At 67.4% G+C, this 56,417-nt stretch carries 54 protein-coding genes and 2 pseudogenes (1 of these 56 running past the window's edge); 36 read left to right on the forward strand and 20 right to left on the reverse strand.

All coding sequences use genetic code 11. The features are described 5' to 3' along the window. The 8 genes and pseudogenes from LGN10_RS11530 to LGN10_RS11565 form a co-directional block, all read left to right on the forward strand. Positions 1-1,298: pseudogene (locus LGN10_RS11530) on the forward strand (hypothetical protein); the annotation flags it as partial. Further along, positions 1,273-1,518 carry a hypothetical protein gene (locus LGN10_RS11535; protein ID WP_226223400.1) on the forward strand — a complete coding sequence of 82 codons (246 nt, stop codon included), beginning with the start codon at positions 1,273-1,275 and terminating at the stop codon, positions 1,516-1,518. The pseudogene LGN10_RS11530 and the gene LGN10_RS11535, both read left to right, overlap by 26 nt. Further along, the gene (locus LGN10_RS11540) at positions 1,515-2,144 is read left to right on the forward strand and encodes a polymorphic toxin type 22 domain-containing protein (protein WP_264160026.1); all 630 of its coding nucleotides are present in this window, start codon (positions 1,515-1,517) and stop codon (positions 2,142-2,144) included. Before LGN10_RS11535 ends, LGN10_RS11540 begins: the two co-directional genes overlap by 4 nt. A 240-nt stretch (positions 2,145-2,384) precedes the next feature. Next, a complete protein-coding gene (locus tag LGN10_RS11545) occupies positions 2,385-2,795 on the forward strand; it encodes a hypothetical protein (protein ID WP_226223406.1) in 411 nt (136 codons plus the stop codon). A 172-nt stretch (positions 2,796-2,967) separates the two neighbouring features. After that, positions 2,968-3,219: a hypothetical protein gene (locus LGN10_RS11550; RefSeq protein WP_226223408.1), complete on the forward strand. Its 252-nt coding sequence runs from the start codon at positions 2,968-2,970 to the stop codon at positions 3,217-3,219. Between the two features lie 102 nt (positions 3,220-3,321). Next, entirely contained in the window at positions 3,322-3,969 is a 648-nt protein-coding gene (locus tag LGN10_RS11555) for a hypothetical protein (protein ID WP_226223409.1), read from the forward strand. After that, the gene (locus tag LGN10_RS11560; protein WP_226223411.1) at positions 3,966-4,238 is read left to right on the forward strand and encodes a hypothetical protein; all 273 of its coding nucleotides are present in this window, start codon (positions 3,966-3,968) and stop codon (positions 4,236-4,238) included. The genes LGN10_RS11555 and LGN10_RS11560 overlap by 4 nt, the downstream gene beginning before the upstream one ends. Next, positions 4,235-5,971, forward strand: coding sequence for a ShlB/FhaC/HecB family hemolysin secretion/activation protein (locus LGN10_RS11565; protein ID WP_226223412.1), 1,737 nt, complete (start codon positions 4,235-4,237; stop codon positions 5,969-5,971). The genes LGN10_RS11560 and LGN10_RS11565 overlap by 4 nt, the downstream gene beginning before the upstream one ends. Positions 5,972-6,139: 168 nt before the next feature. Here LGN10_RS11565 and LGN10_RS11570 read toward each other — a convergent pair whose 3' ends face one another. Next, positions 6,140-7,090 (reverse strand): LysR family transcriptional regulator, encoded by a 951-nt coding sequence (locus LGN10_RS11570; RefSeq protein ID WP_059581569.1) that lies wholly within the window; start codon positions 7,088-7,090, stop codon positions 6,140-6,142. 114 nt (positions 7,091-7,204) lie between these two features. On the opposite strand from LGN10_RS11570, the gene LGN10_RS11575 reads away from it, so the two are divergent. The 14 genes from LGN10_RS11575 (at position 7,205) to LGN10_RS11640 (ending at position 25,164) form a co-directional block, all read left to right on the forward strand. Next, positions 7,205-8,956 (forward strand): IlvD/Edd family dehydratase, encoded by a 1,752-nt coding sequence (locus LGN10_RS11575; RefSeq protein ID WP_226223414.1) that lies wholly within the window; start codon positions 7,205-7,207, stop codon positions 8,954-8,956. A gap of 115 nt (positions 8,957-9,071) precedes the next feature. Beyond that, a complete protein-coding gene (locus LGN10_RS11580; protein ID WP_059581575.1) occupies positions 9,072-10,001 on the forward strand; it encodes a dihydrodipicolinate synthase family protein in 930 nt (309 codons plus the stop codon). A 25-nt stretch (positions 10,002-10,026) separates the two neighbouring features. Then, positions 10,027-10,956, forward strand: a complete 930-nt coding sequence (locus tag LGN10_RS11585) for a Gfo/Idh/MocA family protein (RefSeq protein ID WP_060968186.1) — start codon at positions 10,027-10,029, stop codon at positions 10,954-10,956. Positions 10,957-11,047: 91 nt separating this feature from the next. Then, a complete protein-coding gene (locus LGN10_RS11590) occupies positions 11,048-12,061 on the forward strand; it encodes an arabinose ABC transporter substrate-binding protein (RefSeq protein WP_059581581.1) in 1,014 nt (337 codons plus the stop codon). Between the two features lie 20 nt (positions 12,062-12,081). Then, positions 12,082-13,632: an L-arabinose ABC transporter ATP-binding protein AraG gene (araG, locus tag LGN10_RS11595; protein ID WP_059581583.1), complete on the forward strand. Its 1,551-nt coding sequence runs from the start codon at positions 12,082-12,084 to the stop codon at positions 13,630-13,632. Between the two features lie 30 nt (positions 13,633-13,662). After that, complete coding sequence (gene araH, locus LGN10_RS11600) at positions 13,663-14,688, forward strand: L-arabinose ABC transporter permease AraH (RefSeq protein ID WP_059581586.1); 1,026 nt, start codon at positions 13,663-13,665, stop codon at positions 14,686-14,688. A 50-nt stretch (positions 14,689-14,738) separates the two neighbouring features. Beyond that, positions 14,739-15,647, forward strand: a complete 909-nt coding sequence (locus tag LGN10_RS11605) for an SMP-30/gluconolactonase/LRE family protein (RefSeq protein ID WP_226223416.1) — start codon at positions 14,739-14,741, stop codon at positions 15,645-15,647. A gap of 104 nt (positions 15,648-15,751) precedes the next feature. Further along, positions 15,752-16,270, forward strand: a complete 519-nt coding sequence (locus LGN10_RS11610; protein ID WP_059581591.1) for a MarR family winged helix-turn-helix transcriptional regulator — start codon at positions 15,752-15,754, stop codon at positions 16,268-16,270. Positions 16,271-16,526: 256 nt separating this feature from the next. Continuing rightward, complete coding sequence (locus LGN10_RS11615; protein WP_059581593.1) at positions 16,527-17,357, forward strand: p-hydroxycinnamoyl CoA hydratase/lyase; 831 nt, start codon at positions 16,527-16,529, stop codon at positions 17,355-17,357. Between the two features lie 70 nt (positions 17,358-17,427). Further along, a complete protein-coding gene (locus LGN10_RS11620; protein WP_226223417.1) occupies positions 17,428-18,876 on the forward strand; it encodes an aldehyde dehydrogenase in 1,449 nt (482 codons plus the stop codon). Further along, positions 18,873-20,780: a feruloyl-CoA synthase gene (locus LGN10_RS11625; protein ID WP_413227145.1), complete on the forward strand. Its 1,908-nt coding sequence runs from the start codon at positions 18,873-18,875 to the stop codon at positions 20,778-20,780. The genes LGN10_RS11620 and LGN10_RS11625 overlap by 4 nt, the downstream gene beginning before the upstream one ends. Before the next feature lie 215 nt (positions 20,781-20,995). Next, the gene (mhpT, locus tag LGN10_RS11630; protein WP_124658170.1) at positions 20,996-22,201 is read left to right on the forward strand and encodes a 3-(3-hydroxy-phenyl)propionate transporter MhpT; all 1,206 of its coding nucleotides are present in this window, start codon (positions 20,996-20,998) and stop codon (positions 22,199-22,201) included. Between the two features lie 68 nt (positions 22,202-22,269). Then, positions 22,270-23,409, forward strand: coding sequence for a porin (locus LGN10_RS11635; RefSeq protein WP_226223421.1), 1,140 nt, complete (start codon positions 22,270-22,272; stop codon positions 23,407-23,409). Between the two features lie 33 nt (positions 23,410-23,442). Next, positions 23,443-25,164, forward strand: a complete 1,722-nt coding sequence (locus LGN10_RS11640) for a tannase/feruloyl esterase family alpha/beta hydrolase (RefSeq protein WP_226223423.1) — start codon at positions 23,443-23,445, stop codon at positions 25,162-25,164. 63 nt (positions 25,165-25,227) lie between these two features. Here LGN10_RS11640 and LGN10_RS11645 read toward each other — a convergent pair whose 3' ends face one another. Next, a complete protein-coding gene (locus LGN10_RS11645; protein WP_059581607.1) occupies positions 25,228-25,704 on the reverse strand; it encodes an Lrp/AsnC family transcriptional regulator in 477 nt (158 codons plus the stop codon). A 179-nt stretch (positions 25,705-25,883) separates the two neighbouring features. Between LGN10_RS11645 and LGN10_RS11650 the strand changes: the two genes are divergently transcribed. Further along, on the forward strand, positions 25,884-27,116 hold the full coding sequence (locus tag LGN10_RS11650) for a diaminopropionate ammonia-lyase (RefSeq protein WP_226223425.1): 1,233 nt from the start codon (positions 25,884-25,886) through the stop codon (positions 27,114-27,116). A gap of 29 nt (positions 27,117-27,145) precedes the next feature. Beyond that, positions 27,146-28,330, forward strand: coding sequence for a M20 aminoacylase family protein (locus LGN10_RS11655; RefSeq protein WP_226223426.1), 1,185 nt, complete (start codon positions 27,146-27,148; stop codon positions 28,328-28,330). 129 nt (positions 28,331-28,459) lie between these two features. On the opposite strand, the gene LGN10_RS11660 is transcribed toward LGN10_RS11655, so the two are convergent. Next, positions 28,460-29,821, reverse strand: a complete 1,362-nt coding sequence (locus LGN10_RS11660; RefSeq protein ID WP_226223427.1) for an aspartate aminotransferase family protein — start codon at positions 29,819-29,821, stop codon at positions 28,460-28,462. A gap of 356 nt (positions 29,822-30,177) precedes the next feature. On the opposite strand from LGN10_RS11660, the gene LGN10_RS11665 reads away from it, so the two are divergent. Next, positions 30,178-32,175 (forward strand): glycoside hydrolase family 28 protein, encoded by a 1,998-nt coding sequence (locus tag LGN10_RS11665; RefSeq protein ID WP_226223429.1) that lies wholly within the window; start codon positions 30,178-30,180, stop codon positions 32,173-32,175. Positions 32,176-32,239: 64 nt separating this feature from the next. Here LGN10_RS11665 and LGN10_RS11670 read toward each other — a convergent pair whose 3' ends face one another. Then, positions 32,240-32,749: a GNAT family N-acetyltransferase gene (locus LGN10_RS11670; RefSeq protein WP_059582180.1), complete on the reverse strand. Its 510-nt coding sequence runs from the start codon at positions 32,747-32,749 to the stop codon at positions 32,240-32,242. A 280-nt stretch (positions 32,750-33,029) separates the two neighbouring features. Then, positions 33,030-33,677, reverse strand: a complete 648-nt coding sequence (locus tag LGN10_RS11675; protein WP_059581620.1) for a glycine zipper 2TM domain-containing protein — start codon at positions 33,675-33,677, stop codon at positions 33,030-33,032. A gap of 463 nt (positions 33,678-34,140) precedes the next feature. Between LGN10_RS11675 and LGN10_RS11680 the strand changes: the two genes are divergently transcribed. The 3 genes from LGN10_RS11680 (at position 34,141) to LGN10_RS11690 (ending at position 37,117) form a co-directional block, all read left to right on the forward strand. Further along, the gene (locus LGN10_RS11680) at positions 34,141-35,337 is read left to right on the forward strand and encodes an amidohydrolase family protein (protein WP_226223436.1); all 1,197 of its coding nucleotides are present in this window, start codon (positions 34,141-34,143) and stop codon (positions 35,335-35,337) included. Positions 35,338-35,404: 67 nt separating this feature from the next. Continuing rightward, positions 35,405-36,589: an amidohydrolase family protein gene (locus tag LGN10_RS11685; RefSeq protein WP_226223438.1), complete on the forward strand. Its 1,185-nt coding sequence runs from the start codon at positions 35,405-35,407 to the stop codon at positions 36,587-36,589. Between the two features lie 54 nt (positions 36,590-36,643). Next, positions 36,644-37,117, forward strand: coding sequence for a nuclear transport factor 2 family protein (locus LGN10_RS11690; protein WP_059581627.1), 474 nt, complete (start codon positions 36,644-36,646; stop codon positions 37,115-37,117). Positions 37,118-37,337: 220 nt separating this feature from the next. Here LGN10_RS11690 and LGN10_RS11695 read toward each other — a convergent pair whose 3' ends face one another. Further along, positions 37,338-38,201, reverse strand: coding sequence for a LysR family transcriptional regulator (locus LGN10_RS11695; RefSeq protein WP_059581630.1), 864 nt, complete (start codon positions 38,199-38,201; stop codon positions 37,338-37,340). Between the two features lie 188 nt (positions 38,202-38,389). Here LGN10_RS11695 and LGN10_RS11700 point away from each other — a divergent pair, with 188 nt between their 5' ends. Next, a complete protein-coding gene (locus LGN10_RS11700) occupies positions 38,390-38,626 on the forward strand; it encodes a hypothetical protein (protein ID WP_226223439.1) in 237 nt (78 codons plus the stop codon). On the opposite strand, the gene LGN10_RS11705 is transcribed toward LGN10_RS11700, so the two are convergent. Further along, the gene (locus tag LGN10_RS11705; RefSeq protein ID WP_089465869.1) at positions 38,623-39,312 is read right to left on the reverse strand and encodes a nucleotidyl transferase AbiEii/AbiGii toxin family protein; all 690 of its coding nucleotides are present in this window, start codon (positions 39,310-39,312) and stop codon (positions 38,623-38,625) included. The two genes, LGN10_RS11700 and LGN10_RS11705, sit on opposite strands and share 4 nt — an antisense overlap. After that, a complete protein-coding gene (locus LGN10_RS11710; RefSeq protein ID WP_089465868.1) occupies positions 39,309-39,788 on the reverse strand; it encodes a helix-turn-helix domain-containing protein in 480 nt (159 codons plus the stop codon). Before LGN10_RS11710 ends, LGN10_RS11705 begins: the two co-directional genes overlap by 4 nt. 585 nt (positions 39,789-40,373) lie before the next feature. Between LGN10_RS11710 and LGN10_RS11715 the strand changes: the two genes are divergently transcribed. Beyond that, positions 40,374-41,231, forward strand: coding sequence for a phytanoyl-CoA dioxygenase family protein (locus tag LGN10_RS11715; RefSeq protein ID WP_226223441.1), 858 nt, complete (start codon positions 40,374-40,376; stop codon positions 41,229-41,231). 66 nt (positions 41,232-41,297) lie between these two features. Here LGN10_RS11715 and hutC read toward each other — a convergent pair whose 3' ends face one another. Further along, positions 41,298-42,035, reverse strand: coding sequence for a histidine utilization repressor (gene hutC / locus LGN10_RS11720; RefSeq protein WP_059581643.1), 738 nt, complete (start codon positions 42,033-42,035; stop codon positions 41,298-41,300). A 31-nt stretch (positions 42,036-42,066) separates the two neighbouring features. After that, entirely contained in the window at positions 42,067-42,609 is a 543-nt protein-coding gene (locus LGN10_RS11725) for a helix-turn-helix domain-containing protein (RefSeq protein WP_059644440.1), read from the reverse strand. Positions 42,610-42,754: 145 nt separating this feature from the next. Between LGN10_RS11725 and LGN10_RS11730 the strand changes: the two genes are divergently transcribed. From LGN10_RS11730 to LGN10_RS11740, 3 genes are read left to right on the forward strand one after another with little or no spacing between them, the layout of a single operon-like run. Beyond that, on the forward strand, positions 42,755-43,537 hold the full coding sequence (locus LGN10_RS11730; RefSeq protein ID WP_059644435.1) for an aldolase: 783 nt from the start codon (positions 42,755-42,757) through the stop codon (positions 43,535-43,537). Between the two features lie 50 nt (positions 43,538-43,587). Beyond that, a complete protein-coding gene (locus tag LGN10_RS11735; protein ID WP_226223442.1) occupies positions 43,588-44,484 on the forward strand; it encodes a dihydrodipicolinate synthase family protein in 897 nt (298 codons plus the stop codon). Then, a complete protein-coding gene (locus LGN10_RS11740; protein WP_226223444.1) occupies positions 44,481-45,185 on the forward strand; it encodes an MOSC domain-containing protein in 705 nt (234 codons plus the stop codon). Before LGN10_RS11735 ends, LGN10_RS11740 begins: the two co-directional genes overlap by 4 nt. 17 nt (positions 45,186-45,202) lie before the next feature. Here the strand turns inward: LGN10_RS11740 and LGN10_RS11745 are convergent, their stop codons facing one another. Then, complete coding sequence (locus tag LGN10_RS11745; RefSeq protein WP_059581663.1) at positions 45,203-45,964, reverse strand: SDR family oxidoreductase; 762 nt, start codon at positions 45,962-45,964, stop codon at positions 45,203-45,205. Between the two features lie 405 nt (positions 45,965-46,369). Between LGN10_RS11745 and LGN10_RS11750 the strand changes: the two genes are divergently transcribed. Continuing rightward, the gene (locus LGN10_RS11750; protein ID WP_059644423.1) at positions 46,370-47,077 is read left to right on the forward strand and encodes a YceH family protein; all 708 of its coding nucleotides are present in this window, start codon (positions 46,370-46,372) and stop codon (positions 47,075-47,077) included. A 43-nt stretch (positions 47,078-47,120) separates the two neighbouring features. On the opposite strand, the pseudogene LGN10_RS33660 reads toward LGN10_RS11750, so the two are convergent. Both LGN10_RS33660 and LGN10_RS11765 read right to left on the reverse strand, forming a co-directional pair. Then, positions 47,121-48,387: pseudogene (locus tag LGN10_RS33660) on the reverse strand (hypothetical protein). 55 nt (positions 48,388-48,442) lie between these two features. Beyond that, positions 48,443-48,997, reverse strand: coding sequence for a hypothetical protein (locus LGN10_RS11765; RefSeq protein WP_226223704.1), 555 nt, complete (start codon positions 48,995-48,997; stop codon positions 48,443-48,445). A 352-nt stretch (positions 48,998-49,349) separates the two neighbouring features. Between LGN10_RS11765 and LGN10_RS11770 the strand changes: the two genes are divergently transcribed. Next, the gene (locus LGN10_RS11770) at positions 49,350-50,480 is read left to right on the forward strand and encodes a 3-deoxy-7-phosphoheptulonate synthase (RefSeq protein WP_059581668.1); all 1,131 of its coding nucleotides are present in this window, start codon (positions 49,350-49,352) and stop codon (positions 50,478-50,480) included. A gap of 403 nt (positions 50,481-50,883) precedes the next feature. Next, complete coding sequence (locus tag LGN10_RS11775; RefSeq protein ID WP_059581669.1) at positions 50,884-51,312, forward strand: PRC-barrel domain-containing protein; 429 nt, start codon at positions 50,884-50,886, stop codon at positions 51,310-51,312. Positions 51,313-51,373: 61 nt separating this feature from the next. Here the strand turns inward: LGN10_RS11775 and LGN10_RS11780 are convergent, their stop codons facing one another. The 7 genes from LGN10_RS11780 to LGN10_RS11810 all read right to left on the reverse strand — a co-directional run. Next, positions 51,374-52,126, reverse strand: a complete 753-nt coding sequence (locus tag LGN10_RS11780; RefSeq protein ID WP_060317800.1) for an SDR family NAD(P)-dependent oxidoreductase — start codon at positions 52,124-52,126, stop codon at positions 51,374-51,376. Positions 52,127-52,166: 40 nt separating this feature from the next. Next, positions 52,167-52,682 (reverse strand): Ohr family peroxiredoxin, encoded by a 516-nt coding sequence (locus tag LGN10_RS11785; protein ID WP_226223450.1) that lies wholly within the window; start codon positions 52,680-52,682, stop codon positions 52,167-52,169. Between the two features lie 20 nt (positions 52,683-52,702). After that, a complete protein-coding gene (locus LGN10_RS11790) occupies positions 52,703-53,458 on the reverse strand; it encodes an SDR family oxidoreductase (RefSeq protein WP_226223452.1) in 756 nt (251 codons plus the stop codon). Positions 53,459-53,663: 205 nt separating this feature from the next. Further along, positions 53,664-54,677: a LysR family transcriptional regulator gene (locus LGN10_RS11795; RefSeq protein ID WP_059581680.1), complete on the reverse strand. Its 1,014-nt coding sequence runs from the start codon at positions 54,675-54,677 to the stop codon at positions 53,664-53,666. Between the two features lie 109 nt (positions 54,678-54,786). Next, entirely contained in the window at positions 54,787-55,191 is a 405-nt protein-coding gene (locus LGN10_RS11800; protein ID WP_059644407.1) for a cupin domain-containing protein, read from the reverse strand. A gap of 73 nt (positions 55,192-55,264) precedes the next feature. Then, a complete protein-coding gene (locus LGN10_RS11805; protein ID WP_059581685.1) occupies positions 55,265-55,744 on the reverse strand; it encodes a carboxymuconolactone decarboxylase family protein in 480 nt (159 codons plus the stop codon). A 192-nt stretch (positions 55,745-55,936) separates the two neighbouring features. Next, positions 55,937-56,417: the 3' portion of an RNA polymerase sigma-70 factor gene (locus LGN10_RS11810; RefSeq protein ID WP_226223454.1), read on the reverse strand. 404 nt of this gene lie beyond the right edge of the window; only the last 481 of its 885 coding nucleotides appear in the window; the start codon falls outside the window, past its right edge — the gene reads right to left on this strand; it ends in the stop codon at positions 55,937-55,939.

Below are 56,417 nucleotides of genomic sequence, written 5' to 3' on the forward strand. Positions count from 1 at the left end.
GGATTGGGGATTACGCGGACAAGATGATGAAAGACGCCGCCGCGAACGGTGACCAGGCGGGAGTCGACGCGTGGAAGGAAGGTGGAGCGAATCGCGCGCTGATGCAAGGTGCCGGTGCGGCGCTGGTGACAGGGCTGGCGGGCGGTAATGCGGTAGGCGGTGCCGCCGGTGCCGCGATTGCATCGATAGCGTCGGGCAAGCTGAACGAGCTGAGCAGCGCGATCGCAGGCAGCGATCCGACCGGCAACGCCAATATGAATCAGGCACTGGGCAACATCGTGGCGAACGCGCTTGCGACGGGTGCCGGCGCTGCTGTGGGCGGTGAAGCGGGAGCGTTCTCGGGGTACAACGTTGATCGGTTTAACCGGCAGCTTCACCCTGATGAAAGACAGTGGGCGAAGGACAAGGCGAAGGACTTCGCGAAGTTCTATGAAGAAAAGACCGGGAAAGCACTCACCGTGGAACAAGCGCGGAATATGTTGCTGGCGAACGGCTATCGTTTGGTGGACGCGGCGGCAAGCAAGGGGCCGGGAGGGGACGCAACCGCGGTCGCCTATATCAGTCAGAATGGTGGCGGACTGTTCCATGCGACGCCGGCGGAGTACAACAGTCCGTTCTTGTCTGGGAACAAGGATGGTTCACTGACGCCGGAGCAGAAGGCGTTGCCGGGCGCAGTGGCTAATCCAAAGGCCGGACTCGTCATTGCCGGCGGGCTGGTAACTGCTGGGTTGGCGCCAGAGATTGCTGCAGGGTTAGCTGCTATCCCGGGCGCGCCAATTTTTGGTTCAACTGGAGCGTTGGGATCCAGCGCGTGGACGTCGCCTGTTGGGATTGGCGTCCTAACTGGTGGTGTAAATGCGACTTCACAGTACATTCAGAATGGCACGGTCAATCCAGTCGATGTTGGGTATGCCGCAATGGCTGGCGGAGCCGGCACCTATACCAAGTTCTTTGGGAACGTCGTAATAAATTCTGTAACAGGTGCTCTTGATACTGTCACAAACAATGCGATTTCCGGGAAACACGACAGCATTGCAACCGGCGCGGCAGTGAACGCAGGTGCGGCGGCTATCGGCTATGTGACGGGGCTCGCCATGCAAAATCTAATTTCTGCGTTGGCGAAATCCGGGATGGGTAGCTTCGGTTGGTCCGGAACTGGAGTTTGGTCGGGATCATCGGGACAAAATCTGTTTAACCCGAACAATGTTCCTGCAATTGGTGCTGGTATCGGTGGTGCAGCCGGCGCTGAAGCAGGAACGAAAGCGATAAACGATGCCAAATCTCGAATTGGGAAGTGAAGAAATGCTTAGATTGATTGCCTTGTATTTAGTGGCTTTCTTGCTTTCATTTATATGCTTTGCCTCCATAAAGGCATTTGTAATGATTTTTGTAGCCTATTTTTATGGCGGTGGCTTCTTGTGGGCGGGCAACGATACGAGATTCGTTTTGGTGAACGGAACTCTGTTGGGGCTTGTTTTTTGTATCTTCGCGACGGTGGCTTTTGTGCGAAAAAAATGATCCTCGATGGCGATACGAACATCATTGGCTCGAACGTGAAGGGCAATCACGTGAATGCCGATGTGGGCGGGAATCTGAACATTGTGAGCGTCCAGGACACGTTGTCGAGCGCGGCGCATCAGTCGAGTTCGGGTGGCGGTTTCAGCATCAGTCAGGGTGGCGCCAGCGCGAGCTTCAGCCAGAGCAAGGGGAATGCGTCGGGCAGCTATGCGGGCGTCAACGAGCAAGGACGCGGTTTGGCACCTGACTACATGACGGTCAATGTGGGCGCGCTTTCTGGAAACGTAAGTGGTACGGTGAATCTGTACGACGGTTCGACGTATGTTTCGGGAGGCGTTTCCATGACCAACCCATCTTCGGTGTCGTACAGACCCGGGGTCAGTTCGACTATCGGCTACATACTCGGGGCAGACACCGTGACGAAAGCAGGAAACTTCTTGACAGGGGATGGAAATCAGGCGTTCATTTCTGTGCCTACCCCATTTGGCGTCAATGTGATTGGTGCAATAACTCACGCCTATGGCGGAAGTACCGCAGTTGAATTTGGTATTGGTCAGCCGGGTTCTATTTCCTTCGGCGTAATGCCGTGGGGCCATTCATCCGAAGTAACTGGGCATGGAAAATAGGAGGCTTAAATGGCTGCAGTCGGCGGAGGACCGAATCCGGATCAGTGGGCCAAGATGACGCGTGGACAAAAAATTGCTTACTGGGTTAGTGTAACCGCTGCTTGCGCATTTATTGGCGGACTTCTGATAAGAAAATGGTTTTATTAGGCGCTTGGCATACTGATCAGATTAATAGCGGTCGATAAGCTGAACGAGTTGAGCGGCGCGATTGCAAGCAGCGATCCGACTAGCAACGCCAACATGGATCAGGCGCTGGGCAACATCGTGGCGAACGCGCTCGCGACGGGCCCGGGTGGTGTTGTGGGCGGTAAATCGGAAGCGCTCTCCGGCCACAACGTGGATCGGTTCAACCGGCAACTGCATCCGGAAGAAAAGACGCTCGCGAAGCAACTGGCAGAGAAAAGCAAAGGTAAATATACCCAAGCCAGATTGAGGACCAGATGCGAATCATGGGTGTGTCGGTTGATGGCCAGCATCAATCAGGTGCGCCGGATACGCTGGTGGGACAAGCGCCGACGGACTCTGGCGCTAAATGGATTTATGCGGGCTCACATGTCAATAAAAAATATGGCAACTATTCGGCGATGGCGGGGGCTGCTGTGGGAACGGCGTTTGGGTATCCCCTGGGTGCGGGAGCTGAGTCTGGTTTGAATAAATTCCTCAATCCGTGGTATCGACAGGAATGGCAGTACCTTGGCTTGGGGATATCGAAATATGTTCCGCCGAGTATGATTCCATCGTGGGCGGGCGGTATTTTGGGAGGTGTGGTGCAAGAGAAAGCAGGCGCAACGGTACAGAACGGGCTTGACGGAGTTGCAAAGAAATGAGTCCCAAGAGCAGCTTTGAATGGTTTCGCTGGGTATACAACGTGTTGCTTTGGATCACTATTATGGGAATTGGCGTTTCCATCTCAGAACTTGCCGCCGGTCCTGCATTGCAATGGTTGTTTCACGACATTCCATATCAATTGCCAACGTGGAATCGGGTCGAGCGAATGGCTGTGTTTGTAGTTGTGTTCAGTTTTTTCGCGGGCACGGTGACTTGGTTCACTGAAAAGAAGAGGTCAGGTCGGTAGTCTTAAAAACGGGCCCGGCAATATACCGGGTCCGTTGTTAGTTTCAATCGATCCCGAATTAGAACTCGACTACGTCCGTTAAAAGCGGCGACGAAATCCGTTATGAAAGCCACTCTCGTAGGGACATCGCCGACTGACATGGGTGCACAATGGGTCGGAGCACCGGCTACGGCTGACGGCAAGATGGTTCTGACGCAGAAGACGGCGCTTGCAAATCCCGAATTGCAATCGTATATCGTGGCAAATGCTGACTCGGCGACGAACAGCCAGGTGCCAAGCCAGTTCAACTACGATCGTACCGCAAGCAGTGGATGGGGGTTCCATCTGACTGGGCCGTTTACGAAATTCGACCAGTCGGATGCGAATTATATGAAGAGCACAATCGCGGACACGGCCTCGATGGTGTCGAACACCGCAGGATGGATCTCATCCAGCGCTGCGACCGGGGCAGCCGTACCATCACCCTTAGCGCCGGCATTTGGAACGATTGCTTACGGAGCGACGGTAGTAGGTATTGCTGCGGATGCCACATCGCAATTGGTAAATCCGAATGCTGGTCAATACACTTATGAAAGCGCTTTGGCACTGGGCGGTCAGGTGATCGGAGACAAGGTGCCGATCGCATCGTTGGTCATCAATGGAGCGTCCGAAGCTATCAAGAAGCAACCGGTCTCAACAACGGTCGGAAACTGGATCGGCCAGCAATTGAATTCGATTTTTGGTCCGAGTGTCAACAAGGAAAAGAAATGAGATTGATCGAGGACGGTAATTTCGCAGGATGGCTAAGAGTTGTGCTTTTTCTGACGGGCTTAGCCTTGGCGTTGGCAGGACTTGGGCTCGACCAAATACCCCGCTGGATCAGGGCGGGGGCATTTCTCCTTGGTTTTGCGACAATGGCGCTTGGAGGGATGTCCAGTCGAGCACATATGCTGAAGATTAAGCCCTTCGACCGCAGCTACAAGAAGGCGCGAGATAGCTACAAAACGAACGACAACGAAGACGCTGACAAGTCAAAATGAAAATTGCTCTGCGACTGTCGCTCCTACCGGCCGCCACCTTCGTTGCGACCGGTGTGTTTGCGCAGGAAGCTTCGCGCCTGGTAATTCCGGGCAACGACCAGCAAACGCGACAGCAGGAGGAGGCGCGTGAGCGTGAGCGGGCGGTCTCTGCGCCCGGGGTGCGTTCGGGCGTCACGGCGAGCGTCGGGTATCCGACACTGCCGTCGGAGCCGCCGTGCTTTCGCATCGATCGTTTCTCGCTCGATGTGCCCGATGCGCTGCCCGCCTCCCTCAAATCGCAAGGCGCGTCGGCATTGCCGATGGACCGCTTCGCGTTCGCGCGCGAATGGCTTGACCACTACGCTGGCCAGTGCGTCGGCAAACAAGGCCTTGACGTGCTCGTCAAGGGCCTGTCGCAAGCGATCCTGGCGCGCGGTTACGTCACGACCCGCGTGCTGCTGCCTGAACAGGATCTGTCGACCGGCACCCTGAAGTTATCGCTGATCCCCGGCGTGATCCGCCACGTGCGCTTCGCTGACGAGAAGCTGCGCGGCACCTGGAAAACCGCCTTCCCGACGCGCGATGGCGAACTGCTAAACCTGCGCGACCTCGAACAGGGCCTCGAGCAGATGAAGCGCGTGTCGAGCCAGGACGTGTCGATGCAGATTGTCCCCGCCGATGTGCCGGGCGAGAGCGACGTCGTGCTCGACGTGAAGCGCGGCAAGCCCTGGACAGTGGTCGCGTCGATCGACAACTCGGGCACGCGCGCGACCGGCCGGCTACAGGGCAACCTGTCGCTCGGCATCGACAATCCGTTGGGCCTGAACGACATCTTCAACATCGGCGTGAGCCAGGATCTCGAGCTGGGCGACAAGCGCCTCAGCTCGCACGGCTGGAACGGCTTTTATTCGATCCCTTGGGGCTACTGGACCGCGACGCTTTCGGCGTACACGAACACGTACTATCAGCAGATCGCCGGCGTGAATCAGACGTTCGTCGCCAGCGGCAACTCGAAGACCGTCGATTTCAAGCTGAACCGTGTGCTGTCGCGCAGTCAGAACGACGTGTTCGGCGTGCAGTTCCGGCTGTCACGCCGGTTCGGGCAAAGCTTCATCGAAGACACCGAAATCCCGCAGCAGCGCCGCAACAACACGTTCGTCGAGTTCGGCCTGACCGATCGGCACTACTTCGGCAACGCGCAGTTCGACGGCACGCTCGCGTACCGGCAGGGCGTCGGTGCGTTCGGCGCACAGGACGACAGCGTGGCGGCCGACGGCGGCCCGACCTACCGCTACAAGATGGCGGTGCTCGATGCGAACCTGTCGGTGCCGTTCGCGATCGCGCAGCAGCCGTTTCGTTACGTGACGACCCTCCACGGCCAATTCACGGGCAACACGCTGTACTACATCGACGACATGACGATCGGCAGCCGCTACACGGTGCGCGGCTTCGACGGGGAGACGATGCTGGCCGCCTCCCGTGGTTTTTACTGGCGCAATGAACTGCAGGCGCCGATCGATCAAACCGGGCAGGCGGTGTATGCGGGCATCGACTACGGCCGCGTGTGGGGCCCGCAGCCGGTCACACTCGTGGGCACGCAACTGGCAGGGGCCGTGATCGGCGTGAAGGGGAGCGTCGCGACTCGCTTGGGTGCCTACGGTTACGACCTGTTTGCCGGCACGCCGATCTACAAGCCGTCCGGGTTTCCTACGGCACGCGTGACCGTTGGCTTTCAGCTCACCGCACAGTTCTGACGAAGTGGGCGCAATCCGCTACTTTGCCCGCCGTCGTTTGAGACGACGGCGGCGAGGATCGAGAACTGACGGCTTTTTCGATCGTATGGTGCATGGCTCTCTTGTCGGAGGGCCACGTGTGGCGACCATGCTATCCGCGCTGCGGCGGCAAAGCCCGAAATCGCCGCCTCACAACCCCACTCCGTAAACCTCCCCCGCCGCCGCCCGAATCGCCTCGACCATCACCGCCACCGCCGGCGAATGCAGCCGGTCGGTGCGCGTGATGATCCCGAAATCGTCCATCCGGCAATCCATCTCCAGCGGCAGCACCGTGACGATCCCGTGCCGCGCGTAGTAGTGCGCGACGTCCTCGGCGAGCACCGCGATCATGTCGCTCTGTTCGAGCAGTTGCGTGATGAACAGCAGCGCCGAGGTTTCGACGAGGTTCGCCGGCGGCGCGAGGCTCGCGCGCTGGAACACGAGCTCGAAGCGGTGGCGCAGCACGCTGCCGGCCGGCGGCACGACCCACGCGGCGCGCTGCACGTCCGCGAGCGCCAGCGGCGCGTGCGCGAGCAGCGGGTGGCCGGGCCGCACGACGGCGGCCACCGACTCGCCGGTCAGCGGCTCGTAGCGCAGGCGCAGCTTGTCGTGTTCCGCGGACAGCCGGCCGAGCACGATGTCGATCTTTTCCTGCGCGAGGTGTTCGAGCAGCACGTTGCTGGTATCGATCTCGACCGACACGTGCAGGCCCGCATGCGTGCCCTTTACCGCCGCCACGGCCGGCGGCACGAGCCGCAGGCCCGGCGACGTGATCGCGCCCACCGCCACGTGGCCGAGATGGCCGGCCTTCAGCGCGGCCAGTTCCTCGCGCGCCTGGTCGAGGCTGCCGAGCGCCGCGCGCGCGTGGCGGATCAGCGCGTCGCCGTACAGCGTCGGCCGCATCCCGCGCGGCAGGCGCTCGAACAGCACCGCGCCGATCGATTCCTCGAGCTCGCGCAGCAGCTTCGACGCGGCCGGCTGCGTCATGTTCAGCGCGGCCGCCGCGCGGTGAATGCTGCCTTCGTCGGCGAGCGCGACGAGCAGCAGCAACTGGCGCGTCTTCAGGCGGGCGCGGTTGCCCCACGGGCTGGCTTCGGTCATCGTACGGGTTTATATCGATATCGGAATCGATATCGTAATCGCCTAAATCGTCATTAGCCAGTTATCAAAATTCTGCCTAGACTGCGCCGGTATCCCGTCACCACAGGACTGACGATGTCGGCAACAAAACCCAGGCTGCGCTCCGCTCAATGGTTCGGCACGAACGACAAGAACGGCTTCATGTACCGAAGCTGGATGAAGAACCAGGGCATTCCCGATCACGAATTCGACGGCCGGCCGATCATCGGCATCTGCAACACGTGGTCCGAACTGACGCCATGCAACGCGCACTTCCGCAAGCTCGCCGAGCACGTGAAGCGCGGGATCTCGGAAGCAGGCGGCTTCCCGGTCGAGTTCCCGGTGTTCTCCAACGGTGAATCGAACCTGCGGCCGTCGGCGATGCTCACGCGCAATCTTGCATCGATGGACGTCGAGGAAGCGATCCGCGGCAACCCGATCGACGCGGTCGTGCTGCTCGCCGGCTGCGACAAGACGACACCCGCGCTGCTGATGGGCGCGGCGAGCTGCGACGTGCCGGCGATCGTCGTGTCGGGCGGCCCGATGCTGAACGGCAAGCTCGAAGGCAAGAACATCGGTTCGGGCACGGCCGTGTGGCAGTTGCACGAAGCGCTGAAGGCCGGCGAGATCGACGTGCATCACTTCCTGTCGGCCGAAGCCGGCATGTCGCGCTCGGCCGGCACCTGCAACACGATGGGTACCGCATCGACGATGGCGTGCATGGCCGAGGCGCTCGGCGTCGCGCTGCCGCACAACGCGGCGATTCCGGCCGTCGATTCGCGCCGCTACGTGCTCGCGCACATGTCGGGCATCCGGATCGTCGAGATGGCGCTCGAAGGGCTCGTGCTGTCGAAGATCCTGACGCGCGCGGCGTTCGAGAACGCGATCCGCACGAACGCGGCGATCGGCGGCTCGACCAACGCCGTGATCCACCTGAAGGCGATCGCCGGCCGCATCGGCGTGCCGCTCGAGCTGGAAGACTGGATGCGCATCGGCCGCGACACGCCGACGATCGTCGACCTGATGCCGTCGGGGCGCTTCCTGATGGAGGAGTTCTATTACGCGGGCGGGCTGCCGGCCGTGCTGCGCCGGCTCGGCGAAGGCGGGCTGCTGCCGCACCCGGGCGCGCTGACGGTCAACGGCAAGTCGCTGTGGGACAACGTGCGCGAAGCGCCGAACTACGACGAAGAAGTGATCCGCCCGCTCGACCGGCCGCTGATCGAGGACGGCGGCATCCGCATCCTGCGCGGCAATCTCGCGCCGCGCGGCGCGGTGCTGAAGCCGTCGGCGGCGAGCCCCGAACTGCTCAAGCATCGCGGCCGCGCGGTGGTGTTCGAGAACCTCGACCACTACAAGGCGACGATCAACGACGAAGCGCTCGACATCGACGCGAGCTCGGTGATGGTGCTGAAGAATTGCGGGCCGCGCGGGTATCCGGGCATGGCCGAGGTCGGCAACATGGGGCTGCCGCCGAAGCTGCTGCGCCAGGGCGTGAAGGACATGGTGCGGATCTCGGATGCGCGGATGAGCGGCACCGCGTACGGCACGGTCGTGCTGCACGTCGCGCCGGAAGCGGCGGCCGGCGGCCCGCTCGCGGCCGTGCGCAACGGCGACTGGATCGAGCTCGACTGCGAGGCCGGCACGCTGCATCTCGACATCACGGATGAAGAACTGCAGCGCCGCCTGTCGGACGTCGATCCGACCGCGGCGCCGGGCGTGGCCGGCCAGCTCGGCAAGGGCGGCTATGCGCGGCTGTATATCGATCACGTGCTGCAGGCCGACGAGGGGTGCGACCTCGACTTCCTGGTCGGCACGCGCGGCGCGGACGTGCCGAGCCATTCGCATTGAGCGGCGGGCGGCGCGACGTGCGCCGCCGCCGATGGCGGGCCTTCCCGGCCCGCGCTTCATGAAACCATGAACGCATGACGGCCGGCGACAACCGGGCCGAAGCAGGACGCGAACCATGACATCGAGCAGCACGCCGCGCTATCGCGGCATCTTCCCCGTCGTCCCGACGACGTTTACCGACACCGGCGAGCTCGACCTCGCGAGCCAGAAGCGCGCGGTCGACTTCATGATCGATGCGGGGTCGGACGGCCTGTGCATCCTCGCGAACTTCTCCGAGCAGTTCGCGATCACCGACGACGAACGCGACGTGCTCACGCGCACGATCCTCGAACACGTCGCCGGCCGCGTGCCGGTGATCGTCACGACGTCGCACTACGGCACGCAGGTGTGCGCGGCGCGCAGCCTGCGCGCGCAGCAGCTCGGCGCGGCGATGGTGATGGCGATGCCGCCGTATCACGGCGCGACGTTCCGTGTGCCGGAGGCGCAGATCTTCGAGTTCTATGCGCGCGTGTCGGATGCGATCGACATCCCGATCATGATCCAGGACGCGCCCGCGAGCGGCACGCCGCTGTCCGCGCCGTTCCTCGCGCGGATGGCGCGCGAGATCGAACAGGTCGCGTACTTCAAGATCGAGACGCCGGGCGCCGCGAACAAGCTGCGCGAGCTGATCCGGCTCGGCGGCGACGCGATCGAGGGGCCGTGGGACGGCGAGGAAGCGATCACGCTGCTCGCCGATCTCCATGCGGGCGCGACCGGCGCGATGACGGGCGGCGGCTTTCCGGACGGCATCCGGCCGATCCTCGAAGCGTTCCGCGAAGGCCGGCACGACGATGCGTTCGCGCATTACCAGACGTGGCTGCCGCTGATCAATCATGAGAACCGCCAGTCCGGGATCCTCACCGCGAAGGCGCTGATGCGCGCCGGCGGCGTGATCGCGTGCGAGCGGCCGCGGCATCCGATGCCGGAACTGCACCCGGACACGCGCGCGGAGCTGCTCGCGATCGCGCGCCGGCTCGATCCGCTCGTGCTGCGCTGGGCGCGCTGAGCGATTCGCGAAGGAGAGACGCACGATGAGCAATCCAATTTCGCTGGGTGTGATCGGGATCGGCAAGATCGCCCGTGACCAGCATTTGCCGGCGATCGCCGCCGAACCGGGCTTCGCGTTGACTGCCTGCGCGAGCCGTCACGCGGAAGTCAACGGCGTGCGCAATTATCCGGATCTGAACGCGCTGCTCGCCGCCGAGCCCGAGCTCGACGCCGTGTCGCTGTGCGCGCCGCCGCAGGTGCGCTACGCGCAGGCGCGCGCCGCGCTCGAGGCCGGCAAGCACGTGATGCTCGAGAAGCCGCCGGGCGCGACGCTCGGCGAAGTGGCCGCGCTGGACGCGCTGGCGCGCGAGCGCGGCCTCACGCTGTTCGCGACCTGGCATTCGCGCTGCGCGAGCGCGGTGGAACCGGCGCGTGCGTGGCTTGCGTCACGCACGATCCGCGCGGTGCAGGTTCGCTGGAAGGAAGACGTGCGGCGCTGGCATCCGGGGCAGCAGTGGATCTGGGAACCGGGCGGCCTCGGCGTGTTCGATCCGGGCATCAACGCGCTGTCGATCGTCACGCGGATCCTGCCGCGCGAGCTCGTGCTGCGCGAGGCGACGCTCATCGTGCCGAGCGACGTGCAGACGCCGATCGCGGCCGAACTCGATTGCGCGGATACCGACGGCGTGCCGGTGCGCGCGGAATTCGACTGGCGGCACGGCCCGGTCGAGCAATGGGAAATCGCGGTCGACACGGCCGACGGCGTGCTCGCGATCAGCCGCGGCGGCGCGCAATTGTCGATCGCGGGCGAGCCGGTCGAGATCGGGCCCGAACGCGAGTATCCGGCGCTGTATGCGCACTTTCGTGCGCTGATCGCGCGTGGCGAAAGCGACGTCGACGTGCGGCCGCTGCGGCTCGTCGCCGACGCCTTCCTGTTCGGCCGACGCGTGCAGACCGACGCGTTCGGCCGCTGAACCTGCGTGCGCGCGCCGCCTCGGGCGCGCACGACGAACGATTGATTACGGACACACATCACGGCATCGGCCGACACAAAGGAGACACCACATGAACCGCACGACTCACACGATCCGTCGACATACCCTGCGCGCGCTGCTGGCCGCGCTGTGCATCGCGCCGCTCGGCATGCAGGGCGCCGCGCACGCCGACGCGCCGCTGAAGATCGGCTTCCTCGTGAAGATGCCCGAGCAGGCGTGGTTCATCAACGAGCAGAACGCGGCGTCCGCGCTCGGCCAGAAGGAGAACTTCTCGGTCGTGAAGATCGGCACGCCGGACGGCGAGAAGGTGCTGGCCGCGATCGACAACCTCGGTTCGCAGGGGGCGCAGGGCTTCGTGATCTGCGCGCCGGACGTGCGCCTCGGGCCGGCGATCGCGTCGCGCGCGAAGCGCTACAACATGAAGTTCGTGACCGTCGACGACCAGCTCGTCGATTCGAGCGGCAAGCCGCTGCCGAACGTGCCGCACCTCGGGATGTCGGCGACCAAGATCGGCAACCAGGTCGGCCAGGCGATCTCCGACGAAATGAAGCGGCGCGGCTGGAAGCCCGAGGAAGTCGGCGCGCTGCGGATCACCAATTACGAGTTGCCGACCGCGAAGCTGCGCACCGACGGCGCGACGCAGGCGCTGCTCGCGAACGGCTTCCGCAAGGAGAACATCTTCGACGCGCCGCAGAAGACGACCGACGACGAAGGCGGCTTCAGCGCGGCGGCACCCGTGCTCGCCCGCCATCCGAACGTGAAGAAATGGGTGATCTACGCGCTGAACGAGGAAACCGTGCTCGGCGCGGTGCGCGCGACGGAACAGCTGCACATCCCGGCGGCCGACGTGATCGGCGTCGGCATCAACGGTGCGGGCGAGGCGTTCGCCGAATTCCAGAAGAAGGAGCCGACCGGCTTCTACGGGACGATCGCGGTCAGCTCGACGAACCACGGCAAGGACAGCACGCAGAACCTCGTCGACTGGATCCGCAACGGCAAGGTGCCGCCGGCCGACACGCAGACGAGCGGCAAGCTGATGACGCGCACGAACTGGCAGGCCGTGCGCGCCGAGCTCGGCATCTGAGCGGGCGAGGCGAGAACGCGATGACGATGCAGACGATGACGGCCGCGTCCGCCGGCCACGGTGCCGAAGCGGGCACGCCGCCGAGCGGCGCGCTGCTCGCGCTCGACGGCATCACCGTGACGTTTCCGGGCGTGCGTGCGCTCGACACGGTGTCGCTGTCGGTGCGCGCGGGCGAAGTGCACGGGCTGATGGGCGAGAACGGCGCGGGGAAATCGACGCTGCTGAAGGTGCTGTCCGGCGTGAACCAGCCGCAGGCCGGCACGTTGACGCTGAACGGCACGGTGCAGCGCTTCGCGTCGACCCGCGCGGCGCTCGAGGCCGGCATCGCGATCATCTACCAGGAGCTTCATCTGGTTCCCGAACTGACGGTCGCGGAGAACCTGATGCTCGGACAATTGCCGAGCCGGGCCGGCGTGGTCGACGAGCGCGCGCTCGCCGCGCGCGCGCTCGATGCGCTGGAGCGGCTGGGCGAGCATATCGATCCGGGTATTCCGGTGAAGTATCTGTCGATCGGCCAGCGCCAGATGATCGAGATCGGCAAGGCGCTGATGCGCGACGCACGCGTGATCGCGTTCGACGAGCCGACGAGCTCGCTGTCCGCGCGCGAGACCACGCAACTGTTCCGGATCATCCGCGCGCTGCGCGCGGAAGGCCGCGCGATCATCTACGTCACGCACCGGATGGAGGAAGTGTACGAACTGTGCGACCGCGTGACCGTGTTTCGCGACGGCCGCCGCATCGACACGTTCGATTCCGTCGCCGATCTCGACCGCGACCGGTTGATCGGCTGCATGGTCGGCCGCTCGATCGAGGACGTGTACGGCTACCGGCCGCGCACGGCCGGCGACGTGCTGATCGAGGCGAAAGGGTTGACGGGGCCGGGGCTCGCCGAGCCCGTGTCGTTCACCGCGCGGCGCGGCGAGATCGTCGGCTTCTTCGGGCTCGTCGGCGCGGGCCGCTCGGAACTGATGAAGCTGCTGTACGGCGCCGCGCGCCCGAGCGCGGGGCACGTCGAGCTGAACGGCAAGCGGGTCGCGTTCGGCAGCCCGCGCGACGCGGTGCGCGCCGGCATCGCGCTGTGCCCGGAAGACCGGAAACAAGAGGGCATCGTCGCGATCGCGTCGGTGGCCGACAACCTGAACATCAGCGTGCGCCGCCATTTCAGCCCGGCGCGCGTGCTGCTCGACGGGCGGCGGGAACGCGAGCTCGCGCAGAAATACATCGAACGCCTCGCGATCAAGACCCGCGACGGCGACACGCCGATCGGCGCGCTGTCGGGCGGCAACCAGCAGAAGGTCGTGATCGCGCGCTGGCTGGCCGAGCGCATCGACGTGTTCCTGATGGACGAGCCGACGCGCGGCATCGACGTCGGCGCGCGCGCGGAAATCTACAACCTGTTCTACGAACTCGCGGAAGCGGGCCGCACGGTGATCCTCGTGTCGAGCGATCTGGCCGAGGTGATCGGCGTGTCGGACCGCATCATCGTGATGAAGGAAGGGCGGATCGCGGGCGAGGTCGACAAGGCGCACGCGACGCCCGACGCGCTGATCAAGCTCGCGCTGCCGCGCTAGCGGCGAGCAGTCAACCGGAAAGCAACTGATATGAGCCAGGCAATGCAACCCCAACGTACCTCCCCATCCCCGGATGCCGCCGCCGCGGCCACGCCCGCGCGTCCGCGCGGCGGCGTGTGGCAGCTGATCAACCGTTCCGGCATCGTGATGGTGTTTCTCGTGCTGTTCGCGGTGCTGTCGCTGACCGTGCCGGACTTTCTCACGCCGCGCAACATCCAGGGCCTGCTGCTGTCGGTCACGCTGATCGGCTCGATCGCGGTGACGATGATGTTCGTGCTCGCGTTAGGCGAGGTCGACCTGTCGGTCGCGTCGATCGTCGCGTTTTCCGGCGTCGTCGCGTCGACGCTGATCACCGCGACGCACAGCGTCGTGCTCGGCATCGCGGCCGGCGTGCTCGCCGGCGGCGCGGTCGGGCTCGTGAACGGCGTGCTGATCGCGCGCTGGCGGATCAACTCGCTGATCGTCACGCTCGCGATGATGGAAGTCGTGCGCGGCCTCGCATTCATCACGTCGAACGGCGACGCGGTGATGATCTCCGAGGAGCGCTTCTTCGATCTCGGCGGTGGGTCGTTCCTCGGCATCTCGTTTCCGATCTGGAGCAACATCGTCGGCTTCGTCGTGTTCGGCTTCCTGCTGCGCAAGACGGTGTTCGGCAAGAACGTGCTGGCCGTCGGCGGCAACGGCGAGGCCGCGCTGCTCGCGGGGCTGCCGGTGATGCGCATCAAGATCACGGTGTTCGTGCTGCAGGGGCTCGTGACCGGCTTCGCGGGCGTGATGCTCGCGTCGCGGATGAGCCTCGGCGACCCGAAAACCTCGGTCGGCCTCGAGCTCGGCGTGATCTCCGCGTGCGTGCTCGGCGGCGTGTCGCTGACGGGCGGCGTCGCGACGATCTCCGGCGTGCTGGTCGGCGTGCTGATCATGGGCTCGGTGCAGGACGCGATGAGCCTGTTGAACGTGCCGACCTTTTACCAATATCTGATACGCGGCGGAATTCTGTTGCTCGCGGTGCTGTTCGACCAGTATCGTCGCAACCAGCGGCGCGCGATGAAGATCTGATGTCGACCACGTGCGGCCGCCTGCAAATGCGACGACTATCGGGAGACGGCATGCAACAGACTCATCCGGCCGCGTCGGCGACGCTGCTGGCCGACAGCCGCAACACGCTCGGCGAAGGCGCGACGTGGTGCGACAGGACGCACGCGCTGTACTGGGTGGATATCGAAGGCGCGCAGCTGTGGCGCTGCCGCGCGGACGGTTCGGACCTCGTGCAATGGGCGATGCCCGAACGGCTCGCGTGCTTCGCGCTGACCGACGATCCGGATGTGCTGCTCGTCGGGCTCGCGACACATCTTGCGTTCTTCGATCTGCGCAGCGGCACGTTCACGCGGATCGTCGACGTCGAACCCGAGCTGCCGACGCGGCTGAACGACGGCCGCTGCGATCCGTTCGGCGCGTTCGTGTTCGGGATGAAGGATGAGGGGGGCGATCCGCCGCGCGCGGTCGGCGGGTTTTATCGGCTCGATGCCGATCTCACGCTGGAGCGGCTTGCGCTGCCGCCGGCCGCGATCGCGAACAGCATCGGGTTCTCGCCGGACGGCACGAAGATGTATTTCTGCGATTCGCTGGTGCGCGAGATTTTCGTGTGCGATTACCGGGCGGGCGGCGATGTCGCGAACGTGAGACCGTTCGCGCGGCTGACCGATGCCGATGGCGATCCGGACGGGTCGATCGTCGATCGCGACGGCGGGCTTTGGAATGCGCAGTGGGGCGGGCGAAGGGTGGTGCGTTATGGCGCCGACGGTGTCGAGACGGACCGCGTGGCGGTGCCGACCGCGCAGCCGAGCTGCGTGGCGATCGATGGCGAAGGCAGGCTGTATGTGACGAGTGCGCGTGTTGACCTGAGCGATGACGCGCTGGCCGGCGATGCGCACGCGGGTGGTGTGTTCGTCGCGCAGACGCGCTATGCGGGGCTGCCGACGGCGCGGTTTGCGGGCACGCGCCCGTCGGACGGCTGACCGTCGCGGCTGACCGCGCGTACCGGGCGCGTGTCGCATACAACCGGACAGAGCGACGTTTCGCGTGCTGGTAAGATGGCCCGCAATTCCATCCCGCCCGCACCATGAGTTCCACCCCGACCAAGCCCGCGAACCCGAAAACCGCTGCAAAAGCCGCCGCGAAGAACGACGCCGCCCGCGCCCCGGGCGACAAGCCGAAGCCGCGCGTGCAGCAGCGCCTGACCTACGTGATCGGCGGCCTCGACCGGCTGCTGCGCCGTCACATGACCGACGCGCTCGCACCGCTCGGCATCACGCTCGCGCAATACACGGCGCTGTCGGTGCTCGAGGCGCGCGGCGCATCGTCGAACGCGCAACTGGCCGAACGTTCGTGGATCACGCCGCAATCGGCGAACGAGGTGATGAGCGTGATGGCCGCGCGCGGCTTCGTCACGCGTGAAGCCGACCCGTCGCACGGCCGCATCATCCTGCTGAAGCTGACCGACGCCGGCGCGGCGATGCTGCGTGAATGCGAAGCCGTGCTGCGCCCGCTCGAAATGCGCATGCTCGGCGACATTTCGGCCGACGACGCCGCGCACGTGCAGCGCGCGCTCGAACTGTTCTCGCGCAACCTGCGCGGCTGATCGGCTCCGATCCTTCACGACGCGCGGCCCGGGCGGCGCGCGTCCGCTTCGCTGCCCCGCCTCCCGGCGGCTGACCGTTCCCCGATTCCCCCGATTCCCCCGATTCCCCCGATTCCTCCGTTTTCCCGCTTTCCGCTCCGGGTTTACACCGGCGCTCGTGCCGCTTGCAATATCAGGTAGCCTGATATTAAATGAAGTCGTCCGCAGCAGGAATGCTGCGCACCGAATCGCACAGGAACGAACGACAGGAACAGACATGAGCAAGTACGACAACCGCTGGCAGACCGTTGAACTGAAAGTGGAGGCCGGCATCGCGTGGGTGACGCTGAATCGCCCGGAGAAGCGCAACGCCATGAGCCCGACGTTGAATCGGGAGATGCTGGAAGTCCTCGACGCGGTCGAATTCGACGACGAAGCGAAGGTGCTGGTGCTGACCGGCGCGGGCGCCGCGTGGACGGCCGGCATGGATCTGAAGGAATACTTCCGCGAGATCGACGGCGGCTCCGACGCGCTGCAGGAAAAAGTGCGCCGCGACGCGTCGGAATGGCAGTGGCGCCGCCTCCGGATGTACAACAAGCCGACGATCGCGATGGTGAACGGCTGGTGTTTCGGCGGCGGATTCTCGCCGCTCGTCGCGTGCGATCTCGCGATCGCGGCCGACGAAGCGGTGTTCGGGCTGTCGGAGATCAACTGGGGCATCCCGCCGGGCAACCTCGTCAGCAAGGCGATGGCGGACACCGTCGGGCATCGCCGCGCGCTGCACTACATCATGACCGGCGACACGTTCACCGGCGCGGAAGCGGCCGAGATGGGCCTCGTGAACAGCAGCGTGCCGCTCGCCGGGCTGCGCGACGCGACGATCGCGCTCGCCGCGCGGCTGATGGACAAGAACCCGGTCGTGCTGCGCGCGGCGAAACACGGCTTCAAGCGTTCGCGCGAGCTCACGTGGGAGCAGTGCGAGGATTACCTGTATGCGAAGCTCGACCAGGCGCAGTTGCGCGACCCGGAGCGCGGCCGTGAACAGGGGCTGAAGCAGTTCCTCGACGACAAGACGATCAAGCCGGGCCTGCAGGCATACAAGCGTTGATACGGCGCGAACGCAGCCGCCGATATAACCGCGGACGTAACCGCAAGAGACAGGCAGGGCAGGAGACGACATGACCGACAGACGGATGCTGATCGGCGGCGAGTGGTGCAACGCTCGCGACGGCCGCACCTTCGACCGCTTCAACCCCGCGACGGGCGCGCTCGCATCGCGCGCTCCGGCGGCCGGCCTGGCCGATGCCGACGCGGCAATCGACGCCGCGCACCGCGCGTTCCCCGCATGGGCGGCGCTCGCGCCGACCGAGCGCCGCCGGCTGCTGCTGAAGGCGGCCGACCTGATGGACGCGCGCATCGACGCGTTCGTCGCGGCGGGCGTGGCCGAAACCGGCGCGACGCCCGGCTGGATCGGCTTCAACGTGACGCTCGCGGCGAACATGCTGCGCGAGGCCGCGTCGATGACGACGCAGATCGCCGGCGACGTGATCCCGTCCGACGTACCGGGCAATCTCGCGCTCGCGATGCGCGTGCCGTGCGGCGTGGTGCTCGGCATCGCGCCGTGGAACGCGCCGGTGATCCTCGGCACGCGAGCGCTTGCGATGCCGCTCGCATGCGGCAACACGGTCGTGCTGAAGGCGTCCGAGGCGTGCCCGGGCGTGCACGCGCTGATCGGCGCGGTGCTGGACGAAGCGGGGCTCGGCGCGGGCGTGGTGAACGTGATCACGCACGCGGCGGCCGACGCGCCCGAGCTCGTCGAGCGGATGATCGCGCATCCGCATGTGAAGCGGATCAACTTCACCGGATCGACGCACGTCGGCCGGATCATCGCGCGCCACGCGGCCGCGCACCTGAAACCGGTGCTGCTCGAGCTCGGCGGCAAGGCGCCGGCACTGGTGCTCGACGATGCCGATCTCGATGCGGCGGTCGACGCGATCGCATTCGGCGCATTCTTCAACCAGGGGCAGATCTGCATGTCGACGGAGCGCGTGATCGCCGCGCGGCCGATCGCCGATGCACTCGTCGAGCGGCTCGCCGCGAAGGCGCGCACGCTGGTTGCCGGCGATCCGCTGGCCGGCCATTCGCTCGGCACGATGGTCGATGCGTCGGCCGCCGCGCGCGCGGCGTCGCTGGTCGAGGATGCGCGCGCACTGGGCGCGCAATTGCCGCTCGGCTGCCGCGTGGAAGGCGCGACGATGCAGCCCGCGATCGTCGACGGCGTCACGCGCGACATGCGCCTGTATCGCGAGGAATCGTTCGCGCCGGTGGTGGCGATCCTGCGCGCGGACAGCGACGACGAAGCGGTCGAGCTCGCGAACGACAGCGAGTTCGGCTTGTCGGCGAGCGTGTTCAGCCGCGATATCGCCCGCGCGATGGCGGTCGCGCGCCGGATCGAATCGGGGATCTGCCACGTCAACGGGCCGACCGTGCACGACGAGGCGCAGATGCCGTTCGGCGGCACGAAGGCGAGCGGCTACGGCCGCTTCGGCAGCCGCGCGTCGATCGCCGAATTCACCGAGCTGCGCTGGATCACCGTGCAGACCACGCCGCGCCACTATCCGATATGAGCGAGCCGACGATGAAAGCAGAGAAGGCGCCGCTTCAGGCTGGCCAACACGCTGGCGGCGTACGCTATCGCGCGGCCGCCGTCGCGGTCGGCGCGGCCGAGATTCGCCGCGCCGACGACGGCACCTGGTACCTGCGCTCGCGCGAGCCGCTCGGCGATTACCCGACGCGCATCACCGACTGCCTCGTGCGCGGCGCGCAGGCGCATCCCGACCGCGTGCTGGCCGCGCGGCGCGGCGCCGACGGGCACTGGATCGAGATCACCTACGCGCGGATGCTCGAACGCGCCCGCGCGCTCGGCCAGGGCCTCGTCGATCTCGGGTTGTCGGCCGAGCGTCCGCTCGCGGTGCTGTCCGGCAACGATCTCGAGCATCTGCAACTGATGTTCGCGGCGATGCTGGCCGGCGTGCCGTACTCGCCGATCTCGCCCGCGTATTCGCTGGTGTCGACCGATTACGGCAAGCTGCGTCACACGCTCGGCGTGCTGAAGCCGGGCGCCGTGTTCGTCGCCGAACGCGCGCCGTTCGCGCGTGCGCTCGACGCGACGTTGCCGGCCGATGCGGTGCTGATCGTCGCGCGCGATGCCGATGCCGATGCGGACGGAAAGGCCCGCGCGGTGCCGCTGTCGCGCCTGCTCGCCACCGTCCCGCGCACGATCGACGCGATCCACGAGGCGGTCGGCCCCGACCATCTCGCGAAGATCCTGTTCACGTCCGGCTCGACGAAGCTGCCGAAGGCCGTGCCGACCACGCACCGGATGCTGTGCAGCAACCAGCAGATGCTGCGCCAGACGATGCCCGAGCTCACGCGCGAGCCGCCGGTGCTGGTCGACTGGCTGCCGTGGAATCACACGTTCGGCGGCAGTCACAACCTCGGCATCGCGCTGTACAACGGCGGCTCGCTCTACATCGACGATGGCCGCCCGATGCCCGGCCGCTTCGACGAAACCGTGCGCAACCTGCGCGAGATCGCGCCGACGATCTACTTCAACGTGCCGAAGGGCTGGGAGGAGCTGACCGCCGCGCTCGAACGCGACGCCGAACTGCGCGACACGTTCTTCTCGCGCGTGAAGTTGTATTTCTTCGGCGGCGCGGGGCTGTCGCAGGCCGCGTGGGACCGGCTCGACCGCGTGACCGAAGCGCATTGCGGCGAGCGCATCCGGATCATGGCCGGCCTCGGGATGACGGAGGCGTCGCCGTCGTGCCTGTTCACGACCGGGCCGCTGATGCGTGCGGGCTATATCGGGCTGCCCGCGCCCGGCTGCGACGCGAAGCTCGTGCCGTGCGGCGGCAAGCACGAACTGCGCTTCAAGGGGCCGAACGTGATGCGCGGCTACTGGCATGCCGATGTCGATCCGCGCGACGTGTTCGACGAAGAGGGCTACTACCGCAGCGGCGACGCGGGCGTGTTTGCCGATCCGGAGCGGCCGGAGCTCGGGCTGATGTTCGACGGGCGGCTGACCGAGGATTTCAAGCTGAGCAGCGGCACGTTCGTCAGCGTCGGGCCGTTGCGCGCGAACGCGGTGTCGAGCGGCGCGCCGTACGTGCAGGACGTGGTCGTGACGGGAATCAATCGCGACGACATCGGCTTGCTGGTGTTTCCGCGCGTCGATGCATGCCGCGCGCTGGCGGGGCTCGCCGCCGATGCGTCCGTGACCGACGTGCTGCGCGCGCCGGCCGTGCGTGCGGCGTTCGCGGCGTGGCTGGCCGCGCTGAACCGGAACGCGAGCGGCGGTTCGACGTTCGTCGCGAGGATTCGGTTGATCGACACGCCGCCGTCGCTCGATCTCGGCGAAGTGACCGACAAGGGATCGCTGAACCAGGCGGCCGTGCAGAAGCATCGCGCGGCGACGATCGACGCGCTGTACGACCCGGCGCGGCGCGATCCCGACGTGATTTACGCGTAAGCAGCACGCGCGAGCAGTTACAGCGGTAAGCAGCACGCAGGCACAACGACCGGCCGGCCACGACACCGGCAGGCACTTTCGCGGCCAGTGAATCAGGCTGCCTGATAAAGGTGGCCGTTCATACGACACCTCGCGCGCCGAACCGCCACTGGCCGGCGGCGGCGCGCGGCGGCCGTTACAGGGCCGACCGACCACAAAGACATGGGAATGGAGACATGAACACTTACGTTGCCGAAAAATCCACGGTCGCGACCACGCTCGCACTGTGTTTCGCGATCGCCCTTCTCGAAGGGCTCGACCTGCAGTCGGTCGGCGTCGCCGCGCCGCGGATGGCGCGCGAATTCGGGTTGAGCGTGTCGCAGATGGGTATCGCGTTCAGCGCGGGCACCTTCGGGCTGCTGCCGGGCGCGATGCTCGGCGGGCGGCTCGCCGACCGGATCGGCCGCAAGCGAGTGCTGATCGCATCGGTCGTGCTGTTCGGGCTGCTGTCGATCGCGACCGCGCAGGTCTCGACGTTCGCGATGCTCGTCGTCGTGCGCGTGCTGACCGGCATCGGCCTCGGCGGCGCGATGCCGAACCTGATCGCATTGTCGTCCGAAGCGGTCGAGCCGCGCTCGCGCAGCAGCGCGGTCGCGACGATGTACTGCGGGATTCCGTTCGGCGGCGTGATCGCATCGCTGATCGGCGTGCTGCTCGCCGGCGACACCGAATGGCGGCACATCTTCTACGTCGGCGGTGTGGGGCCGCTGCTGCTCGTGCCGCTGCTCGTGTGGTGCCTGCCGGAATCGCGCGCGTATCTCGACGTCGCCGGCACGCAGGCCGCGCGCATCAGCGTCGCACGCACGCTGTTCGGCGACGGCCGCACGACGTCGACGGTCGCGCTGTGGGTCAGCTACTTCTGCACGCTGATCGTCCTGTACTTCCTGCTGAACTGGCTGCCGTCGCTGATGGCCGCGCGCGGGCTCGATCGCGCGCACGTCGGCCTCGTGCAGATCGCGTTCAACGTCGGCGCGGGGCTCGGCGCGCTCGGCATCGGCGCGGCGCTCGACCGGATGCGCGCGTCGCGCGTGGTCGGCGGCATGTACGTCGGGATCGTGCTGTCGCTCGCCGCGCTCGCGGCCGCGCCCGGCTTCGCGTCGCTCGCGGCGGCCGCGTTCGCCGCCGGGATGTTCGTCGTCGGCGGGCAGTCGGTGCTGTACGCGCTTGCGGCGATGTACTACCCGACCGCGATGCGCGGCACCGGCGTCGGCTCCGCGGTCGCCGTCGGCCGGCTCGGCTCCGTCGTCGGGCCGCTCGCGGCCGCGACGCTGCTGGCCGCGGGCCGCAGCGCGCCCGTCGTGATCGGCGCGAGCATCCCCGTCACGCTGGTCGCCGCCGTCGCCGCGCTGGTGCTGATCCGGCGGCCGCAGGCACACGACTGAATTCCGTTGCTTTCAACCCACCAGCGCCGACAGAGCGCGATATCGACACAGGTCTGGAGACATTCATCATGAAGCACACCAAAGCCTTGCTGGCAGCCGGCGCATGCGCGCTGGCCGCGACCGGCGCGCACGCCCAGTCGAGCGTGACGCTGTACGGGATCATCGACACGGGCGTCGAGTTCGTGTCGCACGCGAACGCGGCCGGCGATCACGTGGTGCGGATGCCGGGTGTGACGGGCGAACTGCCGTCGCGCTGGGGGCTGCGCGGCACCGAGGATCTCGGCGGCGGCTACCAGGCGGTGTTCACGCTCGAAAGCGGCTTCAACGTGCGCGGCGGCGATCTCGGGCAGGGCGGCCGGCTGTTCGGGCGGCAGGCGTTCGTCGGGCTGAAGAGCGGCTTCGGCACGCTCGCGTTCGGCCGCCAGTACACGATGACCTATCTCGCGCTGCAGGGTGCGGACATCATCGGCCCCGACATCTACGGGCTCGGCTCGTTCGACGCATACGTGCCGAACGGCCGCGCCGACAACGCGGTGACCTACGTCGGCACGTATCGCGGCGTGACGCTCGGCGCCGCGTATTCGTTCGGACGCGACGGCGCGGGCACCGGCAATTCGCCGGGGCAGGGCACGTGCGCGGGGCAGGTGCCCGGCGACGCGGTGCAGTGCCGCAACTGGTCGGTGATGCTCAAGTACGACAGCGCGTATTTCGGCGCGGCGGCATCGTACGAGGAACAGCGCGGCGGCACCGGCGCGGCCGCCAACTTCTTCGACGGCGTGGCGCCCGTCCCGTTCACGAGCAGCGGCGGCAAGGATGCGCGCACGCACGTGAGCGCGTATGCGCAGGCGGCCGGCGCGAAGATCGGCGCGGGCTGGATCGGGCGGCGCGTGTCGACCGGTTCGCCGGTCGCGCCCGGCGCGCATTCGGATCTGTTCTTCGTCGGCGCGTCGTATGCGGTGAAGCCCGATTTCATCGTCGACGGCGAAGGCTACCGGATCGTCAACACCGCGCACGACACGCGCGCGACGATGGCCACGCTGCGCGCGACTTATCTGTTCACCAAGCGCACGGCCGTCTACGCGCAGTCGTCGTATCTGTGGAACAGCGCGCATGCGCGCTACGCGGTCAGCGGCGGCGGGCCCGGCACGACGCCCGGCGCGGGGATGGGGCAGCTCGGCGCGATGGTCGGCGTGCGGCACATGTTCTGATTCACCGGCGTGACGAACCGAACGGGAGTTATCTTGAACACGAAATCTGCATTCCTCTGTATTGCGCCGCTGTCCGCCGCCGCGATGCTCGCCGGGTGCGGCGGCGACGATTCGATCGGCGCCGCGCCCACGCACCTGAGCGCCGCGACGCCGGCCGCGATGACGCAAACGTGCGACGCGCTGGCCGCGAAGCTCGCGTATGCGAACACGTCGTTCACGTCGGTGACGACCGCGGCGGCCGGCGCGCTGACGGTGGCCGGCAAGCCGGTCGCCGAGCACTGCGTGATCGCCGGCAAGATGAATCAGCGCGTGAGCGCGGTGGACGGCAACACCTATGCGATCGGCTTCGAGATGCGTTTGCCGAAAGCATGGAACGGCCGCTTCTTCTACCAGGCGAACGGCGGGCTCGACGGCAACGTCGTGACCGCGACCGGCGCAATCGGCGGCGGCCCGCTGACCCACGCGCTGAATCAGGGCTTCGCGGTGATCAGCTCGGATTCCGGGCACAGCGCCGCGCAGAATCCGCTGTTCGGCCTCGATCCGCAGGCGCGGATCGACTACGGCTACGGCGCCGTCGATGCGCTCACGCCGATGGCGAAGCAGGTGATCCGGCTCGCGTACGGCAAGGCGCCCGATCGCAGCTATTTCGGCGGTTGCTCGAACGGCGGCCGCCACGCGATGGTCACGGCGGTGCGCAACCCGGCCGACTACGACGGCATCATCGCGGGCGACCCGGGCTTCCATCTGCCGAAGGCGGCGATCGGCGAGATGTACGGCGCGCAGCAGTTCGCGAAGATCGCGTCGGCGACGGGCTCGAACGGGTTGCCGGATATCCGCAGCGGTTTCAACGATGCGGAGCGCCAGTTCGTCGGCGCGAAGATCCTCGACAAATGCGACGCGCTCGACGGCGCGGCCGACGGGATGGTGCAGGACGTCGCCGCGTGCCAGGCGCACTTCAGCATCGATGCCGATATCCCGACCTGCGCGAACGGCACGCGCACGGGCGCCTGCCTGACGCCCGCGCAGAAAACCGCGCTGGCGAACGTGTTCGCCGGCGCGCGCAACAGCGCGGGCACGGCGCTGTACGCGAGCTTTCCGTACGATCCGGGCGTGGCCGGCAGCGGCTGGGCCGCGTGGAAGCAGTCGAATTCGATCGCGCTCGATCCGGCCGCGATGGCGTTCACGTTCATGACGCCGCCGAAAACCGCCGCGACGCTCGCGAACCTCGCCGGCTTCGCGCTCGGTTTCGACATGGACAACGACGCGCCGGCGATCTTCGCGACGAACGGCACGTACACGCAATCGTCATGGTCGTTCATGACGCCGCCCGACGAGACGAACCTCGCCGCGCTGAAGGCGCGCGGCGCGAAGCTGCTCGTCTATCACGGCACGGGCGACCCGGTGTTCTCATTCAACGACACGCGCGACTGGTACGCACAGGTCGCGCAGGCGAACGGCGGCGATGCGTCGAGCTTTGCACGCTTCTATCCGGTGCCGGGGATGAACCACTGCTCGGGCGGGCCGGCGGCTGACCAGTTCGACATGCTGACCCCGCTCGTCGCATGGGTCGAGCAAGGGCAGGCGCCGGCGGCGATCGTGGCGACCGCGCGCGACGCGACGAACGCGGTGCCGAACGCGGAGGTGCCCGCATCGTGGGGCGCGGGGCGCACGCGGCCGCTGTGTCCGTATCCGCAGGTCGCGCGCTACAACGGCGCGGGCGACGTGAATTCGGCGGCGAGCTTCAGTTGTCGTTGACGTAGCCGTCGATGGGAAGCGGCCGGCGCATGCAGTCGCGCGCCGGCCGTTTCGTCGTTGCGTTCACTCGCCGGCATCGACCGGCACGTCGAGCCCGACCTTCACGCGGCTCATGCTCACGAGCGTCTTGAACCGCTTCACGTTGTTGTTCGCGAAGAACAGCTCACGCGTGAGCGCGTTGTACTGATCCATGTTGCGCACCGCGAGGATCAGCACGAAATCCCATTCCCCCGTCACGTAGTAGCACTGCTGGATCTGCGGGCAGCGCTCGAACGCGCGCTTCATCGCGTCGAGCTGGTCGATCTGCTCGCTTTCGACCTCCACGTTCACGACGATCGTCAGCGGATGATCGACCTTGTCCGGCGCGACGACGGCCGTATAGCGCTCGATCACGCCGGCTTCCGCGAGGCGCCGCAGCCGCCGGTTCACGGCGGCGGTCGACAGGTTGACGCGCGCGCCGAGCTCGGCCTGCGGCGTCTGCGCGTCGCGCTGGACTTCCATCAACAGCTTGCGATCGAACGCATCGAGAGGGGTCGTCATGATGGCGCGTGAAGCTTCGAAAGAATGAGAAATTTTTGCGTTCAGGCCGTAAGTTTGGCGATTTTTTTGACCGGCGTGTGCAATATTATTTTCCCAACCGACCGCAAGCGCAACGCGCGCCTGCCCGATCCGACCCACCCGACCGCCGCCCGCGCGGTCCCGATCCGGAGCCTTCCGTCATGCTCATCGCCAACCCGCGCGCGTCGCGCACCGCCTACCCGAACGCGCTGCGCCGCGTGATGAGCATCGCGTCGGCCGACGAAAGCGGTGCGTGGCTCGCGCATTGGCCGCTCGTCGGCAATGCGCGCACGCCGTTGCGTGCGCTGCCCGATCTCGCCGCGCGGCTCGGCGTCGCGAGCGTCAGCGTGAAGGACGAGTCGTGCCGTTCGCCGCTCGGCAGCTTCAAGGCGCTCGGTGCGCCGATCGCGCTGGTGCGGCTCGTGAAGCGGCTGCGGCGCACGCAGGCGCTCGATCCGCAGGGGCTCGTCACGGGCCGCTACGCGTCCGAGCTGGCCGACCTGACGGTGATCAGCGCGACCGACGGCAATCACGGCCGCGCGCTGGCCGCCGCCGCGCGCGCGATCGGCTGCGGCTGCGTGATCGTGCTGCACGCGAACGTCGACGCCGAGCGCGAACGCGCGATCTCGGCCTACGGCGCGCGGATCGTGCGCATCGCGGGGAACTACGACGAATCGGTCGTTTGCGCGGCGCAGCTCGCGCAGGCGCACGGCTGGTACGTCGTGTCGGATACGTCGTACGACGGCTACGAAGCGATTCCGCGCGACGTGATGCAGGGCTACGGCGTGATCGCCGCCGAAGCGGCCGCGCAGGCGGCGGAGGACGACGGGCGGCCGTTCACGCACGTGTTCCTGCAGGGCGGCGTGGGCGGCCTCGCCGCGGGCGTCGCGAGCTACCTGTGGGAGCGCGACGGCGTGCAGCGGCCGCGCTTCGTCGTCGTCGAGCCGCGCCAGGCCGATTGCCTGTACCAGAGCGCGCTGGCCGGGCACGCGACGAAGGCGACCGGCAGCGTCGATTCGGTGATGGCGGGGCTCGCGTGCGGCGAGGCATCGCCGCTCGCGTGGGATTTCCTCGAGATGTGCATCGACCACTTCATGCTGATCGACGACGAAGACGCGGTGCAGGCGATGCGCGGCCTCGCGGCCGGCAGCGAACGCGACGTGCCGCTCGTCGCCGGCGAGTCGGGCGCGGCCGGCATCGCGGGGCTGGCCGTGCTGATGCGCGACCCGGCGCGCGCGCGTCAGGTCGGGCTCGATGCGAGCGCGCGCGTGCTGGCGATCAACACGGAAGGGGCGACCGCGCCGTCCGTGTACCGGCATTGCGTCGGCGAGACGGCCGACGCGGTGCTCGCGCGCCAGCGCGACTGGCTGAGCCGCGCGGCGGTGGCGGCCTGAACGACATGACGACCGACGAGGCGAACGCAATGGACACGATCGACACAATCGACGAAAGCACGCTGCAGGGCCAATTGAAGACGTGGCGCCGCCATCTGCACCAGTATCCCGAGACGGGGTTCGAGGAAGTGAACACGTCGGACTACGTCGCGCGGATCCTGACGACGCTCGGGCTCGACGTGCATCGCGGAATCGGCGGCACGGGGCTCGTCGCGAACCTGACGGCCGGCACGGGCCGGCGCGCGATCGGCATCCGCGCGGACATGGACGCACTGAACATCGCCGAGCACGCGCCGGGCCGCGAACACGTATCGCGCACGCCGGGCAAGATGCATGCGTGCGGTCACGACGGCCACATGTCGATGGTGCTCGGCGCCGCGCGGCTGCTGGCCGAGCGCAAGGATTTCGACGGCACGGTGCGCTTCATATTCCAGCCGGCGGAAGAGCATGGCCGCGGCGCGAAGGCGATGATGGCCGACGGGCTGTTCGAACGCTTTCCGGTCGACGCGATCTTCGGCGCGCACAACATGCCGGGCATGCGCGCGGGCACGTTCTCGACACGTGCGGGCGGCATCATGGCGAGCGAAGACAATTTCGTGATCCGGATCGACGGGCGCGGCACGCATGCGGCGCGGCCGCACATGGGCATCGATCCGATCGTGATCGGCTCGCAGATCGTGCTCGCGCTGCAGACGATCGTGTCGCGCAATCTCGACCCGGGGCAGCAGGCGGTGGTGTCGTGCACGGAATTCATCACCGACGGGCTGCGTAACGTGCTGCCGTCGACCGTGACGATCAAGGGCGACACGCGCAGCTATTCGCGCGACGTGCAGGCGCTGCTGGAGACGCGGATGCGCGAGATCGCCGAAGGGATCTGCCGCACGCATGGCGCGACCTGCACGTTCGAGTACACGCACGAGTTCGCGCCGACGGTGAACTCGCCGGAATGGGTCGATACGGCCGTGCAGGCCGCCGCGCACGTCGCGGGCGCCGACGCGGTGAACGCCAACGTGCAGCCGATGATGATCTCGGAGGATTTCGGCGCGTTCCTGCAGGCGGTGCCGGGCAACTTCGTGTTCATCGGCAACGGCGAGGCGGCCGGGCAGGGCGGCGTGCCGCTGCACAACGCGGCGTACGATTTCAACGACGAGATTTTGACGATCGGCGCGCGGTATTTCGCGGAAGTGGCGCGGCGCGCGTTGCGGGCCGCGTAGCGCGACGGGGGCGGGTCGCCGCGTATCCGGTTCGCTGCGCGCGCGGCGCCACTTCGTCATCGACGCCGCATCGATGCGCGAGCGCACCGGCTTGCCGGCACGCCGAGAATCCTCCGTCGTCGTATTCGATCAACCGGCCAGTTCACCCAGGCACGCATCGAATTGCGCGACGAGCCGGTCGACATCGTCCGCCGTCGTTTGCGGGCACACGAGCATCATGTTGTGGAACGGCGTGATCAGCACGCCGCGATTGAGCAGGTACAGGTGCACGATGTGCTCGAGTTCGCTGTCGAGCTGCGCGCCGGCCAGCGTGCCGTTGCGCGGCGGCACGGGCGCGAACTGAAACTCGGTGCGCGCGCCGATGCGCGTCACGCACCACGGCAGCCCGTGTTTCGCGATCGCCTGTTCGAGGCCCGTCGCGAGCCGCGCGGCGAGTGCGAACATGTGCGCGTACGCGGCGTCGGTCGCCACTTCGGCGAGCGTCGCGCGCATCGCGTGCATCGCGAGCATGTTCGCGGTGAGCGTCGTGCCGATGCCCGAATGGCCGGGCGGCGCGTTCAGCTTCGCCGCTTTCGCGCGCTCCGCGAATTCGGCGCTGAACCCGTACACCGCGCACGGCACGCCGCCCGCGATCGGCTTGCCGACCACCAGCATGTCCGGTTCGAGACCGTGCGCGACCGCGTAGCCGCCGGGGCCGCTGCTGATCGTGTGCGTCTCGTCGATCACGAGCAGCGTGCCGTGGCGGCGCGTCAATTCGCGCGCGGCCTCCCAGAAGCCCGCGTCGGGCAGCACCATGCCGATGTTCGTCATCGCGGGCTCGGCGAGCACGCATGCGACGTCGCCGTCCTTCAGCGCCGCTTCGAGCGCGGCCAGATCGTTGAATTCGACGACGCGCGTGTTCGCGAGCAGATCGTACGACTGCCCGAGCAGGCTGTCGCGCTGCACCGGGCGGCCGTCGACGAGATCGACGAACACGTCGTCGACCGTGCCGTGATAGCAGCCGTTGAACACGACGATCGTGTTTCGGCCGGTCGCCGCGCGCGCCCAGCGCAGCACGAAGCGGTTCGCGTCGCTCGCGCTCAACGCGAATTGCCACACCGGCAGCTTGAAGCGGCGCGCGAGTTCGCGCGACACCCACGCGGCGTCCTCGCTCGGCAGCATCGTCGTGTAGCCGCGCGTGGCCTGCTCGACGAGCGCGCGGGCGACGGGTTCGGGCGCATGGCCGAACATCGCGCCCGTATCGCCGAGGCAGAAATCGACGTAGCGATGGCCGTCGACGTCGGTGAACGTCGCGCCGCGCGCTTCCTTTACGTATAGCGAGAACGGGGTCGCCCAGTCCTGCATCCAGTGCAACGGCACGCCGAACAGCAGATGCTCGGACGCTTCCGCGGACAGCGCGCGGGAAACCGGCATGGCTTCGGTGAACGCGTGGCGCTCGCGATCGAACAGCGCGCGGGCGCGGATGAGGTCGACTCCGTGGCGGGTAGGCAAAGGCAGCTCCTGACTGTGAAGATGGGAAACGATAGCGCGGGCAGCGGGGGGCTGAACAGAGGCGGAATGACGGAGGCGGGCGGCGGCGGCCGGGCATGACATCGGCGTGGGGAGCCGGGTGCGTCGGCGGTTTTTAGTCAAAGTTTTTGCGCATAAACATACGACAACTTATCTCTAAGTCTCGAATCCTAAATGTGAGTGTGCGCACACATACTCCACAAAGCCCCAGAAAAACAGGGTAAACGACAAATACATGCTGGGCGTCCATCGCGTCTAGACTTCGCCGTGTAGTACGACGACGTATAAATAGCGATCCGCCGCCCGGCGCATCGATACCCTGCCCTGAAGGAGTGCCCATGGCCACCCACCGCCGCCGTTCGTCTTCGTTCGCTGGATCGCCCGCATCGAAACGGGTATCGCGTCGCGCTTTCATCGGCTGGACCGGCGCTCTCGCAGGCGGCGCGATGGTCGGCGGACCGTTCGCCGCCTCGCGCGCGCTGGCAGCCGGCGTGACGCTCGGTGCGTCGGCGATCGACCGCGTGTGGGGCGAGCACGGCGCGGCGGCGCGCATCGCCGCGTCGCTCGCGCACGTGTCGCGGCTCGCGCGGCACGGTCGCGACTTCGACGTGACGCACTACGGCGCGCGCCCGTGCGCGACGATCGCGCAGACGTCGCCGTGGCCGGCCGCGAAATCGCCCGTCAGCCCCGGTTCCGAACTGACGACCGCGCCCGGCGCATTCGATTCGCGGCCGGCGTTTCTCGCGGCGATCGACGCGTGCCGGCGCGAAGGCGGCGGCCGGGTCGTCGTGCCGGCGGGCACCTGGTATTGCGCGGGGCCGATCGTGCTGCAGAGCAACGTCACGTTCCATCTGAGCGCGAATTGCACGATCTATTTCAGCCCGAACCCGGCCGACTACGCGAAGGACGGCCCGATCGATTGCGGCGCGAACGGCCGGCTGTATTACAGCCGCTGGCAGGCGAACGATTGCCTGAACTACGGCGCGCCCGTCTACGCACGCAACGCGACGAACATCGCGCTGACCGGCGAAGGTCCGACGTCGGTGCTCAACGGGCAGGCAATGACGCCGTTCTCCGGCAGCGGCGCGAACAGCGTCTGCTGGTGGACCTACAAGGGTACGTTCGGCGCATACGGCGCGAGCGCGGCGGTGCCGGCCCAGAACGGCGCGAACCCGAACAACGTCGACCTGCGGATCGTCGCGCCCGCGATTCCCGACGCGCTCTATGCGATGCTGACGTCGCCCGTCACGCCGTGGCAGCAGGACCAGAACTACCTGCCCGCGCTGTCCGAGGCCGGCGTGCCGGTGGAGAAGCGGATTTTCGGACTGGGCCACTACCTGCGGCCGTGCATGGTCGAATTCATCGGCTGCACGAACGTGCTGATGGCGAACTACCAGACGCAGAACACGCCGTTCTGGCAGCATCATCCGACCGCGAGCCGCAACGTCGTGATCCGCGGCGTGACGACCAACAGCATCGGCCCGAACAACGACGGCTTCGATCCGGATGCATGCACCGACGTGCTCTGCGAGGACTGCACGTTCAACACCGGCGACGACTGCATCGCGATCAAGTCGGGCAAGGACCGCGACACCGAATACGGGCCCGCGAAGCGGCACCTGATCCGCAACTGCACGATGAACAGCGGGCACGGCGGGATCACGCTCGGCAGCGAGATGGGCGGCGGCGTCGAGCAGATCTATGCGACCAACCTGTCGATGCTGAACGCAAACTGGCAGACCAATCCGCTGAACATCGCGATTCGCGTGAAGACCAACATGAACCGCGGCGGCTACGTGAAGGATTTCCACGTGAAGGGCGTCACGCTGCCGAACGGCGTGACGCTGAAGGGCGGCGGCTACGGCAGTGCGCTGCTCGCCGGCAGTCCGATCAACGCGAGCGTGCCGCTCGGCGTGGTCACGCCGTCGGCCGGCAACCCGTCGGCCGCGCAGGGCGGCATCGTCACGTTCGACTGCGACTACCAGCCGGCGAACGACGCGGTGCGCACGCGGCCGCCGGTCGTACAGAACGTGACGATCGCCGACGTGACGGCGAGCAACGTGACGCTGAACGGCATGACCGCATCGTGCTTCCAGGCGATCGTCGCGCAGGGGCCGGTCGCGTTCGACTACAACGGTACGCCGCCGGCGCCGGCCGTGCAGCCGATCTCCGGCGTGACGATCAGCAACTGCGACTTCGGCACGCCGGTGGCGTCAGGCACGCCGACGGTCACGTCGCCGGGGCCGATCTACGCGTTCAACGTGAGCGCCATGGCGCTGACGAACGTGACGATCGCCGGGCAAGTCGTCGACACGACGATCACCGACAAGCGGTGAGAAAGGCAACGCGCCGCGGCGTTCGCGTGCAACCGGCCGGTGCCCGCACGCGAACGCCATCAGGTTACGCCAGCGTCTTGATCATGTAGTGCTCGTCGTAGAAGCGTCCATCGACGAACATCGAGCGCGGCTCCGTGCCGAACCGCACGAACCCCTGCGACGCATACAGTCGCTCCGCGGTACGGTTGACCTCGTTCACGCACAGCATCAACTGGCTGCATCCCCACGCCTGAGCCGCATGCGCGGTCGCGCTGTCGAGCAGCGCGTGCGCGATGCGTTGCCCGCGATACGCGGCGTCGACGTACACGCCCCAGATCGTCGCCTTGTGCGCGATCTTCGTGCGTGCGTCGCGGCGTACGCCGGTGATGCCGACGAGCGTGTCGCCGTCGAACGCGCCGAACACGGCCTGAACCTGCGTCGGCGTGAGGCGCTTCGCGAATTCGTCGACCGGCACCTGCGATTCTTCGTCGAGCGTCGGCAGGAAGGACGTTGGCGCGGTGTCGACCGCACGCAGGCGGACGGTCTGGAACTGCGCCGCGTCGGCGGCGTCAAGCAGGCGGATCGTGATCGTCATCGGGGGGTATTCCGGTCGAGGGCGTGCATGCCGGCGCGCCGCTGCCGCGGTCGCGGGATGCATCGTGCTTATCCTAATAGGAATCCGGATGCCGCGTGGCGATGTGCGGTGCGTCGCGCGCGTGGCGCGCACGATCGTGAACGGACAGGACAGTGATGGCGGTACGTCGTACCGCCATCAAGGAGGGAGCGCGTCAAGCGCATGCGCCGTCGCGCCGGTCTGGCGCACGACGTCAAACAAACGACGTGCGCGCGATCGGCTCACGCGCCCGCCGGCGGCATCAATAGCGCGACAGCTGATTGCCGTTGATCTGCACGCGGTCGCCCGGACGCAGGTTGCCCGGCGACTGCACGTCGAACGAGCGCATCGAGCCGTCGCTGACCCGCACGTCGATCCGGTAGCTGCTCGGGCCTTGCGCGGCGCCCATCTGCTGGCCGATCTGGTTGCCCGCCACCGCCCCGCCGAGCGCGCCGATCACGGTTGCCGCATCGCGGCCGTGACCGCGGCCGAACTGGTTGCCCACGAGGCCGCCGACCAGCGCACCGACGACGGTGCCGGCCACGCCCGACGGGCCGACCGAGCTGCTGACCGGCTGGATGTTCGACACGGTGCCGTACTGCGTGCCGTACGGGTTCGCGTATTGCTGTTGCTGATTGCCGTACTGGTCGTAAGGCTGCGATCCGTACTGCGACGGGTTGCCGTATTGATCGTACGGTTGCGGCGCCTGATTCGGATACGCCGGTTGCTGCTGCACGTAACCCGGTTGCGAATACGCGGGCTGCGCATAGCCGGGCGTCGCGTATTGCTGCTGCGGATAGCCGGGCTGCGCGCCGTAGTAGCCCGGCGCGACACAGGCGGTGAGCGGAAGCGCCGCCACGGCGACGAGCGAGGCGAACAGAACGGTCTTCGTGGAAGGCATGCGCATCATGATGTTTCCTGCATCGGCAACGTGTCCGCCGATGGATTCCCGTCATGGGTGGCGAACTCGGCGTGAGTATAAGGAATGGGCGGATGCGCGTCCGGTGCGGCCGGGTAACAACGTGTAAAGTCTGTTGCCGCGTAAATCGCCGGCTGGGCGGCGCGTCGAAGCCCCCGCGCGCAACGGCGCGACGCGGCTTCCCGGCACCCGCGGGTGGGCGATGCGGCCCATGCGCGGCCGCCGACATTCCAGCCGTTTCCACGGCCGGCGAAACCCGTCCCGCGCCCGGCCCGGCGGGCCTGCGCGCCGCGCATCGGGAAATCGAATGCGCGGCATCGCGACATTTAATTGGCCTCGCGCAGCGGCGTCCGATATCGTGGCCGGATTCCCTGCCAACGGTCGCGCCGCGCCGGCCGCGGTTCCTCCCCTGTCCGCGCCGGTGTCGCGCCGCGACCGCTCCACCTATCAAGCCATGACCGAACGACTCTTCCTCAACGCCGTCGACGCCGGCGGCCAGCCCGTCAACTTCGTCGTCCGTGACGGCCGCTTCGCCGCGATCGGCGCCGATTGCGCCGCCGCGCCCGGCGCGCAGACGATCGACCTCGACGGCCGCGTCGTGCTGCCCGGTTTCGTCGACGGCCATATCCATCTCGACAAGAGCTTCGTCGGCGATCGCTGGGTGCCGCACGAACCGGTCGGCTCGCTGCGCGAGCGGCTCGCGGTCGAGAAGCGCCAGCTCGCGGCCGCGCCGCCGATCGTCGAGCGTGCGAACGCGCTGATCGCGCAGGCCGCCGCGTTCGGCACGATCGCGATGCGCAGCCACGTCGACGTCGATGCGACGACCGGCCTGTCGAACCTGCACGCCGTGATGGCCGCGCGCGAACGATGGCGCGGCATCGTCGACATCGAACTGGTCGCGTTTCCGCAGGCCGGCGTGATCACGTGCCCGGGCACTGCCGAGATACTCGACGCAGCCGTGCGCGAAGGCGCGGACGTGGTCGGCGGGATCGACCCGACGACGCTCGACGGCGACGCGGACGGCCAGCTCGACATCGTGTTCGGCATCGCCGAGAAGCGCGGCGCGAAGATCGACATCCATCTGCACGAGCCGGGCGAAACGGGCATCGCGCAACTGCTGCGGATCGCGGCGCGCACGCGCGCGGCCGGGCTCGGCGGGCGCGTGAACGTGAGCCATGCGTACGCGCTCGGCCAGGTGAGCGACGACGTGCAGCGCACCGCCGCGGCACTGGCCGAAGCCGGCGTGTCGATCCTGACGAATGCGCCGGGCGACTGCGCGTTCCCGCCGGTGCGACGGCTGCGCGACGCGGGCGTGCACGTGTTCGCAGGCAACGACAACATCCGCGACGCGTGGTGGCCGTACGGCAACGGCGACATGCTGCAGCGCGCGATGATGGTCGGCTACCGGTCGGGTTTCTACACCGACGAAGCGCTCGGCATCGCGCTCGACATGGCGACACACGCCGGCGCTCGCGTGATCGGCAAGGAGAACTACGGAATCGCGGTCGGCTGCGACGCGAGCTTCGTCGCGGTGCGCGCGCCGAATGCGGCGGCGGCCGTCGCGGGCGTGCCGGCCGAACGCTGGGTATTCCGCCGCGGCGAAAGCGATACGGGCGCACCGCTCACGCCGTCGCTGCGCTTCGCGCATTGACCCGCCCGACCGGCGGCGCGGCACGCGCCGTGTCCGCCTTGCACTGACCGACCCGACCGGAGCCGACATGACGAACCTGCTGATCCGCAATGTGCGCACGCGCGCCGACGCCGCGGTCGATATCCTGATCGAAGGCGATCGCATCGCGAGCGTCGGTCCGTCGCTCGACGCGCCCGCCGGCTGCGCGATCGAGGACGGCGCGCTCGCGTTGGCGCTGCCCGGCCTCGTCGAAGGCCACACGCACCTCGACAAGACCCACTGGGGGATGCCGTGGTATCGCAACCACGTCGGGCCGCGCCTCGTCGATCGCATCGAGAACGAGCGCCACTATCGCGCGACGAGCGGCCACGACGCGGGCGCCGCCTCGCTGGCGCTCGCGCGCGCGTTTCTCGCGGCCGGCACGACGCGCATCCGCACGCACGTCGACGTCGATACCGAAGCCGGGCTGCGCCATCTGCACGGCGTGCTCGCGACGCGCGAGACGCTGCGCGGGCAGGTCGAGATCCAGATCGTCGCGTTTCCGCAATCGGGCGTGCTCCAGCGGCCGGGCACCGATGCGCTGCTGTCCGACGCGCTCGACGCCGGCGCGGACGTGCTCGGCGGGCTCGATCCGTGCGCGATCGAAGGCGATCCGGTGCAGGCGGTGGACGTGCTGTTCGCGATCGCCGCGCGCCACGGCCGCGGGCTCGATATCCATCTGCACGAGCGCGGCTCGATGGGCGCGTACTCGCTCGACCTGATCCTGCAGCGCACGGCCGCGCACGGGATGCACGGGAAGGTCGCGATCAGCCATGGCTTTTGCCTTGGCGATATCGCCGAACGCGAGCGCGATGCGCTGCTCGCGCGGATGGCGGCGCTCGGCGTCGCGATCGTCACGACCGCGCCGGCGGCGGTGCCGGTGCCGCCGGTGGCCGCGTGCCGTGCGGCGGGCGTGACCGTGATCGGCGGCAACGACGGCGTGCGCGATACGTGGACGCCGTACGGTTCGCCCGACATGCTCGAACGCGCGATGCTGATCGGCATGCGCAACGATTTCCGCCGCGACGATGTGCTCGAAGTCGCGCTGGACTGCGTGACGCACGGCGCGGCACGCGGCTGCGGCTTCGCGGATTACGGGCTTCAGCCGGGCAATCGCGCGGACGTCGTGCTCGTCGATGCACTGACGTTCGCCGAGGCCGTCGTCGCGCGGCCGGTGCGGCGCCTCGTCGTATCGTCCGGGAAGATCGTCGCGCGCGACGGCGCGCTGGTCTGAGCGCCGCGTCGCGCCGGTATGATCGGGTTTTCGGCCGGATTTCGGGAGACCACGATGCGACGCACGACCGCGGCACGGGCCGCACGATGGATGGCGGCGGCCCTGTTCGCCGCGAGCGCCGCGCATGCGGTGGCGGCCGGCCCGGCCGACGCGCAGCAGGAAGCCAACCGGCGCGCGGTGCTCGCGTTCTACGAGAAGGGGCTGAACGAGAAGGACGCGGACGCCGCGCTCGCGTACGTCGGCGATCGCTACGTGCAGCACAATCCGAACGCGGCCGACGGCCGCGACGGTTTCCGCAAGTTCGTCGCCTTTCTGCGCGACACATATCCGCAGTCGCACAGCGAGATCAAGCGCGCGTTCGTCGACGGCGACTACGTGATCCTGCACGTGCACGCGGTGCGCGAACCCGGCACGCGCGGCAGCGCGATCATCGACATCTTCCGGCTCGAGCACGGCAAGATCGTCGAACACTGGGACGTCAACCAGCCGGTGCCCGAGCAGGCGGCGAACGGCAACACGATGTTCTGACGCGATCCGCGTTGCCCAGGGGCCATTCTCGTGGCCACCCCAAATTAAAAAATCATTCCAGGGGAGTGCCCGAAATCGCCCGCATGGCGGCGTCGCGCGTCACTTGTTTGGCTCGGCCAAACGGCGCTCCTTCCTCCTTGCCTGCGCCCCCGCAAGGAAGTCCCCTTGGGGGACGAGCGATTTCGCGCATTCGCATGTGCGTTCCGTATGTGAACAGACCCTAGCGTCCTTCGAGTTCCAGCATCTTCGCGAGCGTCTTCGTCAGCGCGCCGACCATCGGGTCGGCCGTCGGCCGGTGCAGGATCGCGATGTCCATGTGCTCGATCGGCGCGAAGCCCTGCTTCGCGGTCAGCACCACATGCTCGTCCGTCACGACGCGCGCGGGCAGCACGCTGATGCCGAGCCCGTCGGCGACGGCCGCCTGGATGCCGCTCAGGCTCGACGTCGTGAAGCTGATCCGCCAGCGGCGGCCGCGCTCCTCGATCGCCTTGATCATGTCGTCGCGATAGAGCCCGCGCGGCGGGAACACGACGAGCGGTACCGGGTCGAGATCGATCGACGGATGCTTCGCGCTGTCGATCCAGCGCAGCTTCTCCGGCCAGCGCACGACGGCCTCGCGGCTGTCGCGCCGCTGCTTGATCAGCACGAGGTCGAGTTCGCCGCGATCGTACGCGGCGCTGATGTCGCGGCTCAGCCCGCATGTCACTTCGAGCTTGACCTGCGGATGCTCGCGCTTGAACGCCGCGAGCGCGTGCGTCGTGCGGCCCGCCGCGAAATCGTCGGGCACGCCGAGCCGGATCGTCAGCGCGACCGTCGCGCCCGACAGCGCTTCCAGCATCTCGTCGTTCAGCGCGAGCATGCGCCGCGCGTAGCTGAGCACCGTCACGCCCGCGTCGGTCGGCCGCACGTCGCGCGTGCCGCGGTCGAGCAGGCGGTGGCCGGCAATTTCCTCGAGCCGGCGCACCTTCTGGCTGACCGTCGACTGCGTCGAATGTAGCCGTGCGGACGCCGTCGTGAAACTGCCGCAATCGGCGACCATCACGAGCGCGCGCAGCAGATCGATGTCGAACAGGGGTCTATTCATTTCTGCACTTATATGGATAAGAGCATTTCATTTCCAAATGCGTGCGACGATTTTTAACATGACCGGACGGCGCGGGCAATCGCGGTTTCGCCCGACCTGGGCGCGGTATTTCGCGGCGTTCTCGGGGCGCTCGACCTATCGTATCGGCCGCGCGTCGACGAGCGCCGGCACGTCGGGAGGGAAACCGGATGTTTTTCAAACGGATCGCGATCATCGGCTCGTTTGCATCGACCGCGCTGCTGGAGGCAAGCATGGCCGGCGACGGCAGCGAGCGGTACGTGCGGATCGTGCAGTTGCGCGTCGATGCGCATGCGAACGTCGATCTTGCCGATTCGAACGGCGTGACGCCGCTGCGGCGTGGGCGGCAAAGCGGGTATCGGGAGGTCGAGCGGGTGTTGGCGGCGGCGGGGGCGCGTCAGGTTTAGCGGCGGCGCGATTTTGGTTCGGGCGTGCCACCGGGGAGTTTTCGCAGGAATGCATCGGCGAGTTCAATGCAATAGTCGAACGACGGCGCGTAGCCGAGTGTCCGAATGTCGTCGAAGCGCGGTCGTACGAAGGCGCGATGCTCGTTGAGCAGACGCAGAAACGTGTCGCGATGCCGAACGAGGAACGCACCGGCTTCGATCAGGCTTCCCGGCTCCCGCTCGATGACCAGGCACAGATCGAACAGGTCCCGCGCAGTCGGACGATCACCGCGGTGCCACATTTTCTTGGCGATGATTTCCGCCGAAGTCTCGACCTTGACGACGCGATCCATCAGCGTCCATTCGTCGTAACCGGGAGACGTCAGATTCCGGGAGACCACGAAGTCGATTTCGCCATCGGGAAGCATCAGCTTCACGAACCCGGCGTGTTCCTCATAATTCGGCGTGATGTCGGACGCGGCATCGCTGATGCGGGGATTCACGTACCCGAGATACTGGGGATCGGGTACGAAGATGTCGACGTCTTTGCTGACGCGATGGCCGTGACGCAGCATGAGGACGGTGCCTCCGCCAAATGTCCAGAACGGATTCGACGTGCCATGCTTTCGTATCTCGTCGATCAGTGTCAGTGCGTGGCGAAAAAGACCTTGCCACGGGCCGTCGGGCAACGTGGATGGTGCGGTCATGCCCACACCTCCCGATACAGATGAAGCTCCTTCGACCAGGCGGCAAGATTTTTCCAGATGGTCCGAAGCGGGGTGCCCGAGCGCTCGGCGGCTTCCTCTGCCGCCTTCACCACGACAGGGAGTGGCACCTCGTCGAGGATGACGGAGAACTGTGATTCGTATCCCTTCGGAATCCGTCCCGTGGTCAACGCCTCAGCCAGAAGGCGTTCGGTCAGTTCGCCCTTGTAGCTGACGTTTGCGCTCACGACGGCTTTGTAAAGCCCGTTTTGAGCCTGTCGCGGAAGTACCAGGAGTTCAATGCCGAGCACACTGAGCAACGGGATGAGCTTGTTGATACCGAGATCCTTGACCTTGCCGGCTTCGAGTTGGTTGATGGTAAGGCGAGACAACCCTGCGAGCTTGGCAAGTTGCGCCTGAGTGAGGTCGAGTTGGGCCCGCCGTTTTGCGACGGCCTGTCCGATTTCATAGAGTTGCATGGCGACCTCCCGACGACGGCTGGGTGCTCTTCAATGTAAGCTATATCTTACATCTCGAGCGTGATGTCGGTGCTGAAAAATTCCTTGGCGGTATAGGGCGTGTTGCCGACCGGTTCGATGGAACATCGGGGAAATGCGTCGCCGTGGTTGACGGTATAGACCGCCGCGTCTCGCTGACACCTCGAAAACACGCCTTGCGACAGACGTTTGTCACACGCGGTAAATAACCGAAAATTCCGCAGAAAGGCCTTCAGCGGAGGATTTTCCCGTCTTCTCAGTCCGCATCTTCCATCCGCCGCGCTCCCCATTTCCCCGCTTGCGCTCGAAAATTGAGCAGTCTAGACTGCATCGCAGTTTCATCGAAGTCCCTGTCTTTCGCGCCCAGCGCCGGCATCCCGTCGCAGCGCCTCCACCGGACGCCGGCGTCGCCCGCCGCGTCGAGACTTTCAAGGACACGCCATGACCCGCACCGCAACGCTCCTCGTTACCGCGCCGGCGTTCGCGCCGCTCGTGTCGACACCTACGGCGCAAGGCAACTGACTTCGGCACCGTGACCCCGCCACTCATTCGACCGACAGGCACACCATGACGAGTATCCCGGATCGCGTCGCGCAAGCCGTGACGCCCGAACTGATCGCCGCGTTCCGCGAGGAAGGCGCGGTCTGCATCAAAGGCATCTTTTCCCCCGACGAAGTGGCCGCGCTGCGGGCCGGCATCGACGCGAACCTCGCGCAGCCGAGCGAACGCGCGAAAGTCGCGAGCCGGCCCGACGATCCGGGCTGGTTCTTCGAGGATTTCTGCAACTGGCAGCACAACGACGCGTATCGCCACTTCATCGCGCGCTCGCCGGCCCCGTCTGTCGCCGCCGCGCTGATGGGCACGGACACCGTGCGGCTGCATCACGACCATCTGCTCGTGAAGGAGCCCGGCACGCGGCAGCGCACGCCGTGGCATCAGGATCAGCCGTACTACAACATCGAAGGCGACGACAACGTCAGCATGTGGATTCCGGTCGACCCGGTGCCGCTCGAATCGACGCTGGAATTCGTCGCCGGCTCGCACCGCGGCCCGTGGCTGATGCCGCGCACGTTCATGGACAAGGAGGCGAAGTGGTTCCCGGAAGGCAGCCTCGCCGACCTGCCCGACATCGAAGCCGATCGCGCGGCCTTTCCGATCCGCCGCTGGGCGCTCGAACCCGGCGACATGGTGTGCTTCCGGATGCTCACGCTGCATGCGTCGGGCGGCACGCAGAACCGCCGGCGCGCGTTTTCACTGCGCTTCGTCGGCGACGACATCCGTCACGCGCCGCGCCGCTGGAAAACCTCGCCCGATTTCCCGGGGCTCGCGGCGCAACTGCCGGACGGCGCGCCGCTCGAACACCCGTTGTTTCCGGTCGTGTGGTCGCGCGACGCGGGGCAGGTGGGTGCGATCGGAGCGGCGTAGATAACGAACGCGGCGGCCGTTTCGTGACGAAACGGCCGCCGTGCGTCTGGGGCGTGCGACAAGCGATCAGGTCGGGTGGCGCCCCGCGCCCGGCTTGAAGCGCGACCCGAGCCGGTAGCGATTGCCCGGATGCAGGAAGTGCACGAACGTGACGGGCAGCCCGTCCGTCCAGGTGCGGCGCGTGAGCGTGAGGCACGGCTCGTCGGCGCGCATGTCGAGCAGCCGCGCTTGTTCGCCGGTCGGCAGCGATGCGTCGACGACGTGCTCGATTTCCAGTTCGTCGTGCGACACGTTGTTGTACAGATACTCGGACGGCGGCTCGGTCTGGAAATCCTGATCGATGAAGCCGGGCGCGGCGGCCGGGTTCACGTAGCGGTCCTCGAGCTGGATCGGGCGGCCGTTTTCCTCGTGCACGCACACCACGTGAAAGACCGGCGTGTTGACCGGCAGGCCGAACGCGGCCGCGACGTCGAACGACGCGGGCTCGCGCGACTGGCTGAGCACGCGGCAGCGGTACTCGTGGCCGCGCGCGCGAATCTCGTCGCGGATATGCGCGATCATCAGCAGGTTCGACTGCGGCTTCACCTCGGCGACGAAGGTGCCGACGCCCGCGATGCGCTTGAGCACGCCTTCCTCGGTCAGCTCGCGCAGCGCGCGGTTGACCGTCATGCGCGCGACGCCGAACTGCGCGGCGAGATCGAGCTCGGACGGAATGCGGTCGCCGGGGCGCCAGTCGCCGGACTCCACGTTCTGGCGAACGAGCGTCTTGATCTGCTGGAACGGTGCGGTGGCCTTGGTGACCATCGGAAGATCCTTGCGCGAAGAAGGGACGAGGCTAGTCGTCGTGGCTGACGATGACCAGGATCTCCGCCTGCGCGGTGCCGAGGCTGCGCGTGCGGTGCGGGATGAGCGCGTTGAAATAGACTGAATCGCCGGCCCTGAGTTGCACCGTCTCGTTCGGAAATTCGATTTCGACGCGGCCCTTGTGCACGAACAGGAATTCCTCGCCTTCGTGCTCGCGGAACGTCGACGCGACGAATTCGTGCGGCGGATGCACGACGAACGGCAGCATCTTCTTCGGCGCGACGCCGGCCGCGATGCTCTCGAAGCGGTGCGCATGGCTGTCGGCCGCCGCGCCCATCGCGGTGCGCTCGCCGGCGCGCGTGACCGTGATCAGTTCGCGGTTGCGGCTTTCCGAGAACAGTTGCTCGACGTCGACGTTCAGCGCCTTCGACAGCTTCAGCGCGACCGCGATCGACGGCACGCTCAGGCCGCGTTCGACCTTCGACAGGTAGCTCTTCGTGAGACCAGTTTCGTCGGCCAGCACGTCGAGCGTCCAGCCCTTCTGTTTTCTCAGCAGTTTCAGGCGAATCGTCATGGTGCGCCAGGTGTCCTTCGAAAAACCGATTGTAACGCATGACACAAAGTGTCATTCGGTGTATCGTGTGTCATTCGTATCGCGTGGGACACCCGGGAGACGGTCGCGAGCGGTGCGGCCGGCCCGGTTCATTCAGGAGGCGAACATGGCGGAAACGCTGAATTTGACGAAGGAAGCGCTGGTCGCGCTGGCGGAGCGGCGGCTCGAAAACGAGGTGGGCGACAGCGGCTGGTCCGCGCGGCAAAAGCTCGCGCTGACGTGCCGGATCTTGTTCGACGCGGGCCACGACTCGGGTCTGGCCGGGCAGATCACCTGCCGCGCGGACGCGGCCGGCACGTACTACACGCAGCGGCTCGGGCTCGGCTTCGACGAGATCTCGGCCGCGAACCTGCTGCGCGTCAACGAGGATCTCGACGTCGTCGACGGCGAAGGCATTCCGAACCCGGCCAACCGGTTCCATACGTGGATCTATCGCGAGCGCCCGGACGTGAACTGCATCATCCACACGCACCCGGCGCATGTCGCGGCGCTGTCGATGCTCGAGCAGCCGCTCGTGGTGTCGCACATGGACACCTGCCCGCTGTACGACGATTGCGCGTTCCTGAAGGACTGGCCGGGCGTGCCGGTCGGCAACGAGGAGGGCGAGATCATCTCGAAGGCGCTGGGCGACAAGCGCGCGATCCTGCTCGCGCATCACGGCCAGCTCGTGGTCGGCAAGACGATCGAGGAGGCCTGCATCCTCGCGCTGCTGATCGAGCGCGCGGCGAAGCTGCAACTGCTCGCGATGTCGGCCGGCGAGATCAGGCCGGTGCCGCCGGCGCTGGCGCGTGAAGCGCACGACTGGATCTCGAAGCCGAAGCGCGATGCGGTGACGTTCGACTACTACGCGCGCCGCGCGTTGCGTACGCATCGGGATTGCGTCGCGTGAATCGGCGCATCGCTTCAACTCCGTCAGACCATCATTGAGGAATACCCATCGTGTCCATCCTGCTGAAAGGCATCATTGCCTACCCGGTCACGCCGTTCTCCGCCGACGGCGGCGTCGATCTCAAAGCGCTCGACGCGCTGATCGAACGCCTGATCGCCGACGGCGTTCACGCGATCGCGCCGTTGGGCAGCACCGGCGAAAGCGCGTACATGTCCGACGCCGAATGGGAGGCCGTCGCCGCCGCGTCGATTGACGCGGTGCGCCGGCGCGTGCCGACCGTCGTCGGGATTTCCGATCTCACCACGGCGGGCGCGGTGCGCCGTGCCCGCTTCGCCGAACAGGCCGGCGCCGATGCGGTGATGGTGCTGCCGGTGTCGTACTGGAAGCTCGGCAACGACGAGATCGTCGCGCACTATCGCGCGATCGGCGACGCAATCGGCATCCCGGTCATGCTGTACAACAACCCGGCGACGAGCGGTGTCGACATGTCGCCCGACCTGATCGTGACGATCTGCCGGGCCGTCGACAACGTGACGATGGTCAAGGAAAGCACCGGCGACATCGGCCGGATGCATCGGCTCGCGCAATTGAGCGACGGGACGATCCCGTTCTACAACGGCAGCAATCCGATGGCGCTTGCCGCGCTGGCCGCCGGCGCGGCCGGATGGTGCACGGCCGCGCCGAACCTGAATGCCGCGTTGCCGCTCGCGTTGTTCGATGCGATGCGCGCAGGCGATCTCGCGCGCGCCAGATCGGTCTTTCACGCGCAGTTGCCGTTGCTGCAGTTCATCGTCAACGGCGGGTTGCCAGTGACCGTGAAGGCCGGGCTGAGGCTGCGCGGCTTCGACGCGGGCGAACCGAGGCGGCCGCTGCTGCCGCTCGGCGAGGCACGCACGCGCGAGCTCGAGCGCCTGCTCGCGACGCTGCCGGACGGTGTGGCGGCATGAGCGACGACGCACGGCCGGCGATCGCGGCCGCCATCGGCGCGGTGCGGATCGGCGCGAGCCGGCCGCTTGCCGGCACACCGCACGCGAGCGCGATCGACAAGCAGCCGACGGAGGCGCGTCTGTGGCTGGGCGCGCTCGGGTTTGCCGGCGACGCGCAGGCCGATACGCGGCATCACGGCGGCCCCGACAAGGCCGTCCACCACTATGCGCACGATCACTATGCGTGGTGGGCCGCGCAGATCGGCGCGCGCGACGTGCTCGCCCGGCCGGGTGCGTTCGGCGAGAACCTGTCGACGCGCGGCATCACCGAGCACGACGTGTGTCTCGGCGACGTGTTCACGCTGGGCGGCGCGGTGCTTCAGGTCTCGCAGTCGCGACAGCCGTGCTGGAAGCTCAACGCGCGCTTCGATCATCCGCGCATGGCGGCGCTCGTGCAGCAAAGCGGCCGGACCGGCTGGTATTACCGCGTGCTGCAGGAAGGCTGGGTCGCGCCGGGCGATGTGCTGGCGCTGCTTGAGCGCCGCTACCCGCAATGGCCGCTGTCGGCGGTGCTCGACGTGCTGTATCGGCGCACGCTCGACATGGCGGCGCTCGATGCGCTGTGCGACGTGCCGTTGCTGCCGCCCGGCTGGCGCAAGATGCTCGACAGGCGCCGCACGGAGCGGCAGGTCGAAGACTGGACGAAGCGGCTCGAGGGATGACGGGCCGCGTCCGCCGCTTACGTCGTCGGCAGGTTGCGCACGTCGGCCGTCGGCTCGGCACCGAATGCGTCGCTCAGCGCATAGCCGATCAGTTGTCGGGCGGTCGCTTCGGGCGTGGCGAGCGCACCGCTCGACTTCAACTGGTCGAATTTCCCGCGCATCGGGAAGCGATCTTCGCCGGTCGCGCGGATCGTGGCCTGCATGCCCGTATCGACGACGCCCGGCGCGACGCTGCAGATGCGCAGCGCGCCGTTCGCATCGAGCGCGACGGCGCGCGCATGGTGATCGAGCGCGGCCTTGGTCGCGCAGTAGACGCTCCAGCCCGCATACGCGTTGCGGGCCGCGCCGCTCGACAGGTGCACGATCCGGCATTCGGTCGACGCCGATGCGGCTTGCACGAGCGCGGCCGACAGCATCAGCGGCGCGGCGACGTTCAGCCCGACCGCGCGGGCGACGATCGTCGGGTCCTGCGCGGCGAGCGGGCCGATCGGATCGACGATGCCCGCGTTGTTGAACAGCAGCACGAGCGACGCGCCGTCGACGAAGCCGCGCAGCGTGTCGCCGGCCAGCCAGGTGGCGACGGCCGTCGTGTCCGACAGATCGAGTTCGACTTCGGCGAAGCGGTCGCCGGCTTGCGACGCGAGCGACGGATGACGGCCGCGCGACACGCCGAGCACGACGATGCCTTCCTGCAGCAGTTGTTCGGCGAGCGCCGCGCCGACGCCGCGTGTGTGTCCGGTGACGATGGCGCGCACGTGTGCGGAAGAAGATGCAGTCATGGTGGTGAACCGGTGAGGGGGTGAGCAGGAGTGACGAGCGGCGCGCGGCACGGCGTCGGCGCGTTCGGCGAGTCATGCGTGGTGTGGCGTGCGAAGACGGTCGCGCGCGGCGCCGCGGGTATCGGGATGAACGCATATCGTAGCGCCGGCATGTGCATCGCGCAAACGCCCGGGCGCGCGTGGACGATGAATCGGCGGTGCGGCGCGCGCATGCATCGCCGCGTGGCGCCGCGTGCCATCGGGCGCACCGCCACGTCCGACGAAAGCCCGCTGCGGCAAGTGCGCACGCCGGGGCGGCGAGCGGCACGGGGACACGCGCCGCGAGCTATCATATGGCTCGCCCGTGCGCGATGCCGCGCGGGCCGCGACCGTTCCCTTCACCTGCTGCACGCTGCGACGCCACCCATGAACACCACGCCGGATACGCCCACGCCCCGCGCCCTTCGCGAACTCACGCCCCTCGAGGCCCGCATTCTCGGCGTGCTCGTCGAGAAACAGCACACGGTGCCAGATACCTATCCGCTGTCGCTGAACGCGCTGACCGCCGGCTGCAACCAGAAAACCGCGCGCTCGCCCGTGATGAACGTGAGCGAGGACGAAGTCACGACCGCGCTCGACGGGCTGAAGCACCTGAGCCTCGTGATGGAGGGCAGCAGCAGCCGCGTGCCGCGCTTCGAGCACAACATGAACCGCGTGCTCGGCATCCCGAGCCAGGCGATCGCGCTGCTGACGATCCTGCTGCTGCGCGGCCCGCAGACGGCCGCCGAGTTGCGCCTGAACAGCGCGCGCCTGCACGGCTTCGCGGATATCTCGTCGGTCGAGGCGTTCCTCGACGAACTCGCGGCGCGCGCGCAGCCGCTCGTCGTCCGCCTGCCGCGTGCACCGGGCGCGCGCGAGAACCGCTGGATGCACCTGATGTGCGGCGAAGTGAACATGGCCGACTTCGCGAGCGCGGATGCAGGCGGCGCGGATTCGGTGCCGCCTTCCGAATTCGAAGCGCTGAAGGCCGAGCAGAAGCGCCTGGCGGACGAAGTGGCGCGACTGAATGCGCTGGTTCAGCGGATGGCGAGCGAACTCGGCATCGACGCAGACGCGCCGGGCGACGCGGGCTGATCGTCTGCCGATGCAATGACGGCGGAGCGTGCGCACCGCCGCGTTACTTCAGCTTGACGCCCGGGACGAGGTAACGCGCACCGCCCGGTCTCAGGATCGGCGCGAGCGCGGCAAAAGGCGCGTCGAGCTGAGGCCCGAGGCAGGCGCCCATTGCGTGACCGATCCCGGATACGACGAACGACAGCTTCCCGGGCGCATCGAGTTCGAATGCCAGATATTGCGGGAACACGTCGGCGCACGATAGCGAATCGTCGTCGCCATTCGTTGCCTGTGCGCCCGGTGAGGCTGCGTCGCGCAGCCGCGCAATGAACTTCGCCAGCGCGGCGCTCGTTGCCGATTCATGGTCTTCGGCCGGCGCAGCCGCGTCGATCACGCGATTCCAGTCGAGATACGTGCCGCGCAGCAGGTCGAACGTGACCGGATCGTAGTGATTGTCCGGGTGCGCGCCGCCGCAGTACGTGCTGCCTGCTTCCACGATCCCCAGCGCCGCCCGCGACAGCCACGTGACCGTCACGCTCTCGTCGTCGTAGCTGCCCAGCGTTCCGGCGGCCGGCCCGTCGTCGGTATAGCGCGTCGACGCGCATTCGAGCGCCGCGAGATTCATTTGCCAGTGCCGCTGTTCGAGCAAACGATTGATCCGCGCCATCACGGCCGGGTCGGGATGGCGGCTCAGGCGCGGATACGCGAGCACCGTGCGCGGGTCGCGCCACATTCGGTACGCAACCGTACCGTCGCCCACTTCGGAGCCGACCGGCTGCGCGTGCCCGGCAAGCTTCAATGTGGCATAAGGCGCGTGCTGCATGTCGATGTCCTCACTGCGCGCGACGCCGCTGCCGATACCCCCCCGCCACGAGCGCGCTAATCGCTTCGACGGGGCCGGGTGCAACCGCGTCGGGATCGTATGCAGCCACGCGGCGCAACGCGAAGGGCCGCGTCTTGCCCGAGCGCGCATCGATCCAACGGCCGCGATAGCCATCTTTGTCCCGCGTGCCCTGCCAGGTGGCCGCCCTGTGATCGAAATCGGGCTGCCCGCTGTATTTCGACGCGCTGCGCACATCGTCCGGCAATTGCGAACGCACGAGCGGCTCGACCAGTTGCGCGGGCTTGCCTCGCAGCGGAATATCGACGCCGAACTGCGTATAGAAGTAGCGGCCCGTGATCGAGCCGTCCGCGGCCGGGCGATCGTCGAGTTCCATCACGACGGGCCCGGCGCCTTGCAGCGTTCCTTCATAGACGGTGCGCGGCGCGGCATGGGCAAAGCTCGCGTGCAGCGCGATCAGCGCACACGCGCTTCGGATCAACGGGCGCATCACGGGCGACGACAGGATGGTTTTCATGACGGTGCGTGAATGATGAAGATGCATGTCAACCGACACTGATCCGCGTCGCGCCGGCATCGACGAGCCGGAACAGCAGATCCTCGACGGCCGTCTCCGGCGCGGAACCGAGATCCGCGTGGATGCGCCAGCCCTGTTCCGTGCGAACCGGTTCCGACAGGTAGTGAACGATGCCGTGCAATCCATCCTCGGCTGGCGAGTTCTCGTCGTCCCCGTCGAACCACGCGAGGAACCACGTCTTGAAGGCGTCGTTGGCAGCGGTTTCGTCGAGACCGTCGGCTTCGACCGCGGCCCAGTCCCAGACGAACGGGCGGATCGACACGGCCGCCGTTTCGAGCTCGAACGCGAACGGCTCGAAATCCAGTTGCGTGGCCGAGTCGACCATCGCGGGCTCGCCGGCCGATTCGCCTTCGGCGGCGATGGTATCGGCGCGGCACGGCAGCGCGAGCGGACCTTCGGTGGCCAGCGTGCCGTCGTCCCGCCGGTAGGCCGGTTCGACGACGACCGCCGGTTGCGTGGCCGCTTTCGCGAGCAGGTCGGCATAGGGTTGGCGGATGGCGCGGAGCAATTCGGAGACGGTTATCGTGATGTGTCGGTCGGGCAGGGAACGCGTGGTCGCAGGCAAGCGGCACGCGAAGCGGCGGACGTCACCCGACGGGCCGCTTCGCTACCGGACAATTGCGATCGTACGGTACTTCGCCCGCACGCGAACACTCGGCCGAACGGCCGGGCCACTTGCTGGTCACCACGCCGCGCAACGCGGCGAACCGCGGGCGAACCCTTGCGACACGCCTTTTTTGCCTCGTTTTGACGTCGGCCGCATTCCCGCGGCGGCGCTCGCCCGCCTTCCCCTGCCGCAAGCCGCTACCGTTTCGCGCGAGTGCCATAATCGAGCCTGCCCATCATTCCAGACAGACGTCCCCCGGAGAATCACCATGCAGAACCTCGACAATCCTTCCCACGATCGCGAGGTAGGCAGCGCCGACGCGACGCAGGACACCACGCGCATCGACGACGTGCGCATCGGCGCGGTGCGCCCGCTGATTTCGCCCGCGCTGCTGCTCGACGAACTGCCGGTGCCGGCCGCCACGCAGACGCTCGTCGAAGACACGCGCCGCGCGATCGGCGACATCCTGCACGGCCGCGACGACCGCCTGCTGCTCGTCGTCGGCCCGTGCTCGATCCACGATCACGACCAGGCGCTCGATTACGCACGCCGGCTGAAGGCGGCCGCCGACGCGTTGAAGGACGACCTGCTGATCACGATGCGCGTTTACTTCGAGAAGCCGCGCACGACGGTCGGCTGGAAGGGCTACATCAACGATCCGCGCCTGGATGGCAGCTTCCGCATCAACGAAGGGCTGCGCGCCGCGCGGCAACTGTTGCTCGACATCAACGCGCTCGGCCTGCCGGCGTCGACCGAATTCCTCGACCTGCTGAGCCCGCAGTACATCGCCGACCTGATCGCGTGGGGCGCGATCGGCGCGCGCACCACCGAGAGCCAGAGCCACCGTCAGCTGGCGTCGGGGCTGAGCTGCCCGATCGGTTTCAAGAACGGCACCGACGGCGGCGTGCAGGTCGCGTCGGACGCGATCGTCGCCGCGGCTGCGAGCCATGCGTTCATGGGGATGACGAAGATGGGGATGGCCGCGATCTTCGAGACGCGCGGCAACGACGATGCGCACGTGATCCTGCGCGGCGGCAAGAACGGCCCGAACTACGACGCCGAGCACGTCGAAGCAAGCTGCGCGGTGCTGCGCAAGGCCGGATTGCGCGAACAGGTGATGGTCGATTGCTCGCATGCGAACTCGAACAAGTCGCACGAGCGGCAGATCGAGGTGGCGCAGGATCTCGCGCGGCAGTTGGGGCAGGGCGAGCATCGGATCGTCGGCGTGATGGTGGAGAGCCATCTCGAAGCCGGCCGACAGGACCTGAAGCCCGGCGTGCCGCTCAAGTACGGCGTGTCGATCACCGATGCGTGCCTGAGCTGGACGCAGACGGAGCCTGTGCTCGACGTGCTGGCCGACGCCGTGCGGCACCGGCGAACGTATTCGCGCAATGCGTGACGCCGCGTGGTCCGATGCGCCCCGAAGGCCGGGTATGCGTTTCGTGAGGTTGTCCCGATCGGCAGGCCGCGGCGCCATTTTTCGGGGCCGCTCGCTCCACTTGTCCGCACGATCGTTGATCCGGATCCGGCTCGCCCCATCTGCCGTGTTGCATCGTGAACGCACGATCCGGCGAATGCCGCTACCATGAAAGACGTGTTGCTCGCCGCAGTCCGGCCACGCCGGTCCGCCACGCACACGCGCAGTGGCGGTGCGGCCGGCCGTCACGCGACCGACGAAGCGCGGGGCGGCCATCCGTGGGGCGGCCATCCGCGGGGCGGCCATCCGCGGGGTGCCCACCGATCAGCCGTTGTGCCCGCTTCGCGCCCGGAATCCACAACAACCGCACCGGAGTGCATGAAACATGAAGTTCTACAAGACCCTCATCGCAGCAACCGTCCTCGCCTCGAGCGTCAGCGCGCACGCGCAGATCGCGGGCGCGCAGCCGATCAGCGTGACCGTCGAGCAGTCGCAGGCGCTGCTCGAAGGCTGGAGCGTGAAGAAGAGCGTGCTCGGCAAGACCGTATACAACGACGACAACCAGAAGGTCGGCAAGGTGCGCGACCTGATCGTCGCGCCGGACGGCTCGGTGTCCGCCGCGATCGTGTCGGCCGGCGGCTTCCTCGGCGTGGCCGCGCATGACGTCGCGGTGCCGATCGCGTCGCTCGACGTGCGCAACGGCAACATCTACCTGCCCGGCGCGACGAAGGAGGCGCTGAAGGCCACGCCGGCGTTCCAGTACGCGAAGGTGCCGTCGCCGCCGAAGCCGAAGAAGGTCGACGAAAAGCACTGATCCTCCATCTCGCGCGTCACGCGTCGCCCGTCGCGACGGGTGACGCGCGTTCCGGCGACGGTCAGGTTGCGTCGAGCCCGCCGTCGACCGTGATTACCTGCCCCGTCATCCATGCCGCCTGCGGCGACGCCAGCGACACGATCCAGCTCGCGACGTCCGCGGGCTCGCCACGCCGGCCGAGCGGAATGCGCGCGCGCTCCTGCGCCTTGATCGCTTCGATGTCGGTTTCCGACAGCTTCATCCGTTCCGACAGGAAGTCCGTTTCCGTCGGGCCCGCCGCAACGGCGTTCACGCGCACGCCCGCCGATGCGAGCTCGAGCGCCCAGCAGCGCGTCAGATGCTCGAGCGCGGCCTTGCTCGCCGCATAGTGCGACAACAGCGCCGCAGCCTTGTGTCCGAACGTGCTCGACACGTTGACGATGCTGCCGCGCGCCGCTTTCAGATGCGGCAGCGCGGCGGTCGCGAGCATCGACGGCCCGAGCGTATTGACGCGGAAGATCGCGCTGATCGCGTCGAAGGTCGCCGACTCGAGCGGCAGGATCGCCCCCGCGCCCGCATTGTTGACCAGCACGTCGAGCCGCCCCGCCAGTGCGACCGTTTCGTCGATCGTGCGCATGGCGTCGGCCGGATTGCCGGCGTCCGCGACCACGTAGTCGATGCCCGGCGCGCTGCGCGCGGCGGCGGAAAGCGCCTCTTCGCGGCGGCCCGTGATGACGACGCGCGCCCCTTCGCGCGCGAACGCGACGGCCGCCGCCCGCCCGATGCCGGCGCCGCCGCCGGTAATGAGGACCACCTTGTTGTCGAATGACTGCATGACTCCCTCGTGAAGACGATGGGTGGAACGTTCGCGCCGTCTAGCGTTCGGGCGCATCGTCCGCCGGCGCAAGCGCCACGATGTGGCTGATCCCGTCGTGCGCCATCTTCGTATACGGACAGAAACGCTCCGTATTGCGGACGAGTTCTTCCGCCAACGTGCGTTCGACGCCCGGCAGCCGCACGCGAATGTTCGCGTTCAGCATGAACAACCCGTCCATCGGATCGCGGCAGAAGTCGATCGATGCGGACACCGTCGCGCCGGCGATCGCTATGCCCGCCCGTGCGGCCAGCAGGCTCAGCGCGCCGTGAAAACACGCCGCATAGCTCGCGGCGAACAGTTGCTCCGGGTTCGGGCCGTCGCCGGGCCCGCCCAGCGCGGACGGCAGGCGCAGCGTGACCTCCAGGCGCCCGTCGTCGGAACGCGCGACGCCCGATGCGCGGCCGTGCTCGGCCTCGCCGCCCGTGACGGTGACCGTCGTCGAGTACAGCGTCTGCGGTTCTCGGCCGCGATACCGGTCGAGCAGCGACAGCGGCGGCGGGCGCAGCGGCGTCATGGTGTGCGATCCGGCGGTGGTCAGCGCGCGAGCGCGTGCTGCCGGAACCACGCGTCGAAGGTCGTCGCGCCGAGGCGCGCGCCGGCCGCCGGCACGAGCGTGTCGTCCTGCAGCACCGCGCCGAAGTAGTCGGCGTCCGCATCCCGCGTCACCGTGCGCGCGTCGTGCGCGGCCGACAGGAAACGTTCGACCAGATCGGCGATCCGCACGCGCTCGGGGCCGGCGATCTCGACGATGCCGTTGCGCGGCGCATCGAGCGCGAAATCGGTCACGGCGGCCGCGACGTCGTCCGACGCGATCGGCTGGAAGTGCGCGGTGGTCAAGCGGACCGTGTCGCCTTGCGCGCCAGCCTGCGCGATCGCGCCGACGAATTCGAAGAATTGCGTCGAGCGCACGATCGTGTACGGCACGCCCGCTTCGCGGATCAGGTTTTCCTGAACGATCTTGCCGCGGAAATACGCGCTCTGTTGCAACCGGTCGGTGCCGACCACCGACAACGCGACGTGATGGCGCACGCCGGCCGCACGCTCCGCGGCGAACAGGTTGCGTCCCGACGCCTCGAAGAATGCCTTCACGGCCGCTTCCTCGAACGACGGCGAATTCGCGAGATCGACCACGACCTCCGCGCCGGCGAGCGCGTCGTCCAGCCCCGCACCCGTGATCGTATCGACGCCCGTCGACGGCGCTGCCGCCACCGCGTCGTGGCCGCGTGCGATCAGGTTCCTGACGACCTTGCTGCCGATGAGGCCGGTACCACCAATGACGACGATCTTCACGATTGCTCTCCTTGAACGGGCGCGCGACATGCGCGCCGCTTGAACCTGCCGAAACCGGCGCCGATCGCGTTCGCGCGATCGGGCCGCCGCCTTGCCGAGCGGCGCCGCGCCATATGCGCGTGCCTGCCGAACAGCCCGCATCGTAGGCATGCGCCGCGCGATCCGCCAGTGTCCTGCAAGCCCTCACCATGTTGCCGCGAATGCATCAATCGACCGCCTCCAGCGGCGCCGTCGTCGTCATGGTCGTCATCGTCGCCGGGCAGTGCAGTTCGCGCGCACGCGTCTGTTCGATCATGTAGTCGATGAACACGCGGATCCGCGTGGGCAGGTGCTTGCGGCTCAGGTAACAGAGATAGTGGCCGCCGTCGTCCGGCGCGTGCTGGCCGAGACAGCTCACCAGCCGGCCGTCGGCGAGCAGGTCGCACACCTGGTACGCGGGCAACTGCGCGATGCCGAGCCCGTCGAGCGCCGCCTGCACGACGAGATCGATGTCGTTGAACGTGTGATGCGCGGCGATCTGGCGCTGCTGCGTCACGCCGTCGATCCTGAATTCCCATTCCGTCACGCGGCCCGATGCGGTGCGCAGGTTGATGCAGCGATGCCGCTCGAGATCGTCGACGTGGCGCGGCAAGCCGTGCTGATGCGCGTACGACGGCGACGCGCAGACGATCATCTGCATCGGAATCAGCCGGCGCGCGACGATCGCGCTGTCCTCCATGCGGCCGTCGCGAAACGCGACGTCGATGCGGTCGGCGGAGAAATCGACGGGCCGGTCGTTCAGCAGCAGTTCGAGCGTGATGTCCGGATACTGCGCATGGAAGTCGCGCAGCAGCGGCGCGATGACCTTGCGGCCGAAGCCCGGCGTCGCGCCGATGCGCAGGTGCCCGCTGGGCGGCCCGCTGCGCAGCTCGCGCATGTCCTCGAGCGCCTGCGCCAGATGCTCGATGCCGGGCCGGCAGTTTTCGTAGAAAAGCTCGCCTTCGCGCGTCAGCGACATGCTGCGGGTGGTGCGCTGGAACAGGCGTGCGTCGAGCCGGTCCTCGAGCCGCTGCACGTGGCGGCTGACCGACGAGCGGCCGACGCCGAGGCGGTCGGCGGCGCGCGCGAAGCTGCCCTCGGTGACGACGGCCAGGAACGTGACCACGCCGGCGTAGCAGGTCGAGAAGCTGCGCGCGAACGGGTCGTCGGCATCGGGGCGGCGGATGGAGGTGTCGGGCATGGTGGCGCTGGAATCGTGGTGTCCGTATGCGACTAGACGTTTCAGCGCTGCCGCCTGTGACACCGCCCGCCGCATTTTTTCAAAAAGGTCGCGGCGGCGTGCGAGCCGGCTATTTTTCCGGCACGAGCACGGGCGCGCCCTTGTCCTTCAACAGCAGCACGATGAACTTCGCGGGCCGGGTCTGGCTCGCGTTGCGTCCGACCGTGTGCAGGTCGTTCGGGCCCTCGTAGAAGGTCTGGCCCGGTTTCAGCGTGACGGGCTCGCCGCCCTTCACCTGCATCACGATCGAGCCTTCGACGACATAGACGAACGCGTCGGCGTGGTGGCGGTGAACCGGGTCGACCGCGCCGGGCGGGTATTCGACCGAGATCATCTGGGCTTCCTTGCCCGGATAGTCGTCGAGCGGCTTCGTCATCAGCGTCGTGACGATGGCCGAGGGCGCCGCATGGGCGGCGCCGGCGGTGGCGGCCGCGACCAGGAGCGCGGACGCGACGGCATGTTTCAAGCGAATCATGGGATGTATTCCAGTGACCGCCGCCGGCAGGCCGCCGGCGGCGAAGAAGGGCGCCCGCGACCGGGCGAGGGCGTCAGGCGAGATTGGCCTTGTCGAGGCCGTAAGCCTTGTCGGCCGAACCCGGAGCGGTGCGGAACGCCACGTTCGCGCGGTTCCAGCCGTTGATCGCCATCACTTCGAACGTCAGGTCCGACAATTCCTTTTCGGAGAACTGGCCGCGCACGCGATCGTAGACGTCGTCCGGCACGCCGTGCTCGGGGAGTTTCGTCAGTATTTCGGTCCAGGCCAGCGCGGCCCGCTCGCGCGGCGAGAACAGCGTCGATTCGCGCCACGTCGCCAGATGGTGCAGGCGCAGTTCGCGCTCGCCGTGAAGGCGCGCTTCCTTCACGTGCATGTCGAGGCAGAACGCGCAGCCGTTGAGCTGCGACGCACGGGCCGATACGAGATCGCGGATCGATTCCTCGATCGCGCTGCCGCGCAGCAAATTGCTGAGTTCGAGGAACTGCTTGAACAGCTCGGGCGATTGATGCATGTAGTTGAGACGCTGCGTCATGATTTCTCCTGGCGACGAAGAGGCTGGCCCGCGTGGTGCGGGTGTCGTGGGCGGCAGGGCGCCGCGCGAAATCATCTTAGGAGGGTGCGCCGGTACGCGGTAGCCACGCACAGGGACGCATCGTGTTGCGCGCGCTGCATCAATCCGCGCTCGACGGCGGGTGCGGCCGGCGCCGGCGCGGGGACGCGCAAGTCAGCCGGCCGCGCAGGCGGCCGCGATCCGCGCGAGCTTGTCGGGGTTGCGCTGCACGAGAATCCGGCCGATGCGCGCGCCGTCGGTCTCGAACGACATCGCCGCTTCGAGTTGCCCCGCGATGAAGCGCAGCATCGCCCATTCGCCGTTCAGCACGACCGGCCGCATCTCGACACCGCTGCCGCAGCGCAACCACGTCGCATAGAACAGTTGAGCGATGCGGCGACCGCCGACCAGCGGTTTCGGGAAACTCTGGACCTTGCCGCCGCCATCGCCGATCAGCATCGCGTCTTCGGCGAGGAGCGCCTGGATCGACGGGAAATCGCCTTGCGCGAGCGCGTGCGAAAAGCTCTGCAGCAATTGCCGGTGGGTTTCGCGCGGCACGACGTGGCGCGGCCTGTCGGCGTCTCGCAACTGGGCCTTCGCGCGGCTGACGAGCTGCCGGCACGCGGCTTCGGATTTGCCGATCGCGTCGGCAATC

This window comes from Burkholderia sp. AU32262 (assembly GCF_020419985.1).
In the GTDB taxonomy this organism is placed as follows: domain Bacteria; phylum Pseudomonadota; class Gammaproteobacteria; order Burkholderiales; family Burkholderiaceae; genus Burkholderia; species Burkholderia semiarida.

Coding starts and splice junctions, on each gene's coding strand:
- LGN10_RS11535 (WP_226223400.1), top strand. CDS start 1,273: ATGCCAAATCTCGAATTGGGAAGTGAAGAAATGCTTAGATTGATTGCC.
- LGN10_RS11540 (WP_264160026.1), top strand. CDS start 1,515: ATGATCCTCGATGGCGATACGAACATCATTGGCTCGAACGTGAAGGGC.
- LGN10_RS11545 (WP_226223406.1), top strand. CDS start 2,385: ATGGATCAGGCGCTGGGCAACATCGTGGCGAACGCGCTCGCGACGGGC.
- LGN10_RS11550 (WP_226223408.1), top strand. CDS start 2,968: ATGAGTCCCAAGAGCAGCTTTGAATGGTTTCGCTGGGTATACAACGTG.
- LGN10_RS11555 (WP_226223409.1), top strand. CDS start 3,322: ATGAAAGCCACTCTCGTAGGGACATCGCCGACTGACATGGGTGCACAA.
- LGN10_RS11560 (WP_226223411.1), top strand. CDS start 3,966: ATGAGATTGATCGAGGACGGTAATTTCGCAGGATGGCTAAGAGTTGTG.
- LGN10_RS11565 (WP_226223412.1), top strand. CDS start 4,235: ATGAAAATTGCTCTGCGACTGTCGCTCCTACCGGCCGCCACCTTCGTT.
- LGN10_RS11570 (WP_059581569.1), bottom strand. CDS start 7,090: ATGACCGAAGCCAGCCCGTGGGGCAACCGCGCCCGCCTGAAGACGCGC.
- LGN10_RS11575 (WP_226223414.1), top strand. CDS start 7,205: ATGTCGGCAACAAAACCCAGGCTGCGCTCCGCTCAATGGTTCGGCACG.
- LGN10_RS11580 (WP_059581575.1), top strand. CDS start 9,072: ATGACATCGAGCAGCACGCCGCGCTATCGCGGCATCTTCCCCGTCGTC.
- LGN10_RS11585 (WP_060968186.1), top strand. CDS start 10,027: ATGAGCAATCCAATTTCGCTGGGTGTGATCGGGATCGGCAAGATCGCC.
- LGN10_RS11590 (WP_059581581.1), top strand. CDS start 11,048: ATGAACCGCACGACTCACACGATCCGTCGACATACCCTGCGCGCGCTG.
- araG (WP_059581583.1), top strand. CDS start 12,082: ATGACGATGCAGACGATGACGGCCGCGTCCGCCGGCCACGGTGCCGAA.
- araH (WP_059581586.1), top strand. CDS start 13,663: ATGAGCCAGGCAATGCAACCCCAACGTACCTCCCCATCCCCGGATGCC.
- LGN10_RS11605 (WP_226223416.1), top strand. CDS start 14,739: ATGCAACAGACTCATCCGGCCGCGTCGGCGACGCTGCTGGCCGACAGC.
- LGN10_RS11610 (WP_059581591.1), top strand. CDS start 15,752: ATGAGTTCCACCCCGACCAAGCCCGCGAACCCGAAAACCGCTGCAAAA.
- LGN10_RS11615 (WP_059581593.1), top strand. CDS start 16,527: ATGAGCAAGTACGACAACCGCTGGCAGACCGTTGAACTGAAAGTGGAG.
- LGN10_RS11620 (WP_226223417.1), top strand. CDS start 17,428: ATGACCGACAGACGGATGCTGATCGGCGGCGAGTGGTGCAACGCTCGC.
- LGN10_RS11625 (WP_413227145.1), top strand. CDS start 18,873: ATGAGCGAGCCGACGATGAAAGCAGAGAAGGCGCCGCTTCAGGCTGGC.
- mhpT (WP_124658170.1), top strand. CDS start 20,996: ATGAACACTTACGTTGCCGAAAAATCCACGGTCGCGACCACGCTCGCA.
- LGN10_RS11635 (WP_226223421.1), top strand. CDS start 22,270: ATGAAGCACACCAAAGCCTTGCTGGCAGCCGGCGCATGCGCGCTGGCC.
- LGN10_RS11645 (WP_059581607.1), bottom strand. CDS start 25,704: ATGACGACCCCTCTCGATGCGTTCGATCGCAAGCTGTTGATGGAAGTC.
- LGN10_RS11650 (WP_226223425.1), top strand. CDS start 25,884: ATGCTCATCGCCAACCCGCGCGCGTCGCGCACCGCCTACCCGAACGCG.
- LGN10_RS11655 (WP_226223426.1), top strand. CDS start 27,146: ATGGACACGATCGACACAATCGACGAAAGCACGCTGCAGGGCCAATTG.
- LGN10_RS11665 (WP_226223429.1), top strand. CDS start 30,178: ATGGCCACCCACCGCCGCCGTTCGTCTTCGTTCGCTGGATCGCCCGCA.
- LGN10_RS11670 (WP_059582180.1), bottom strand. CDS start 32,749: ATGACGATCACGATCCGCCTGCTTGACGCCGCCGACGCGGCGCAGTTC.
- LGN10_RS11675 (WP_059581620.1), bottom strand. CDS start 33,677: ATGATGCGCATGCCTTCCACGAAGACCGTTCTGTTCGCCTCGCTCGTC.
- LGN10_RS11680 (WP_226223436.1), top strand. CDS start 34,141: ATGACCGAACGACTCTTCCTCAACGCCGTCGACGCCGGCGGCCAGCCC.
- LGN10_RS11685 (WP_226223438.1), top strand. CDS start 35,405: ATGACGAACCTGCTGATCCGCAATGTGCGCACGCGCGCCGACGCCGCG.
- LGN10_RS11690 (WP_059581627.1), top strand. CDS start 36,644: ATGCGACGCACGACCGCGGCACGGGCCGCACGATGGATGGCGGCGGCC.
- LGN10_RS11695 (WP_059581630.1), bottom strand. CDS start 38,201: ATGAATAGACCCCTGTTCGACATCGATCTGCTGCGCGCGCTCGTGATG.
- LGN10_RS11700 (WP_226223439.1), top strand. CDS start 38,390: ATGTTTTTCAAACGGATCGCGATCATCGGCTCGTTTGCATCGACCGCG.
- LGN10_RS11705 (WP_089465869.1), bottom strand. CDS start 39,312: ATGACCGCACCATCCACGTTGCCCGACGGCCCGTGGCAAGGTCTTTTT.
- LGN10_RS11710 (WP_089465868.1), bottom strand. CDS start 39,788: ATGCAACTCTATGAAATCGGACAGGCCGTCGCAAAACGGCGGGCCCAA.
- LGN10_RS11715 (WP_226223441.1), top strand. CDS start 40,374: ATGACGAGTATCCCGGATCGCGTCGCGCAAGCCGTGACGCCCGAACTG.
- hutC (WP_059581643.1), bottom strand. CDS start 42,035: ATGGTCACCAAGGCCACCGCACCGTTCCAGCAGATCAAGACGCTCGTT.
- LGN10_RS11725 (WP_059644440.1), bottom strand. CDS start 42,609: ATGACGATTCGCCTGAAACTGCTGAGAAAACAGAAGGGCTGGACGCTC.
- LGN10_RS11730 (WP_059644435.1), top strand. CDS start 42,755: ATGGCGGAAACGCTGAATTTGACGAAGGAAGCGCTGGTCGCGCTGGCG.
- LGN10_RS11740 (WP_226223444.1), top strand. CDS start 44,481: ATGAGCGACGACGCACGGCCGGCGATCGCGGCCGCCATCGGCGCGGTG.
- LGN10_RS11745 (WP_059581663.1), bottom strand. CDS start 45,964: ATGACTGCATCTTCTTCCGCACACGTGCGCGCCATCGTCACCGGACAC.
- LGN10_RS11750 (WP_059644423.1), top strand. CDS start 46,370: ATGAACACCACGCCGGATACGCCCACGCCCCGCGCCCTTCGCGAACTC.
- LGN10_RS11770 (WP_059581668.1), top strand. CDS start 49,350: ATGCAGAACCTCGACAATCCTTCCCACGATCGCGAGGTAGGCAGCGCC.
- LGN10_RS11775 (WP_059581669.1), top strand. CDS start 50,884: ATGAAGTTCTACAAGACCCTCATCGCAGCAACCGTCCTCGCCTCGAGC.
- LGN10_RS11780 (WP_060317800.1), bottom strand. CDS start 52,126: ATGCAGTCATTCGACAACAAGGTGGTCCTCATTACCGGCGGCGGCGCC.
- LGN10_RS11785 (WP_226223450.1), bottom strand. CDS start 52,682: ATGACGCCGCTGCGCCCGCCGCCGCTGTCGCTGCTCGACCGGTATCGC.
- LGN10_RS11795 (WP_059581680.1), bottom strand. CDS start 54,677: ATGCCCGACACCTCCATCCGCCGCCCCGATGCCGACGACCCGTTCGCG.
- LGN10_RS11800 (WP_059644407.1), bottom strand. CDS start 55,191: ATGATTCGCTTGAAACATGCCGTCGCGTCCGCGCTCCTGGTCGCGGCC.
- LGN10_RS11805 (WP_059581685.1), bottom strand. CDS start 55,744: ATGACGCAGCGTCTCAACTACATGCATCAATCGCCCGAGCTGTTCAAG.